Here is a 57671-nt window from a genome sequence, read left to right as displayed (position 1 = left end):
GGTCGCGATAGGCGCGCGCGAGCAGGCCCGGATCGCTATTGGCGTCGAGCGGTGTTTCAAGTTGCAGGATCGTGGTGGTTTCGGCCTGCGCGGTCGACACGCGCTCGGAGGCGCTCGCCTGCGCGCTCTGCAGGATCTGGTCGGCGGACTGCTGCGCGCCCTGGCGAATGTTCTCGGCCTGGGTCCGCGCGTCGGCGATATTGCGGTCGGCGGTTTGCAGCGACGTGAGCACCGAGTTGAACGCATCGACGGCCGCCGCCGGAAACTGGGCCTGCACGTCCATGCGCGCGACTTCGATACCGAGGCCCGCATGAACCGCCGCCAGCGCGTTCAGATGCCGTTGCACCGCCTGCGCCATGTCGCCGCGCAACTGCTCGCGCTTGAGGGCCATCTGCTGATCGGTCGACAGCAGTTCGGGACGCGCCACCAGAATCGAATCGAGATCGCGCGACGCGGTCACCTCGACCACCGCCGCTGCAACCACGCGCTGTAGCGCCGAGTCGAGACGATCTTTCTGCAGCACATAGGCGTATGGGTCGACCACGCGGTAGTACAGCGTCGCGCTCAACTGTACGACGCCGTTGTCGCCGGTCAACACGTAACCGGAGCCGGCCAGTGCGTCGGAAAGCGCCGGGGCGGCATTGTCGGGCCCAGCTCCGTCAGGCTGGAAACCCCACGAACTCGCGTCGCCTAGCGGCAACTGCTGGGGCTGGGGCTGCGGCTCGCTGGAATCGGTGGTGGCGGCCGGGTCAGCAGCACGCGCACGCGAATCGCGGTCGAGCGCGCTGATACGCTGCTCGAGCACGCGCGCGCTGCCGGGGATCAGCAGCACCGTTTCAAACGGCTGCGGCCACGCGACGAGCAAGCCCGCGTCCTGGGTGCGCACGAACGCGCCGAAGCGCATCACCACAGCCTGGCTGTCCGCCGGAATGCGACGGATGTTCGACGTGGCCCACACGCCGGCCGCCAGCAGCGCGATCACCACCACGAACCAGAACGCGAGGCGTACCGCCTGTGCGCCAGGTCCGAGCGAGGGCGTTGGCGTTTCCACGGCCGTATTCATGGGGTGTGCTTGCCCTTCTTACCGGCAGCGGGCTGGGCTGCTCCCGGCGCTGGGGCCTGCGCCTGGGTCTGCGTGACGCCGAGCCCCGCGGGGCCTTGAACCAGCACGTTGAACGGCGCGGCGTCGGTGCGCAGGATCAGATTGGTGTTGGTGTTGACCACTGTGCTCAGCGTGTCGAGCGAGCGCAGCATTGTGTAGAGATGTGGATTGCCCGCGTAGCTCTTGCCGTAGATCGCCGCAGCATCCTGGCGTGACTGCGCTTCGATCTGCGCAGCCTTGACGTTGGCATCGGCAACCGCGATGCGCGCGTCGCGATCCGCGTCCGAACGGATCTGCGCGGCCTGCCGTTTGCCGTCCGCCGTGCGTAGCGCGGCCACCGTCTCGCGCTCGGCGCGCATACGCTCAACCGTCGCCGAGAGCGTCACCGCTGGCAACGTCAGGTGTTCGATGCCCACCTGCACGACATGCACGCCATAGGCCTGATAGAGCTGCGAATCCACCTGGCGGCGCAGTTCGTCCTCGAACGCGCCGATGCGCACCTGGCGCGGATTCGTGTTCACCAGCGAGGCGAGATCGAAATCTGCTGAAGTGGTTTGCAGCGCCGAGCCGAGCAGCGAGCGAATCTGCCGCGCCGCTTCATCCGGTTCGTTGCGCACCGCGCGCACGAAACGTCCGACGTCGTTGGCATTGGCCGGCACGCGCCACGCCACATAGGCCTGCACGATGATGCGCAGGCCGTCGCGCGTGCCGACGTCCTGCAGGCCGCTGGAGGTCGTATGCAGACGCAGATCGACCGGCACCGCCGCTTCGATCGGCGCCGGCAGCCGCCATGCGAGGCCCGGGTCGAGCAGCACCCGCACCGGCTCCCCGAAGCGCGTCACCACCGTCGCCTGGCCGGCCTGCACCTGGATGAAGCTCGCCACCGCGAACGCAATCACGACACACAGCGCCGCCAGCGCCACGCGCCAGTAAAAACCGGGGCCTGCTGACGTGCCACCGTGCCCGTGCGCGTCACCGCCGCCATGGTGGTGATGCGCGTGACCGTGTCCATGAGCATGCGCGTGCGATTGATTCAAATTCACCCTATCCCCCGAAGCCGTCTGTTCGATGCCATGCCGCGTTTGCTTTATAAGCGCGCGTGATGCCGTGCCGTTGTGGTGTCTTCAATCGTCAATAAATGCGCGTCAATAAACGCGCCGCCCTCGCATAGCATCGCCCGCGCCGTACGAGCGCAGATCGATGGTGGCGCGGTTGCCTTCCACGAGGCGGTCGTCGATCACCGTCACGTGAGCGTTCTGCAAACCGTTTTGCAGGTTGTGCAAGTAGTACTCGAGTACAAACGCCGGGCCACCCGCCTGAGCCGCGATCATGTCGGCGCTGAAACTGGTTTGCTGGACCTGGGCGGCCGACGTGACATCGGCGGCTTGCGCAGCCGCTTGCGCGACCGCGGTCTCGGCCTGCTGCTGGGCGTCGCCGAGCGCTTGCGCGGCAAGTCCGCGCGCCTCTGCCACGCTCGCCTCGGCACGGATCTGCGCGGCCTGCACGCTATGCCACGCCGCTGATGCCCCCGTCGGCGGATGCACGCTTTCGATCACCACGGCCACTACGTCGATACCGCTCGACAGCCGGTCGAGCTGAGCCTGCACAGCGCGCCTGATGGTGTTGGCCATCACGGTCTGGCGCGTTTCGAGGAGCGAGTCCAGCGTGTGCGACGCGAGGTAGCGCACCACTTCGCGATTGGCAATCGCCCGCACGGTTTGCGGCACATCGTCGGTGCGATACAGCGAGGCACGCGCTGCAGCGTCCGAGAGTCCGATGCGGTAATCGAGCCGCACATCTGCGCTGACAATCTGGAAGTTCTGCCGGTCGCCGCTGCCGCCGGCAATCACCTGGCTTGTCTCGCCCTGGTGCACGACGTCCCACAGGCGGTTCAACTGCTCGGGCGTCTGGGCGTCGGCGGGCACCAGCGGCGACGCGGCGACGCTCTCTTCAGGCGAGCCGGAGACGACCAGTTGATGAACCGCGCCATTGTCGATCGCGCGCGCCTTGCCGAACGGCCAGGGCAGCGCCACATGCAGGCCCGGTTGCCATACCGCGACCGGCGCACCGAATCGTTCGTACACGGCGCGCTGTTCCGGTCCCAGGATCACGACGCCCGTCAGCAGCCAGGCGCATACGACGATCGTCCCGATCGCGGCCGGCAGCAGACGCACCACGCTTTGCAGGACCCAGTTCTGGCGCAGGTCGATACCGTAGCGATTGCGCAGTTGCGCGCTAAAGCGGGCGAGCGGCGAGGGACGCAAACGCAGCAGGCTCGCGACGAGGCTGTCGGGCACGCTGGCGTCGCCACTGCGAGTATGCGGCGGCGCGAACCATGAGAACACGGCGCGCAGCGCGAATTCGAGCGCGATCGCCGCGCTGAAGGCACTCAGTGCGTGCACCGGCCAAACGGATGACACACCGGCATAGGCGAGCAGCACGGCGCAGACCGCCGCGACGAGAGCGCTCAGCAGCGCCGCGCGCAGCAGGTTGGCGAGCGACGCCCATGCGCGGCCGCGCGCTGCATGCATCGAAAAGAACAACTCGGCGACGAGCGTGCCGAATGCCAGTGCAAAGGCGGCCACGCCTGCGATCAGCGCGGCGCTGGGCGGCCGCATCACCGCGGCAAGTGCAAACTGGACTGGCGCCCGCCACGCGAGCGATGCCACCGCCACGGACAACGCCGCACACACCAGCACGGCCCAAGGCTGCCAGCGAATGGTGCGCAACACCGCGAAGGCCGCTGCGCCGGCTGCGCGCCACCACGCGGCTTGCCAGACCCGCAGGCCCAATGGTTGGCGTGATTGAAACGATTCTGTATGAATGCGCCGGCCACCGGTATTGGCCAGTCCAGCCGCGAGCGCGACCGTGAACACGTTGAGCCATGCGCTCGACAAGGCGGCACACCAACGGATATCGAACCAGCCGCCCTTGATCACAGGCAGTGCGCCGAGTATCAGGGCCAGCACCAGACTGACTGAGGCGACCCGCGTGGCAGAAAGCGGATAGCTGTGCGTTGCTTCTTCGTCGCTTTGCATCCGAGGCAACATCGCGATCCTTAAATGACCTGCGCCGGGTCTCTAAACCCGGTCTGCGGCATGCAACTGTATGTATTTCGTCAGGATTTGTTTGGCAGCGCCGGCGGCGTGCGAGGCGAATTTAACGCGTCGGGATTCGAAACTCAAGTGAATCGTGCGCGCCGCGCGTTTTTAACAATGAGCGTGTTATTGGCGCAACGTGGGGCTTTTATTGTGGGGGAAATGCGGGGATTTACTGAATATGGGCGGCGCAAACCATCGTGTCTGTATAAGTTCTTTTAGACGTCTGGCCAAAGATGAATAACAGCTTTCAAATACGCTTGAAATCGTTTAGCAACGCATGATTTTAGTTGCCGGCCCAATCCAAGCAGGCTGCCACCCAATAATCCGTGGCTCCGGTTGTCCCGGCCCTATGCGCGCGGTATCCTGCCTGACTGCCGTTACCGGCAGGCACTAACCTTTCTCTTCGCAACTATGGATATCAACAAACAACTCGCCGCTCTCACTACGTCCGAACTGCAGACGGCCGGCGCCAGCCAGGCCACCGCGATTGCCGTGAGTGTGCTGCTTCGACACCTGCAATCCCCCGAGTTGTCGAAGCTGCTGTCGACCGCGTTCGAAAACCATCAGGCGGTCATGCTGCAAACACCGTGGCCCGACCAGATGCTGCAGTCGTTTGAAGCGACGCGGCGCTTTCTCGAAGGCGCGGCTAAACCCGCCAGCGCCGACGACGCCCCGCGCAGCGCAAACTAAGACTGACGAACCACCACAGCAGCACGCGAACGCACGCGCAGCTTGCCGACCATGGGCATCGTGCGCTGCAATGCGCCGCGCTGCGCGGCGTGTGCAACCAGCTTGTCGATGGTGACGCGCGCCACTGTGCGCTTCGTCCTTCTGACCAGATGCGTCAACCGTTTTTCGGTCGCCGAACGGCGCGCCCACACGAATGCTGCAATCCACCCGATCACCGTCCAGCCGAGCAGGACGTTGAATACCGTGATGGCAAACGCGTCATCGCGATTGCGCGCATCCGCTTCAATAGACGGAATCATGTAGAGGGTAAAGGCGCCGAGAACGGCTACGCCCTCAAGTATCTGAACCATGACATCACCTCATTTTTCGACAGCTTTTCTTAACCTTTTCTCAACCGTTAACGGGCGCGACGGGCCCAATCGCTGTGCTTTAGCCTCAAAGCATGCTCGACGCCCGCCGCGCAAACCGATTAATGGCCTCTGAAGAGGTTGCTGTTGGTGGCAAATGTATCGCGGCTACCCGACTGCGACGAGGAGCTAGCCACGCCGCCGTAAGAGGTGTCGACCGCGGCGTTGTCCGTGCTGTTGCGCTCAGCGGCAATCGCTACGGCGCTCTGGCCGCGTTGCGAAACCGGTGCGCCAGCCGACGGACGATAGAACGGTGCCGGGCCGTAGCCGCTGGCAAAAGCCGGAGCAGCAACGGCTGCGGAAACGGCGACGAGCAAGGCTGCGATCAGTTTGGTCTTCATGATGAGACTCCAATGAAATTTCGTATTACCGGGTGCGCCGCTGGTTGCTTGCTGCGTCGCTTCGTTGGAGTCAATTCTAGGGGAGCCCTATTGAAAGTCTATGTCGATAGGATGAAATCATAGTTATGAGATCGCTAACAATCCCGTGAGCCTTGCTGCGACGGGCCGGGCGGGCCCGCGCCGCACCATGAGCCGCCGCTCGCCGCCCCCTCAATGGCGGTCAGATCAGTCGCGATCCGGTGCGCCGAGCGGGAACAATGGACGAAAGGGGCGTGCCTCCTCGACCGCACGGGCAAAGGATGGCCGAGCCAGCAGCCGCTGCCGGTACGCCAGCACCTGTCCGAACGACGGGTCGATGCGATGGGTCCAGTCCGCGTAGAAAAGGAACGGCGCGGCCGCGCAATCGGCGAGGCTGAAGCGATCGCCGGCAGCCCACTCGCGGCCTGCCATCGTCTTGTCGAGCCAGGCGTACGCCGTATCGAGCATCGCGGCGGCGTCGGCGACACCACGAGGGTCGCGCTCACCTTCCGCCCGCAAGCTATCGGCGACGATCTTTTGCTGCGGCGTCGAGATGTAGTTGTCGAAAAAGCGGTCCATGCTGCGCACCTCGAGCGCGGCGCGCGGGTCCGCCGGCAGCAATGACACCGGCCCCGGGTGGTACAGACCTAGATACTCGATGATGACGGTCGCCTCGGTCACCGTGCGGCCCGCGTCGACGAGGACAGGAAACTTCCTGAACGGCCACAGCGCGGAGAGCTCCGCCCACAATTGCGGCTTGTCGTGGGACAGCTCGCAGTATTCGAACGGCGTCTGGTTCTCGTACAGCGCCGTCAGAACCTTTTGGCAGTAAGAGGAAAAGGGATGGGCATACAGCTTTACTGTCATCGCGGTCACCTTGGGTCAGGAAGGAAAACGGGCCGAATAGCATTTGCCCGGAAGTCTGCTTTACCCTACGACGAATCACAACCGCGCAAAACGACATCCCTGATCCAGGCTGGGGTCAAAAAGTTTTCAGCGCGTCGGTAAAATTATGCGCACCCACAGTCCGCCATCGGGATGATTACCCAGCTTCAGGCTCGCGCCGCAGCTGCGCGCCAGCCTCGCGACCACTGAAAGGCCGAGCCCCCAGTGCTGGGTGCTTTTTTGCGTGGCGCTCAGACGCACGAACGGCTTGGTCGCGCTGGCCATCTCGCTCGCCTTGATGCCCGTCCCATGATCGCGCACGCTGAGGAGCCAGCCGTCATGATTGCGCGAGGTCCTGATTTCGATTGGCGGCTCACCGTGTTCGAGCGCGTTGTCCACCAGATTCGACATCAGGCGTTCGAGCAACGGGCGCGACATCACGAACTGCGGCCCCGCCTTCAGATCGCAGGCGAACAAGGCGCCATCCATCGTGCCGATCATCGAGAAGCGGTCGCGCAGGAAGCCATCCACCGAGACGACCTGCTCGGCACTGTTGCCGCGTCCCGCGACTTCCAGCAGTTGCTGCGCGATGTCGGAAAACGAATCGATGTCTTCGACAAACGCCACGCGCTTGTGCCACTCGTTGACCTCGAGCGCGCGGGTGCGCAAACGTGCCGCCTGGTATTCCATATGTTGGGCGAGGCCGGCCAGGGCCGCGGCCTGTGCCTCGAGCGCCTCATTGCGACGCCGCGACATCTCGTTGAAAGCCCGCACCACCCGGCGTAATTCGCTCGGGCCCTCTTCGCGAACGGCCGCAGCAACGCGGCGACCACACGCTGCCTCGCGCGCCGCATGCGTGACACTGCGCAGCGGACGCGGCAGGCGCCAGAGGCTAAAAAAAGCGAGCGCGAGGATCACCACGGACAGCGCCCACTCCGCAAAAGCGAAGCGCGAATCCAACGGCAAGGTCTGAGCCTCGTCGAACCATGGCGAATCGTCACGCAGGCTATCCGGCGGGCGCGGCGTCCAGGGGACTGCCACGTCGCTCAAGGAGGCACCCGCCGCTGGCACTTCGTAGACGGCCGGGTGAAGGTCCACAATTTTCGGCCGCGCGGCGAGGTCGAGCTTCATCGCAACGGGCGCCAGCGAGACCGGCGCCATCGGCACCGTCAATGACAATTCGGCGGCGCTCTCCAATGGATCGCCGCTGAATGACCGCTCGGTAACGACGGCAGTCTGCAGCGCGCTTTCGTCGCTGCCTGCCGTCGACCCGCAAACCAGCAGCATGACGCCGGCGTGTACCGAGATCAGCACGACCATCGACAGCAAAATGGTTCTTACAAACAAGGTATTCAACGATTCCTCTTCGTTGTCAGTCGGAAGTTACGCGGTCCGGATCGCGCATCGGACATTCCACCCGTCAAATTTTTGGCGACACGGGTAAAGAATCCTTTACTGCGTCCGTTAACCTTAAGAGAGACGGAGGTGGGAGCAACCGAACCCACAAGACGAACTCCAACGCCGATAGTCCCTCACGCCGGCGATATTAGAACCCACGAATAAGCACCCTGGGGCGACAAGTCCTTACATAATCTTTCCGGACCTTTCAGCGGGTAACGGAGGGTGGTCCCGAACCCAATGCGGACCGCTATAGCGACGTTCAATAGCCGCAATCGAAATATCCAACTATGCGCACGCTGGCGATCGCCCAAATAATGGGTGCCCCGCCCCTCCTCCAGCGCAACGTATCCGATGGCATCCACTTCAACCGAGGTTTCGTCCGCACGACAGTGCGACGGACAAAGCCGCGAATTTCATCCGACGCCCGTAATTCTTTCAAACCCGATCCAGTCACAAACGAAGCGAACAAGTGTAGCCCGCATTGCGTTCGGTAAGACCTTCGCTACGCTCGCACTGATATTGAGCGCCGGGTTGCTCGGCACGTCACCCGCCTTTGCGACGCCTCCTCCTGCAACCGATCTGCATGGCAATCTTGTCGCCACCTGTGCCGCGTGCCATGGTGCCGCCGGAGAAGGTTCGTCAACGGGCGCGATCCCTCGGCTCGCCGGGCAGAACGCCGATTATCTGGCGCATGCCTTATCGATGTTCAAGGACGGCACGCGCGCAAGCCCGGTGATGCAGCCCATCGCGAAGAACCTGTCCGATAGCGACATGCGCCAACTCGCCGACTACTTTGCCGCACAGCACCCGCCACTCGCGCAGGCGGTCACGGCGCCAACGGCCGCCCAGATCGAAACGGGACGGCAACTCGCCCAGGCTGGCGACGGAGCGAATGTGACAGCGTGTTTCGCCTGCCACGCAGCTGGCGGAACAGGCAATGGCGCGCGCTTCCCGAGCATCGCAGGACAGCCAGCCAGTTTTACGGTGGAACGTTTGCACGAGTTTCAGGATCGCGCAAAAAAGGGTGCTGTGAAACCCGGGACGATGACGGCGGTCGCGGCGCAAATGTCGGATGCACAGATTGAAGCTGCCGCCGCATACCTCTCGACCCTTCCGCGTTGAGCGCGAGCCACGACTCCAGCAGACAGAGCCGCCTCGTCATTCCGACCTGAATCGCGCCATGCCTTTTATTGGAATTGTCTTTTGCGCAAACGGGGCATTCATGTGTTAGCCGCGAGCCGTTAATGTATTGATGCGCCTACCGTGTGGTGGCGCACTCCAAAAGCGATTTGCCCCGCCCGCTCCGGGTGGGGCCTTTTTCGTGGCAGCGTCTGAAGGAATTCGTCTGCGACGCCGTTGCGCTGGACTTCCCGCAAGCATGCCGGGCAGCATGTATAAGCGAACGCCGCTATGATGTCTGGCGGCGATTTGCCGTCGAACCATCACCGGAGAATGCTCGAATGATCCATGTCTTTGCCACCATCACTACTCAACCCGGTCAACGGGAGGCCGTGCTCGCGCTCTTTAACAAGAACCGTCCAGCGGTGCTGGCGGAGACCGGCTGCATCAGCTACGAAGCAGTTGTCGACGTACCCGACTTTGGTGGATTTCAGACGCCGCTTGGAAACGATACGTTCGCCGTCGTCGAGCGTTGGGAAAGTACTGAAGCGTTGAAAGCGCATGCAGCCTCGGCGCATATGGCGGAATATGGCCGTAATACCGCCCCACTGCTGGCGAAGCGCGCAATCAACGTGCTCCACGCCGTCTAAACGCTGCAGCTCGCGTCCGCGTCACGACTGGCCATTTTTCTTCGACCCGGTGCGCGTCAGCCGGCGGTTGCCACGCTCGCAAGCGATCAACCGCCGCTGACGGCCGCGCGTACTATGGTGCACTAAATAATTTAGCAAAGATCAGTTGCTGGAAGACCCGGACCGTGCATCGGAAGCCTTCATATGCTGACCCGATTGCGATGCGGGATCACTCGACCCGCCATATGCCTCATTGGCATTTGCCTCAGCACGCTCGGCGGCAACCGTTTGTGCGCTTTGCCCTTGCTGCGAAGCCGGTGCGCCGATACCCGGCCGATAAAACGGCGCTGGGCCGTAGCCGCTAGCGAAAGCGGGAGCCGCAAGTGAGGTGGAAGCGGCGACCAACAGAACGGTTAGAAGCTTACTTTTCATGAGAGGACTCCAGATATATTCCAGCTTCGAATTGGCAGCACATTGTGTGCAAGTCAATCGCCTGCGATGATTTATCGAAGCTCACCTAAGCATCTTATTCGTTAAAAATAGGGGCATTCGACGTCAATACGAAAATCAGTATTGATCGAAATGCCGTAAGCCCTTTTACGCACAACTGTTTTGCGTAACGAGTAGCTTTCGCAATGCTGCGTCAGCCGCTACGCTGCCACGTTTCGGCGCGCTGCATGCCCGGCACCGCAAGCTGGGTGATCCGGGCAGCGCGTCTATATCGATCAATGGCAACACGCGGTTCAAGGAGATGGCATGGCACAGGCTAACGGGATACTCGCGTCGGGCGCAGTATCGTCGGCCGCGGTTGACGATTCGGTCTATGACAAGGTGACGCGGCGTATCGTACCGTTGCTGTTCATGTGCTATGTGGTTGCCTATCTCGACCGCGTCAACGTTGGCTTTGCAAAGATCCAGATGCTCGCGGATCTAAAGTTCAGCGAAACGGTTTATGGGCTCGGCGCCGGCATTTTCTTTCTCGGGTACTTCCTGTTCGAGGTGCCGAGCAACATACTGCTGCATCGCGTCGGCGCGCGACTCTGGATTGCGCGCGTGATGATCACCTGGTCCATCGTCTCGGCCGCGACCCTGTTCGTCAAAACCCCGACGATGTTCTACGTGCTGCGCTTCGTGCTGGGTCTCGCTGAAGCCGGACTGTTCCCCGGCGTGATCCTGTATCTGACTTACTGGTACCCGGCACGCAGGCGCGCCAACATCCTCGCGCTATTCATCACTGGCATTCCCGTTGCTGGATTAGTGGGCGCGCCCCTATCCGGCTGGATCATGAATTCAGCTTCCGGCGCGCACAACCTGGCCGGCTGGCAATGGCTATTCCTGATAGAAGCGATTCCGTCGCTGGTGATGGGGATTGTCGTACTGCTCTTTCTGGATAACAGCGTCGAGAAGGCACGCTGGCTTAGCGCCGATGAAAAGGCGCTGCTTGCACGCAACCTGGCAGACGACCGCGAAGGTGTCCAGTCCCACCGGACGCGCGACGGCTTCACCAACCCGCGCGTCTGGCTGATGTGCGTGCTGTATTTCTTCATCATGATGGGCTTGTATGGCGTGGGGTTCTATTTGCCGACGCTGATCAAGAACACCGGCGTCAGCAATCCGCTTAGCGTGGGCCTGCTTACCGCCCTGCCCTATGCCGTTGCGGTGGTTGCCATGCTGCTTGTGAGCCGCCATTCCGATGCACGCCGCGAACGGCGTTGGCATATCACGATTCCGGCATTGGCAGGCACGCTAGGCTGGATCGCAAGCGCCGCATTTATGCACGAGGCCATGCTCGCCACGATCGCGCTGACGGTAGCAACGGCAGCCGTGCTCGTCACCATGACGCAGTTCTGGGTCCTGCCGACCGCGATGCTGACCGGTGCCGCGGCCGCTTCAGGAATCGCTGTGATCAACTCGGTGGGCAATCTCGCAGGGTTTGTCAGTCCGTACCTGATTGGCGGGATCATCGATGCGACCCATTCGACCCTGCTGGCCGTAGTCGCACTCGCGGTCAGCATGCTGGTAGTGGGCGCGCTTGCGCTGACGCTGCCTAAGCGGCTGGTCAACCGCTGAGCAATCGAAAGTTCGCGGCACAGTGGGCGGTTAGCCGTCAAGCCGATGGCAATCGCCCACCCGCTTAACCCCCCCCAAAGAGAGCATCCCTATGAGCTTGAAAGACAAACGCGTCGTGGTCGCCGGCGGATCGTCCGGTATCGGCTTCGCGACCGCACTGGCGGCAGCGAACCAAGGCGCCGAGGTCATCATCGCATCGCGCAACGCCGAGCGCGTGGCCGCAGCGCTTGCGAAGCTGCCATCGAGCGCTCAAGGACAGGCGGTCGATTTCACCGATGAAGCCCAGATCAAAAGCTGGTTCGAGAAGATCGGGCCCTTCGACCACCTTGTGTACACCGCAGGCGAAGCCCTGCAGCTGGGCGCGCTGGCCGAGACCGACGTCGAAACCGCACGTCAGGCGTTCGAAGTGCGCTACTGGGGCGCGTTCAAGACCGTAAAACACGGTCATGCCTTGATCCGCAAGGGTGGTTCGATCGTGCTGACCACCGGCATCGCCAGCTTGCGGCCTAACAAGGGATGGACCGTACCGTCGAGCACGCTTGGCGCAATGGAGTCGCTGACGCGCGCGTTGGCTGTCGAGTTGGCGCCGCTGCGTGTCAACACGGTGTCGCCCGGTATCGTTCGCACGCCCCTGTGGGACAACATGAGCGAGTCCGATCGCGAGGCGATGTACAGCCACTTTGCCGCGGCACTGCCGACCGGCTACATTGGCGAAGCTGAGGACATCGCCGAGACCTATCTGTACCTCATGCAAGAGCGATTCAGCACGGGGCAGATCATCGTCGTCGACGGCGGCGGCGTACTGGTTTGAGTGTCGTACCGGATCTTTCCGTAGCAATGTGACGACGATGTACCGGCCCACGGGCCCGGTACATCGTCGTCTCTATCTCCGCCCCCCACGCGCGACGTATATCACGTTCCTCTCATCACATTGCTTTCACTTTTATTAACTAAATAGGATTACACAATTAAATTCCATTCCTATTGAAATGATAGAAAATGGAGATTGGTGATTTCAGCGCCTGAATCTTAGGATAGCAGCGGGTTTCCTCCTGACTCCGGGTTAAGACATGAAATTACTTAAGACAAAAATCGCAGCAAGCATTTTCACCATCGCCTCGGCGGTCGTCATCGCCCAACCTGGGTATGCCGAAGACATGACGCGCGACACAGGTGCGCCTGTCGGCGACAACGAAAATTCCCAGACCGCGGGTCCTGACGGTCCCGTTCTTCTGCAGGACTCGAGTCTCATCGAGAAACTGCAGCGCTTCGATCGGGAGCGCATCCCGGAGCGCGTCGTCCACGCGCGCGGCACGGGCCTCTTCGGTGAGTTCGTTCCCACCGCCGACATCAGTTCGCTGACCAGCGCGAAGGTGTTCACGCCGGGCACCAAGACTCCGGTCTTTGTACGCTTCTCGACCGTGATGGGCTATCGCGGATCTCCGGAGCAAGCGCGCGACCCGCGTGGCTTCGCCATCAAGTTCTACACCCAACAAGGCAACTGGGACATGGTCGGCATCAACTGGCCGATCTTCTTCATCCGCGATGCGATCAAGTTCCCGGACTTCGTGCATGCGAACAAGCCTTCAGCCGTGACGGGCGTTCAGGATCCGAACCTGGCTTTTGACTTCTTCGCCCACACGCCGGAAGCAACGAACATGCTGACGCACCTCTACACCGATGAGGGGATGCCGGATTCATACCGTCACATGGACGGTTTTGGCGTGCATGCGTTCAAGTTCGTCAACGCCCAAGGGGAAGTTCACTACGTGAAGTTCCACTGGAAGAGCCGTCAGGGCATCGAAGGAATTCGCCCCCAGGATATCCAGCATTCGATCGGCGCGGACTGGAATCTGATGACGGATGATCTGTACAACTCAGTGAAGGCACATTCGTATCCGCAGTGGGACCTCTATATTCAGGTTATGTCGCCGAAGGATCTGGCCAAGTACGATTTCGATCCGCTCGATGACACGAAGGTATGGCCGTCGTCGATTCCGGAGGAAAAGGTCGGCACAATGACGCTTAACCGCATTCCGGACAACTACTTCCAATCCACGGAAGAGTCGGCGTTCGCGCCGTCGCGCCTCGTGCCGGGCATTGAGCCTTCCGAGGACAAGATGTTGCAGGGCCGCCTGTTCGCCTACGCCGACACGCAAATGTATCGCCTCGGCGCGAACTACAACGATCTGCCGATTAACCGTCCGATCGTCCCGGTGAACAACAACAACCAGGACGGCAAGATGAACTACGACGATCGCAAGGGCGAAGTGAACTACGAGCCCTCCACCGTCGGCGAAATCGCCCAGAACGCCAGGTACAAGTATGTACAGACGCCGCTCAGTGGCACGACCCAGCAAACGGCGATCCACAAGACGCTCGACTTCCGTCAGGCTGGTGAGTACTACCGGAGCTTGTCCGACATGGACAAGGCTGATCTGATCACGGCGTTGTCGGGCGACCTGGGCCGTGTGACGAACGACACGAACAAGTACACGATGCTGTCGTACTTCTATAAGGCCGATTCGGACTACGGTACCCGCCTTGCGCACGCAACGAACGCAGACGTGAGCCGCGTGAAGGATCTCGCTTCACATCTGAGCGATAACTGATGCGTTATGGGCCTGCGCAAGCAGGCCTGCCACTTCTTGAATACGATTCCCGACGGAGAATGTAATGCGAGGATTTTCTACCGTGCAGCGGCTGGTTCGCACCGCGGCGGTCGCTGTCATAGCCGCGCTGTTGACAGCCAGTTGTGCGCAGCACATGTATCTATCGGGAACGTACTCGGGCGCCGCTGACGCGCCACGGTATACAGACGACTGGTTTGCCGCTGCGCGTGCCGGGCGTACCGATATCGTGCAGGCATTGATCGACGCGCATTTCCCCCTCGAGACGAAGACATCCGAGGGCTATACGGCGCTTATTCTCAGCGCCTACGACAATCATCCGGACACGCTGAAGGCGCTGCTCGCTGCGGGTGCCAATGCATGCGCCGCGGATCGGAATGGCAATACGGCTCTCATGGGCGCGCTTTTCAAAGGCGAGACGAACATTGCGAACACTCTGCTCGACACGCATTGCGCTATCGATCAAACCAATAATGCAGGCGAAACGGCGCTCTCGTTTGCCGCGCTGTTCGGCCGGCTCGATATGATTCCAGTGCTCGTGGCACACGGCGCGAACATCAACCACGTCGATGCACGCGGAGGTACCGCGCTGCAAATGGCCCTCGCGCAACGTAACACCTCTGCAGCGGATGCACTGCGCCAGGCGGGCGCGACACAGTAAGCTCGCGCACTTGCCGTTCCGGAGCGAACAGGGATATGCTGCCCTTTTCGCTTTTGTCTTCCGGTCGGAGGCTTTAGTGTATCTCTGCCTTCGAGTCGTGAATTCCCGTTTCTGCAAGTCAGAATTGCGCCAGGATCAATGGACTATTTTTCAGCGGTACACGCTTTCGTACGTGCGGCGGAGCTGCAGAGCTTCAGCAAAGCTGCGCGCGAAATGGCTGTAAAGACCTCGACCATCTCGCGATATGTGAGCGACCTCGAGAAAGATCTTGGTATCGCGCTCTTCAATCGCTCGACACGGGGTCTCGTGCTGACAGAGGGCGGCAGGGTATTTCGTGAGCGCGCGATCCTGGCACTCGATGCGCTCGATGACGCGCGGCAAGCCACGTCGTCCCTGAATAGCACGCCGCAGGGTCTGCTGCGCGTGACGATGCCATCCGCATTCGGGCGCCGGCACGTCGTGCCGCACCTTCCAGCATTCATGACCCGCTACCCGGACATTGACCTCGACCTCGTGCTGACGGGCGATACCCTGAACATGATCGATGCTGGGATTGACCTGGCCATTCGCGCCGGGGTCCTGTCCGATTCTTCATTGATGGCCCGACGTCTCGCGCCACATCGGCGCATCGTCTGCGGCAGTCCGGAATATTTCGAGCGAAACGGGATGCCGTCTGTGCCTTCGGACCTCGCGGGTCATGAATCACTGCGCGTGGCGCTGCCGCCGGGTGACAAATGGTTTCTCACCCGCACGGCAAATTCAAAAGCCGCGTTGGAGCAGACACTCGTTGAATTGAAGGGCCGGTTGCGTGGAAACGACTCCGAGGCTGTGCTCGACCTCGCGCAGGCGGGATGCGGCATCGCTCTCCTGCCGACCTGGCTCGTGGGCGCAGCGCTACGCGAGGGACGCCTGATCCGCGCACTCCCAGAATGGGAAGCACGGGCGGGCAAGGCCGAACCGGCTATCTGGGCGGTCTATCCACCGAAAAAGATTGTGTCCTCAAAGGTGCGCTCGTTTGTCGACTTCTTTGCGGAGGTGATCGGCGAGCCACCGTACTGGGAAGACGGCCTCACCGAGCACGCATGAGGCGTGGCGCTGGTTGCAACATCGTCCAAATGTTGTGCGGCTTTGCCTCTATCAGAAAACCTGACTAGCTTGCGTTACAGGGCCACACCGACCTCTATTTTCCATGCCCCCCGCCCGCTCCACCTGCGGCGCCGCCGCCGTGCCCCATGCCTGCGCTGTGAGCCGCGCCGCTGTTAAAAGTGGAGCTTCCTTCGGCGCTGTGGGTGCCGGGGCTGCCATGCATGCCGTTGTTCCCGTGTAAATCATTGTCTGGGTGAGGCAACCGGTCGGGCCGGTGGTCGACGTGACCGCCGCCGCCGTTGCTCGGTGGGCATCGGTTAAGAGAGTCATCTGCGAGATTGGGATCGCAAACCTGAGCAAACGCGATACCCGGTGAAACGAAAGGCGCAGCCAGACCGGCCAAAAGCGTCAACATCACGAGTGATTTGGACATCATGTCCCCCTTGCTTATCGGCACAACGATCTCTGTACAACGATCGAGGACGCCCGACTATTCCACTTATTTTATTTTTCGCGCGCCGGAATATTCGCGAGCCCGGTGACGTTTTCCACCCTTGACGCCGCCTCGGTCGGTGGTTACCAGAGTCGGATTTGCCAGGTGACGTGCCTCCGTGTCTTCGACTAGCGGAGTGCTTCACATTCGTGGACGGTAGACATGGACATTCGCGAACGGACCGGCGGTGCCTGCGCTAATCAAAGGCCTCGTCCAGGGCAGCGGCGTCTCGGGCTTCAGGTTGCAATAGAACAACGAGTCGCTCCTCCATCCGCACCTCGCGAGTCGTCCATTGGACAACACGTGGCAGCGGTTTTCGTGTCTACGTGGATTTTTTTTCGCTCGCTCTGCATGAAAGCAAAAATCTTGTTGTCCCGCTGCTTGAGGGCACTGACCCTCGTCAGCCTAAGTGCGTCGACAGTGTCGGCGAGCGCAGCTGATTCATTTGTGGTTCGCGACATCCGGCTCGAAGGCTTGCAACGCGTCGAACCGAACACCGTTTTCTCGTATCTGCCCATCAAGCAGGGCGACACCTTCACCGACGACAAGGCTTCTGAAGCAATCCGTGCGCTTTACGCGACCGGCTTCTTCAATGACGTCAAGATCTCGACCGAAGGCGATGTCGTCATCGTGCAGGTGCAGGAGCGTCCCGCGATCGGCACGATCGACTTCTCGGGTCTCCACGAATTCGACAAGGACAACCTGACCAAGGCGCTGAACTCGGTCGGGCTGTCGCTCGGCCGTTACTACGACAAGTCGCTGGTCGACCGCGCCCAGCAGGAACTGAAACGCCAGTACCTGACGCACGGCTACTACGCCGCCGAAGTCACGACCACCGTCACGCCGATTGACCGCGACCGCGTCGGCCTGCTGTTCTCGGTGATCGAAGGTCCGAGCGCGAAGATCCGCCAGATCAACTTCATCGGCAACAAGGTGTTTAGCGACGGCACGCTGCGCGATGAAATGCAGCAGTCCACGCCGAACTGGTTCTCGTGGTACACGAAGAACGACCTGTACTCGAAAGACAAGCTGACCACCGACCTCGAGAACCTCCGCGCGTACTATCTGGATCGCGGCTACCTCGAGTTCAACATCGATTCGACCCAGGTCTCGCTGTCGCCGGACAAGAAAGATATGTACCTGACGCTCACGCTGCACGAGGGTGAGCCGTACACGATTTCCGGCATCCATCTGGCGGGCAACCTGCTGGACCGCGGTCCGGAACTGCAGAAGCTGGTGAAGATCAAGGCGGGCGACCGCTTCTCGGCGGCCAAGCTGAAGGCCGCCACCAAGGCGGTGGTCGACAAGCTAGGCGAATACGGTTACGCATTTGCCACAGTGAACGCGCAGCCGCAGATCGACCAGAAAAACCACACGGCCGACCTGACACTGCAGGTCGACCCGAGCCGCCGGGTGTACGTGCGAACCATCAACATCGTCGGTAACACCCGCACGCGCGACGAAGTGATCCGCCGCGAAATGCGCCAACTCGAAAGCTCGTGGTTTGACTCCAGCCGCCTTGCGTTGTCGAAAGACCGCATCAACCGTCTCGGCTATTTCACCGACGTCGATGTCACCACCGTGCCCGTCGAAGGCACCGCCGACGAAGTCGACATCAACGTCAAGGTGACAGAAAAGCCGACCGGTTCAGTGACGCTGGGTCTCGGCTACGGTTCCGGCGAAGGCCCGATCATTTCGGCGGGCGTGTCGCAGGACAACGTGTTCGGTTCGGGCACGAGCCTCGCGGTCAACGTGAACACGGCGACGACGTTCCGCACGCTGACCGTCACCCAGGTGGACCCGTACTTCACGGTGGACGGCATCAAGCGTATTACCGACGTTTACTACCGCACCAGTGAACCGCTCGATTTCTCCAGCGTGAACGACACAAGCTTCCGCATCATTACGCTCGGCGCGGACCTCAAATTCGGCATCCCGTTCTCCGAAGCCGACATGGTGTACTTCGGTCTCGGCATCGAACAGAATCGTCTGGACGTCGACTCGACCACGCCGCAAAGTTATATCGACTACGTCAACTCCTTCGGGCGCGTGTCGAACAACATTCCGCTGACGGTAGGCTGGTCGCGCGATAGCCGGGACAGCGCACTGGTACCGAGCCGCGGTTACTTCACGCAGTTCAACGCCGAATGGGGTTCGCCGCTGGGCAGTACGCCGTACTATAAGACGGATATTCAGGCACAGTACTACTACTCATTTGCGCGCGGCTTCGTGCTGGGCCTGAACTTCCAGGGTGGTTACGGCAACGGCCTCGACGGCAAGCCGTATCCGATTTTCAAGAACTATTACGCTGGCGGTATCGGTTCGGTGCGCGGCTACGAGCCGAGTTCGCTAGGTCCGCGCGATGTGACGACAGGCGATCCGATCGGCGGTTCGAAGATGCTGGTCGGCAACATCGAATTGACGTTCCCGCTGCCGGGTACCGGCTACGACCGCACGCTGCGCGTCTTCACGTTCTTCGACGGCGGTAACGTCTGGGGCACGGAAGGCAACAGCGTGGGCGCCAACGGCTTGCGGTACGCGTACGGTGCGGGTCTCGCGTGGATCTCGCCAATCGGGCCGCTCAAACTCAGCTTGGGTTTCCCGCTTGTGAAGCACGCCGGCGACCAGTACCAGAAATTCCAGTTCCAGATCGGGACGGCGTTCTAGGATGGCTTGCGGGTTACCGGCGCTAGTGAGAAATCTTCTCCAGTTCAATGCCCTTCGTGCGCGGCCCCATCACACCGATTACCAGCATCACGATCAGCATCGCCCCGGCGATAAACACGAACACCCCGGTCGTGCCAAACTCCTTTAACGTCGCCGCAATCAGAAATGCTGTGAAGATCGCTGAAAAACGGCTCCACGAATAGACGAAGCCGACTGCGCGCGCCCGGATGCTGGTCGGAAACAGTTCGGCCTGATACGCGTGGAAACTGTAGGACATGATATTGCTGCCCAACGTCAATCCAACGCCAAGACACACTAGCAGGATGGCCGCAGTCGTCTGACTGAACCACAGCCCGCACGCGATGATAAGTCCCGCCATTGCGACGATCACGCTCTTGCGCTCGAACTTGTCCGCGATGAACAGGCCAATGATAGGGCCGATCGGCGCAGCGAGCGCGATGATGCTCGAATAGGCAAGGCTGGTCGTTACGGTAATGCCCTGCTTGATCAGCAACGTGGGTACCCAGTTCGCGAAGCCGTAGAAGCCCACCGTCTGGAATACGTTGAAGATCGTCATCATCAGCGTGCGGCTGCGGTACGGCGGCACCCACATGTCGCGGAAGCTGCCGCGCGGCGCGACCGGCATCGGCGGCGCGGGCGGCGGCAATTCGCGGCCGTATTCACTGCGCACCTTTGCTTCGAGGTCGGTCATCACGCGGTCGGCTTCTTCGAGGCGTCCTTGTTGCGCGAGCCAGCGCGGACTTTCGGGCAGCGCCCGGCGGATCCACCAGACGAACAGTGCACCATGTGCGCCGATCAGCACCACCCAGCGCCAGCCGTCGAGACCAAACGGCGCGTGCGGCACCAGCAGGTATGAGAGAAACGCCACTACCGGTACCGCCGCAAAGCCAACCGCCTGCTCGCAGGCGAACGCCCGGCCGCGAATCTGCTTGGGTACCAGCTCCGAGATGTACGTCCCAATCGTCACCAGTTCGACGCCGATTCCCACGCCCGCCAGGAAGCGCCAGAAATTGAGTCCGGTTGCGGTCTCCTGAAAAGCCATTATCACGTTAGCCGCGGTGTACCACAGCAGCGAATACGTGAAGACCGCGCGGCGCCCGAAGCGGTCGGCGAGGAAACCGCAGGCGATCGTGCCGATAAACAGCCCCGAGAACAGCGCAGCAATAAAGCTCGCGACGCCGGTGCTGCCGAACAGGCCGTGCGTGGTCGCCGTCAGCAAGCCGCTTTTGACGAGGCCCGGCGCGACGTAGCCCGTGTAGAGCAGATCGTAGAGTTCGAAGAAGAACCCGAGGCTCAGCAGAACGACGAGCTTCCAGATGGAACGCGTCGCCGGCAACCGGTCGAGGCGCGCGGAAATCGTGCCGGCATCGAGCGGCGCTGCGGCGCGAGGATCGCTCGCGTGGCCTGCGCCGGCGTGAGCGCTAGCGCCAGCCGCGGGCGTGACGGACCCGGTTTGTTCGGGGTTTGCCATGAAGTCTCCTTTCTGTGTGAGGCCGGTCTTGAGCCGGCTCTCCGTAGCGAGCGTGTACCAAGGCACCGAAGCCCCACCGCCGGACGTACCCGAGCGTTAAGGCCGCCGTGGCGCAGGTACGCTGGACGGCCAGGGCGTCGGTCCGATGGAATGCCAGGCAAAAGGCCTGGCCAGCATTCTAGCCGCGAGCGCCCTTCAATTGTTCGCAACGCGCCGTCAATCTGGATGCGCAGCGTCTGCGGCACCTTGCAGCGCACGTAACCCGTCACCCAGCTATTGGCGATTTCCGTTGCGCCCGCGCCGAATGCGAGGCAGCCAAGCGCGCCGGAGTGCGGCGTATGCGAATCCGTAGCATCCGCTTCCCCTGCCTCTACTCCGCCTCCAGCATCCGCATCGCGGCCTTTTCCGCATTGGCGACGTGCAAGCGCGCCGCAGCTTCCGCCGCCTCGGCATTGCGCGCCTTCAGCGCCTTATAGAGCTTGTCGATCTCCTTCAGGCTGGCTGGCAAGCGGTCGGGGTGCATGAGCGAGGTCGCACGCAGCAGATTGACGCGCGAATAGAGGCTGGTCAGCATCTCCTTGATCAGCCCATTGCCACAGTTGTCCAGCAGAACGTCATAGAGATCGGTCTTCGCTTTAAGCACCGCCTCCTGACTGCCGGACAGTGCCGCGACCTTCAGCGCCTCTGCACCTTCGCCGAATCGTACGATGGACGCATCGTCGGCGTGGCGGGTGAATTCAGCCGCGGCGTATCCCTCGAGCAAGCCGCGGATCGCGTACAATTCGGCCGCTTCCTGCTTTGAAATCACCGCGACGGTCGGCCCCTTGTGCGGCACGATGCGCACCAGCTTTTCGGCTTCGAGCCGCCGCAGCGCTTCGCGGACCGAGGTCCGGCTGACACTCAACGACTCGCACAGTTCACGCTCGATCAGGCGCGCTCCAGGCGCAAAGCGCCCGGACATGATCGCCTGACGCAGTACGTGCTCGACCTGATGACGCAGTGTCTCAGGCCGCACCAACTCCATTTCTGCCGCCATGATTGTATTCCCGTCTGACAATGTGCATGGCGCATATGTTACTCGAATCCATGCAGCGGACGGGAATGAACTCACCTGATCGGGAGGCGCGGGACGGATGGGTGGCGGCGCGAGCGAAACGGGTAGGACCGTTACACGATCCCCAAACCCGGACACGCCCGCTTCGCTTACTCGCTGGTGGAGTCCTCGGAACTCACGGAACCTCCACGCGTTGCAGCGCCTCGTCTGGGCCGGCGCACGGCCCTCACCTTCCCGCTTGTCCCACCACCGCAGAAGAATTGCTCGGCGCCATCGGACTCGAGTCCTGACACGATTATGCCAGGCGGCATCTCAAGCCTCTCCAGGACCTTGCCGCTTTGCGGATCGATTCGCCGCAGTTCGCTCTGCTCACCTTCCCAGGTGCCATGCCAGAGTTCCCCGTCGACCCACGTCACCCCAGTGACAAACCGGTTGGACTCAATGGTGCGAAGAATCGCCCCTGTAGCGGGATCGATCTGGTGGATCTTGCGGTCCCGATACTGCCCTACCCATAGCGAACCTTCGGCCCACGTCAGCCCCGAATCGCCGCCACCACCAGGCGCCGGGATCGTAGCGAGCACACGGCCGGTCTTCGGATCGATCTTCTGGATACGCTCCTCGGCGATCTGGAACAGATGCTGGCCGTCGAAGGCCGTGCCCGCATCGGCGGCCACATCAATCGTGCGCAGCGTCTCCCCGCTCGCCGGATCGAAGGCATTTAGCTTGTCTCCGGCAGCGATCCAGACTTGCTGACCGTCATAGGTGACGCCAGCCACCTTGTCGACACCCGGAAAGGGTCCGTATTCACCGACGATTTCGGCCGCTGATCGATTCATGTTTCCACCTTGGGGACCAGGTTAAGGAAAGTGCCGGGCTGGGGGCCTCAGCAGTCAACGATTCATGCCTCTATCCTACTCACCCGGCAGTGGAACAGGGAGTAACAAGGTCGTCGCGAATCCGGGCACGGGCGATGCCATCCAGCGACGTGCCCGCCCGTGACCAAACGGCTGCACCTTGCCGGCCTCCGCAAGCGAGTCGAGCGCCCGCTGCACGGTGCGCTGGCTGGCGCCCAGCGCAAGCGCGAGCGCCGAGCTCGACCACGACTCGCCGTCGGCGAGCAAGGCCACCACCCCCGCATGTTCCCCTTCGACGGGCCGCTCCAGCGCGACAGCCTCGTCAGTGCCACGCGGCACCAGCACAAATCCGCGCTGCGTCGCCTCCACGCCGGCCAGCGGCGCAAGCACGGTACGAAGCCGCCCGACTTCGACCCGCAGCCGCGCGCGATGCGATTCGTCGGCGCGCTTCGCCCGAAATGCCCGCGCGACGAGCGCATCCCTCGGCACGTCAGCCGGCCACGCTTCGGCTAGCGCGCGTGCGATCACGAACAGGACAGGCCGCCTTGCGAGCGAAACCACGGTGTGTGCATCACGCACGACCTGACGGCAAGCGTCGACGACGAGCACCTTCGACGCGAATAAAGCCTCAACCTCCTCAAGCAGCAGCAGCCGTGCCTCGCCGCGCGCAATCAGGCGCGCCGCGGGCGTGTTCAGCGTGAGAGCTGCGCTTTCGACCTCGGCCGTCAGCGCGGGAATGCCGGCTTGGCGCGCGGCATGTTCGGCCCGCACGAGCGCAGCGCGCGCGGGCTTCGTCTGCAGGCGGCGCAGCGCGACGCCCGCCACGGCCAACTCGTGGGCCGCTCTCAACGCGGGCGGCAAGGGCGCGGGGTCGAGCCCGGCGAGCGTGCGCTCAGTTTCTTCGAGCCGCCCAATAAGAAGCTGGCGCCGGACCTCGAGATACCGCGCATGTGCGGCGTTGACGTGATCGCCATGGGCTTCGAGCGTCGCTTGCGCCGCCTCGAGTGCCTTCGCAGACCAGCTCAGATCCCGCGAGGCAAGCGCGATCTCGGCCTCCGCAACGACACATCGCGCGCGGGCCATAGCCTCCTTCGAACCGAAGGCGCGCGCCGCACTTCGTAACAGCGCCTTCGCCCGCACCAGATCGCCGAGTTGCGCCATCGCGATGCCGCGCAGCGCGAGCGCAGGCGGGTCGTCGCGCAAGGCGACGCGCTTCAGTGCGCCGAGTGGGTCCCCTGCGGCAAGCGCACGGGCCGCGGCCGTGATTAGCGAGTCCATGACCTATTTGAATCCCGCCACACTTGTCACTCCCATCGTTCGAGGCCCCGGACCTAATCTATCACGACCAACCACCCACCCGTCGTATCAGGAACTGTGAGAACGACGCAGGATACCTAAGGAACGCCCCCAAAGGGCGCAACGAGACGCGCATCTGGTGGCGCCTTCATGACGAGTACGACCAGCGCTGAGCCAGGTCGTGGGTATCGCTGCCGCGCAAGGAGAAACGTGATGTCACGACGCAGGCTTTCCAGACGTGCTTCGCAGTGCGTCTTTTTCGGCATCGCTGCGCTGCTCTTCACCGCCAGCGCAGCGGCGACGATCGTCTGGAGCGCGTCCATGTCGTCAATGGGCCGCATGCCGATGCCCGGCGGCTGGACGATGTCGCTGGCGTGGACGCGTATGTGCGGACAGACGTGGCTGGACCTCGCGGCGTCGTTCCTCGGCATGTGGGTCGTGATGATGGTGGCCATGATGCTGCCATCCCTCACACCCATGTTGTGGCGCTATCGTGAGGCCTTAGGCAGGGCTGGTACGACGCGTCTCACCCGGTTGACCATAGCAGTGGGTCTCGCGTATTTCCTGGTGTGGACTGTGTTCGGCGTGGCCGCCTTTGCGCTCGGCTTGCTGCTCACGGCGCTAGAAATGCAATGGCCGGCGCTCGCACGCGCCGCTCCTGCCACGACCGCCGTGGTCGTCCTCGCCGCCGGCGCGCTACAGCTCACGCCCTGGAAGGCCCGTCATCTTGCCTGCTGCCGCAATGCTTCAGGGTGCGGACTTACTTTGCTGGCGCGCGCCGCTGCGGCCTGGCAACACGGCCTGCGCCTCGGCCTGAGTTGTGGCTGTTGCTGCGCCGGTCTGACGGCAATCCTGCTCGTCATCGGAGTCATGGACCTTCGCGCGATGGCAGCCGTCACCGCAGCCGTCACCGTCGAACGTCTCGCACCCGCCGGCGAACGCGTGGCGCGAGCGATCGGCGCGGTCGTCGTCGGGTCAGGGCTGCTGCTGATCGCACAAGCGGCCGGCCTCGGATGATGGATGGCCTCGCGCGATTACCGCTCCCAGGACGCTCCGCCATCACTGTTACCTTTTCCATATCGCGCCAGTGCCTCTGCAAGCACCTTCGCTTCAAGGTCTCCCTCATCGACCAGTGCCTTCAACGCCGCAATCACAATCGACGCCCGATCCACTTCAAAGAACTCTCGCAATGCGGCCCGCGTATCGCTGCGTCCGAAGCCGTCCGTGCCAAGCGTTACATACCGTCGCGGCACATAAGCCCGAATCAGCTCCGGCACCGCGCGCACATAATCGGTCGCGGCAATCACAGGGCCCTTCGACGCCCCAAGCGCCGACGTGACATACGGCGCAGCACCGGCCCCACCAAGCCTGGAAATCCGCTCAGCCGCCATACCGTCACGCTGCAACTCGGTAAAACTCGTCACGCTCCAGACCGCTGCGTCGACACCCCAATCGTCCTTCAGCATCTTCTGCGCGGCGATCACCTCGCCGAGAATCGCGCCCGCGCCGAGCAGTTGCACGCGCGCCGCTTCGCCCGAGTCAGACGGCAGCGGATAAATCCCCTTCAGAATCCCCTCGCGCACGCCTTGCAAATCACCCTCAGGCACCGAGGGCTGTGCATAGTTCTCGTTCATCACCGTGACGCAATAGAACACGTCGCGCTGCTGCTCCACCATCTCCCGCATGCCCTCATCGACAATCACCGCCACTTCATACGCGAACGCCGGATCGTAGGCACGGCAATTCGGAATCGTCGATGCCGCGAGATGGCTGGTGCCGTCCTGATGTTGCAGCCCCTCCCCGCCGAGCGTGGTCTTGCCTGCGGTGGCGCCAATCAGGAAGCCACGAGCGCGTTGATCGGCAGCGGCCCAGATAATGTCGCCGATCCGCTGAAAGCCGAACATCGAGTAATAGATGTAGAACGGCAGCATCGGCAGGTTGTGAACGCTATAGGAGGTTGCCGCCGCGATCCACGACGACACCGCGCCTGCCTCCGAAATTCCCTCTTCGAGAATCTGTCCTTTGGTATCCTCACGGTAATACAGCATCGACCCAAGATCTTCGGGCTCATACAGCTGCCCCAGCGGCGAATAGATGCCAACCTGACGAAACATGTTCGCCATGCCGAAGGTCCGCGCCTCATCGGCGACGATCGGTACCACGCGCTGGCCAATTTCCGCATCCTTCAATAACGCAGTGAGCATGCGCACCAGCGCCATCGTCGTGGACATCTCCCGTCCGTTCGCCTCCAGCGCGAATTGCCCCCAGGTGTGCAGCGAAGGAACGGTCAGCCCCTTCGCTGCGACTCTCCGCCTTCTGGGCAGATAGCCTCCCAAGGCAGCCCGGCGTGCATGCAGATACTGCATTTCCGGGCTGTTTTCTGCTGGCTTGTAAAACTTGACCTGCTCGACGTCTTCGTCCGAGAGCGGCAAGCGGAAGCGATCGCGGAATGCCTTCAAGTCGTCGAAATCGAGCTTCTTTTGCTGATGGGTCGTCATCCTGCCCTGCCCCGAGGTGCCCATGCCAAAGCCTTTCATGGTCTTCGCAAGGATCACCGTGGGCTGGCCGCGATGCGCCAGCGCTTTGGCGTACGCCGCATGCAGCTTGCGCACGTCGTGGCCGCCGCGGCGCAGGCGGTCGATCTCCTCGTCGCTCAGTTGCGCGGCAAGCGCCGCGAGTTCGGCGTTCTGGCCGAAGAAGCGCTCGCGGTTGTACGCGCCGTCATTCGCCGAAAAAGTCTGGAACTGACCGTCCACCGTGTGCGCGAAGGCCCGCGCCAACGCACCTGTACTATCCCGCGCAAACAGCGCATCCCAGTCCGAGCCCCACACCACCTTGATCACGTTCCAGCCGGCACCGCTGAAGTGCGCCTCCAGTTCGTCGATGATGCGGCCGTTACTGCGCACCGGGCCGTCAAGGCGCTGCAGATTGCAGTTGATCACGAACACGAGATTGTCTAGCCCTTCGCGCGCGGCGAGTGACAACGCGCCCATCGATTCCGGCTCGTCCATTTCGCCATCGCCGAAAAAGCCCCACACCTTGCGGCCTTCCGTTTGAGCCAGGCCGCGGTTCTGCAGATAGCGCATGAAACGCGCCTGATAAATCGAGTTGATCGGCCCGATGCCCATCGAGCCAGTCGGAAACTGCCAGAAGTCTGGCATCAGCCACGGATGCGGATAGGAACACAAACCCGGTCCCGCGATTTCTCGCCGGTAGTGCTGCAGGTTTTCTTCGTTCAGGAATCCTTCGAGATACGCCCGCGCATACACGCCCGGCGACGAGTGCGGCTGAAAGTAGACGAGGTCGCCGCCGCTGCCCTCGCCTTCCTCCGGCGCAGCCGCCTGGAAGAAGTGATTGAAGCCCACCTCGAACAGATCCGCCGCCGACGCATAGCTCGCAATGTGTCCACCGAGTTCGCCGTATGCTTTGTTGGCGCGCACCACCATGGCCAAAGCGTTCCAGCGCAGTGCGGCGGCGAGCCGCTCCTCGAGTTCGAGATTGCCCGGATAGCGGGGTTGCTGGTCGAAGCTGATCGTATTGACGTACGGCGTGACACGCGCACCGGGCGACTCGACGCCCAGCGACTGCGCATGTGCCGAAAGCCGGTCGAACAGGAACTGCGCGCGCTCACGGCCAACGTGCGCCACGACCGCATCTAACGCCTCCAGCCACTCGGCTGTTTCCTCGGGATCGCTGTCGTCCCGACCGCGCTCAAGAGCGCCCAACTGCACTGCACCGCTCGACAAATCCGTCATGGCACCACTCCCGCAAGGAGGCATCCGGTTCAAAAACGATTGACTCCATGGTAACCATCAACCTGCAAAATATGCCTCTCATTTGCTTGTCACTCCCGCTCCGGATAGTGTATTTATTCTGCATACACCTCCATTTCCGGAATCTTTCATCTATGACAACGCCGCCGAAACGGCTCGACCGCATCGATATCGGGATCCTCAGCCAGTTGCAGCAAAACGCCCGCATCACCAATTCCGAGCTGGCGCGCGCGGTCAACCTGTCGCCTACGCCTTGCTTTAACCGGGTGCGCGCCCTCGAGAAGCTCGGCCTGTTCAAGCAGCAGGTGACGTTGCTCAATCCCGAGCCGTTAGGGCTGCGGATCAACGTGTTTATTCAGGTGAGCCTGGAAAAACAGGTGGAGGACGCGCTGCAGCGCTTCGAGCAGGCCATCTCGGAGCGGCCCGAGGTGATGGAGTGTTATCTGATGACGGGCGATGCCGACTATCTGTTGCGCGTGGTAATGCCGGACATGCCGACGCTTGAGCGCTTCATCCTCGAACATCTGACGAAAATACCGGGCGTCTCCAACATCCGCTCCAGCTTTGCGCTCAAACAGGTGCGCTACAAGACGGCGCTGCCGCTGCCGGCGTCAGGGCTGACGCTGGTCGATCCGGATGACGTCGCGACGGACTGGCAGTGAATGCGCGGCGATTCATAACCGAAGCGGCCAGTGCTAAACAGGAATGCTCGTGGTCGAAAGAATCTCCTTGAGCACCACAAAGCTGCGGATCTGCCGCACCCCCGGCAGATAAAGCAACTGCTCGGCATGCAAGCGGTTAAAGCTGTCGCTGTCTCTTGTGCGCACCAGCATGAAGTAATCGAACTCGCCCGTCACGACGTGACATTCCATGCATCCGGACACCTTCTGCGCGGCCTTTTCGAAGTCGGCAAAGGAATCCGGCGTCGAACGGTCGAGCACCACGCCGATCATCACCAGCATGCCGGCTTCCAGCGCCTTTGCGTTGAGCAGCGCCACTACGCCGCGTATCAGACCCATTTCCTTGAGACGTTCAACCCGCCGCAGGCAAGCCGGCGCGCTGAGATTCACCTTGGCCGCGAGCGCCACGTTCGAGATCGATGCATCGCGCTGCAACTGGCGCAGGATGGCCCGGTCGACGCGATCGATCTCCGGGCTTGACTGGCGGCCCTCCGGCGCAGACGTACGAAATTTTCTTGCGGGCATGGCGCTCATCACGAAGTAAATAAAGGTCAAAAATACCACCGACCTACTTAAAGCCAAAATTCGCCGCTATTTTCGCAACCTCATTTCCTCGATAGTTTCTTACCATACTCTTCATCGCAGCATCGGCCACGAGCCCAAAGCGAGTCGTCCGCTCAGGGTAACGGGGTGCTGGGACTCTCTTTATCACCGGAGCCTCACATGAACCTCAAGAAATTCCCGCGCCATTCGCTCACTTTCGGTCCCACGCCCATCCAGCCCCTGCGGCGCCTGAGCCAGCACCTGGGCGGCAAAGTCGAGCTGTATGCCAAACGCGAAGACTGCAACAGCGGACTGGCGTTCGGTGGCAACAAGACGCGCAAGCTCGAATACCTGATTCCCGAAGCGTTGGCGCAGGGCTGCGATACGCTGGTGTCGATCGGTGGGATCCAGTCGAATCAAACGCGCCAGGTGGCAGCCGTTGCTGCGCATCTCGGCATGAAGTGCGTGCTCGTGCAGGAAAACTGGGTGAACTACTCGGACGCCGTGTATGACCGCGTGGGCAACATCCAGATGTCGCGCATCATGGGCGCGGATGTGCGGCTCGTGCCCGACGGTTTCGATATCGGCTTTCGCAAAAGCTGGGAAGACGCGCTAGAAAGCGTGCGTGCGGCAGGCGGCAAGCCTTACGCGATTCCGGCCGGATGCTCGGATCACCCGTTAGGAGGCCTCGGCTTTGTGGGCTTCGCGGAAGAAGTGCGGCAGCAGGAAGCGGAACTCGGCTTCAAGTTCGACTACATCGTTGTGTGCTCGGTGACCGGCAGCACGCAAGCGGGGATGGTGGTGGGCTTTGCCGCAGATGGCCGCGCCGAGCGGGTGATCGGCATCGATGCGTCGGCCAGGCCCACACAAACGCGCGACCAGATATTCCGGATTGCGAAACAAACTGCCGAGCAGGTCGAACTGGGACGCGACATCGTCGCGAAGGATATCGTCCTTGATGAACGGTACGGTGGCCCGGAATACGGTCTGCCGAATGAAGGCACGATGGAAGCCATCCGCCTCTGCGCAAAACTCGAAGGCATGCTGACCGATCCCGTCTACGAAGGCAAGTCGATGCAAGGCATGATCGACAAGGTACGGCTTGGCGAGTTTCCTGCCGGTTCGAAGGTGCTCTATGCGCACCTGGGCGGTGTGCCGGCGTTGAGCGCCTATAGTTTCCTGTTCCGCAACGGGTGACAGGAACGCTTGGGGGTAGTCCACGCAATGCACGAGCTTGAGAGCCAACGGAGAACGTTATGCAACCCGGTGTTGAAGCACACCCCTCGCGTTGGCTTTGGCATCGGGAGCCGTCGCGCCTCACGCAAGTCTGCATCGTCACCGACGCGACGGTGGAGGACACCTTCGAACAGGCGTTGTCTACGCGTCTGGGAAATTCACCCCAGGTCGCGTGGCTGCACCTGACCGATCCTGCCGCGACACACGGCGAATGGTTAGCGTCACGCGAACACGCGCATGGTCAGGCCCATGCGCGTGGATCGGAAAACGCCCTGGAACAGGCCATCGATCCGCTCCCGCGCGACAGCCGCCTCTTGCTGTGCGCCCAGGATCTGGCCGGGCTAGAGTGGCTAGGCGGCGTGCTCGGACAGCAGGTTTTCTTTGCACACTATCGTCCGGAGGCTAACCACGAGACGCAGGCCAATGACGTCGTCGCGACCGTGGAAGAGGTACTGCGCGCCTCGTTGACAGCAAAGTGGGGAGATAGTTACTGAGCCACGCAAGCGCCGCAAAGTGCGCTGCGCGCGTTGCCCGGCGCCGCCTCCTGATCAAGCCGCTTCAGTACCGAGATGCGCCTTGAGCGCATCGATAAACACGCGCACCTTGGGCGCCGGATACCGCGCCGACGGGAACAGCGCATGAATGCCCGCTGGCGCGGTGGACCACTCCGGCAGCAGGCGGACCAGCCGTCCCGCTGCGACATCCTCGCCAATCGAAAAGTCCGTCAGCGCCGCGACGCCGCCGCCCGCGAGGGTCGCCGCCCGGCATGCCGGCGCCGTGTCCGCAAGAAATCCCGTCTTGAAGCGCACGGTCTGCTTGCGGCCTCGGGCGTTTTCCAGAGAAACCGACAGCGGCTTGGCCAACACCGCCATGCCGACATACGGCAACGCAGCCAGCGCCCCAAGCGTAGGCGGTGTGCCCCACTCCTCCACAAACGCGGGACTGGCGACAAGCCAGCGCGAGTAGTTGGCGATTTTCACCGCACGATGGCTCGAATCGGCCAGCCGTCCCACTCGGATCGCAACATCGATACCCTCGGCAAGCAGATTCACCAGACGGTCGTTCGACACGAGTTCGATGTTGAGCTCCGGATGCTGCTGCCGCAGTGCCACCAGCACGGGTGCGACCACGATTGTGCCGTAATCGACCGGCGTGGCGACGCGTAGCGTGCCGCGCAACACGGTGCCGCCCTGTTCGACCGCCTGGAGCGCCGCGTCGGCAATACTCAGGATGAGCCGGCTCGCTTCGTAGAACGCCTTGCCCGCCTCCGTCACGCTGACGCGCCGTGTAGTGCGCACCAGCAGGCTGGCCCCCACTTCCGCCTCGAGCCGCTGCATGTGCGTGCTGACCATGGTCTTCGCGATTCCAAGCCGGTCGGCCGCCGCCGTCAGGGAACCCGCCTCGATCACCGCCACAAAAACCGCCAGCCGGTTGAGGTTCACATCGCTCGCGCTAGCCATTCGATTGTCCACTTTAAGAGGATAGAGTAACCACGATTATCCGTCTTCTCAGTTCATTCGGCGAGGCATAAGCTACCTGAACCTACCAACCATCCCTTTCCGCTTCAAAGGCGCATTCCATGTCCTCTTCCAAGCCCGCCCAACCCATCCGGCTGCATACCACCCTGTTGTCCGGTCACGGGCATCGCGTCAAGCTGTTCCTGACGCTGCTCGACCTGCCGTTCACCACGATCGAGCTCAACATGGCGGCCGGCGACAACCGCAAGCCTGCGCATCTTGCGCTCAATCCGTTTGGCGAAGTGCCGGTGATCGAAGACGGGGATGTGGTGTTGAGCGACTCGAATGCGATCCTCGTGTACCTCGCACGCAAATATGGCGATTCGTCCTGGCTGCCCGACGATCCGCTCGGCGCCGCCGCCGTGCAGCGTTGGCTCTCGCTTGCCGCCGGCAAGATCGCCTACGGCCCGTGCGCGGCACGGCTGGTCACGTTGTTTGGGGCGCCGCGCCACCTGGAAACTGCTCAAGAAATTGCTGTGAACCTCTTTAAGGTGCTCGACGACGAGTTCCGCGACAAGCCGCTCGCGATTGGTCAAACGCCGACGATTGCCGACATTGCCGCGCATTCGTATATCGCCCATGCGCCCGAAGGCGGCATCTCGCTGGAACCGTATCCGCATATTCGCGCGTGGCTCAAGCGAATCGAAGCGCTGCCGCGCTTCCTGCCGATGCCGTCCAGCAAAGCCGGGCTGCTCGCTGAGGCTGAATAGCCCAGCCGCTGCCTGCTCTCACCACCGCTCCAATCACGGGAGTCCACCATGTCAACGCCTGCTCCTGCGCCTGGCTGGCGCGCCGCCGAATCACCCTTTCATGCGGGCGAACTCGCCGCACAGGAGCGCGCGGGCGTGCGGGAGCGGATGAACGTGGATGCTCGCCGTGGAATTCGCGACTACATGCCGCCGCAGCATCGGCTGTTTTTCGCGGAACAGCCGTTCATGGTGCTGAGCGGACTCGATGCGAGCGGACGGCCGTGGCCCACGCTGCGTGTCGGTGAGCCTGGATTCGTGTCGACGCCGGATGAGCGGACCCTGCGCATTGCCGGACGACGTCTGCCAGGCGATCCACTCGCCAAAACGTGGCAAGTGGGCGCGCTGATCGGCGGGCTCGGCATCCAGCCGGCCACGCGGCGGCGCAACCGCGTCAACGGCGTGATTACCGCCATGGATGACGGAGTGCTGACGATCAGCGTCAGTCAGAGCTTCGGCAACTGTGCGAAGTACATTCAGAGCCGCACGCCTACCTTCGTGGCATCCGAGCCTGAAGAAAGCGCGCTGCAGGAAACTTCGTCCGCACTCAGCGACGCTGATCGCGCATTGCTTGCGCGTGCCGACACATTCTTCATTGCGACAGCCAACGCATCCAGCGATGCCGGCCTCGCGCGCGGCGCGGATGTCTCGCATCGGGGCGGCAAGCCCGGTTTCATTCGCGTTGACGACGCGAACACGCTGACCACGCCGGATTTCAGCGGCAATCTGTTCTTCAACACAATTGGCAACCTGAATCAGGACCCACGTGCAGGTCTGCTGGTGATCGACTTCGAAAGCGGCGATCTGCTGTATCTCGCCGTAGATGCCGAGATCATCTGGGAAGGTGCGGAGCTTGCATCGTTTGAGGGCGCCGAGCGGCTCATGCGCTTTCATGTCCGCGAAGTTCGACGCAGCCCGCGCGCGTTGCCGTTTCGCTGGTCTGCGGTGCAATACGCGCCACAACTTGCGAAGATGGGAAGTTGGCAGATGCAGGCGGCGGTGGCTTCGGCTCCAGTTTCGGCCTCGCCTTCCGCTTCAGGCGGCTGGCGCAAGCTGAAGGTGGTCGACGTGCGCGACGAAACACAGTCGGCACGCTCGTTCTATCTGCAATCTGTCGACGGCGCCGCACTGCCCCACTTCGAGCCCGGCCAGTTCCTGCCCATCCGCTTGCACGTGCCTGGGCTCGCCGCGCCGCTGATTCGAACCTACACGTTGTCCGATGCGCATCACGGCCGGCACTATCGCATTACCGTCAAGCGCGAAGGCGCGGCATCCGCGTGGCTGCATGAGCAGATCAAGGCGGGAATGGAAATCGAGGTGAAGGTACCGGGTGGTGCGTTCAAGCTGGAACGGGGTAATCGACGCCCGGTTGTCCTGCTGTCTGCGGGTATTGGCATTACGCCGATGATTGCTATGTTGAACACCCTGCTTGCTGACGACACCAAAGGACAACCGCAGCCCGAGCACATCTATTTCATTCACGGCGCGCGCCACTCCAACGAGCATCCGTTCGCCGATCTATTAAGAGCGGCGGAGCAGGCGCACCCAAACCTGTCCGTTCATTTGCGTGACAGTCAGGCCGCCGAGCCTGGCAGTACGATTGCTTCGCAGTCCGTGGGAAGAGTCGACGTTGAGTTTCTCAAACGCGTGCTGCCGTTCGGCGACTATGACTTTTACCTGTGCGGCCCAGGCGCGTTCATGCAGGATCTTTACAACGGATTGCGTGCGCTGAATATCGCGGACGAACGGATTCGCTTCGAGGCGTTCGGGCCGGCGAGCGTCAAGCGTGGCGAAAGCGCTGCAGTTGCTGCGGACGCCGTGGTGGACGTTGTCGCTCCCGTTGCAGCTGTCGCCCCGATCGAAGTTGTTGCTCCGGTCGTCGCGTTCACGCAGACGCCTGCGGTGCCGCGAGACATTGCGCAGTTATCGAAAGTCGTGTTTATGAAGACCGGGCGTGACGCGATGTGGTCGAAGGAGGATGGAAGTCTTCTCGACTTCGCCGAAGCGAATGGCCTGACGCCACCGTCCATGTGCAGATCCGGTTTCTGCGGAACCTGTTCGACGCGCGTGCTTTCAGGCGAGGTGAGTTATCCCGAGCCGACCGACGCCGAGATCGAACCGGGTCATGCACTGATTTGCTGTGCGATGCCTGCGCGGACGGGCGCAGGCGAAGAGTCCACCGTTGTGTTGGACCTTTAAGGCTTGGACGGCCTCGCGCGCGCGCTGGGCGGGCGTGAGACGTCACAACGAAGTGATGCTTACTGCGGGCGGCGATGCGCTTCAGCGATGATGGCGCACGTTTGCAGATGCAGTTGCAGAGCGTGGCGGGCGACGGCTGCAAGACGGGCAAGCCAGCCGTTAGCGGCCGGGGTAGAAGTCGTGGTGATGTGGCTCATGGCAAGCTCCAGTTCAGGCTAGGGTTAACTACCTAGGTAATAACCCTATTATAAGCCTGTCCTGCGGCAGCGCAACAAAACAAAATGAATTTCTCAGACTGAGCTCTGAAATACTCATTTCTTACATAAAAATAACACTGCAACTGCGTCAGAACCCCCTCTCCCGTCTCCAGACTTACCCCAATCCTCGATCGCGCTTCCCGCGCCGCACCAATCACGCCAGGGCGGCTCCAGCCTTACCGCTAGGGGCGAGCCAGACGGCCACTGCCTACTGCATCGCACCAATTCCCGTTCTTGACTCTGCTCGGCCGCCCTGCTGTACTAAATAAACCAAAGTGATTTAGTCAAAAAGCAGCCCGCCCTGCGTCATCTAGCGCAGTCAGCGGGCTACGAGAGGCGCACCCAGCGCCCCACTAGCTATTGAATCGACCGCAGTCCACAACGTCGTTGTCAATTATTTGGAGGAGCGTCCCCATGAATCTGAAATCCCGCAGGCATCCCGTCGCCCGTCGCATCGTCACCCTGTGCATCGCGGCATCCGCCGTGTGGTGCGCCAGCGCCACGCAGGCCGCCGACCAGGCCGTCGTCGGCCTGATTACCAAAACCGACACGAACCCGTTCTTCGTGAAGATGAAGCAAGGCGCAGAAGCCGCCGCGCAGAAGGATGGCGTCAAGCTGCTGACCGCCGCCGGCAAGTTCGACGGCGACAACGCGAGCCAGGTCACGGCGATCGAAAACATGATGACGGCGGGCGCCAAAGCGATTCTGATTACGCCGAGCGATACGAAGGCCATCGTGCCGAGCATCAAGAAAGCCCGCGCCGCCGGCGTGATGGTGATCGCGCTCGATACGCCGACAGAACCGCAAGACGCCACGGACGCCCTCTTCGCCACCGACAACTTCAAGGCCGGCGTCCTCATCGGCCAGTACGCGAAGGCGGCGCTAGGCAGCAAGCCGGCCAAGATCGCCACGCTCGATCTGGCGCCGGGCGTGTCAGTGGGTGTGTTGCGTCATAACGGTTTCCTGCAGGGCTTCGGCGTCAAGGAAGGCGATCCGTCCATCGTCTGTAGCCAGGACACGCGCGGCGATCAGTCGAAGGGACAAACGGCGATGGAGAACTGCCTGCAGAAATCGCCGGACATCAATGTGGTCTACACGATCAACGAACCGGCTGCGGCGGGTGCGTATCGCGCGCTCAAGGCGGCAGGCAAGGACAAGGACGTGATGATCGTGTCGATCGACGGCGGCTGTGAAGGCGTGCGTAACGTCAAGGCCGGCGCCATTGCCGCGACGTCGCAGCAGTATCCGCTGAAGATGGCCTCGCTTGGTGTCGATGCCGGCGCCGAGTATGCGAAGACCGGCAAGAAGGTCTCGGGCTACAAGGACACCGGCGTAACGCTGATCACCGACAAGGCCATGAATGGCGTGGACAGCAAAGACACCACGTTCGGTCTGGCGAACTGCTGGGGTCAATAAGCCTTCCTAAGTATCTGGGAGACCCACGCATGGGTCTCCCACGGATTTGCCGCGTGGCCCCTGCGCCACGCGCTAGCATCGAGGAAACACATCATGTCGACTCCTTCTGCACCGGCTGGCGGGCACCGCCCTTTTTCCGAGCGGCTGCCTTCGCTCGCTGAAGTCGGTCCGCTTATCGCGCTCGTGCTCGCCTGTGCGTTTTTTATCTCGCAGAGCAACCGCTTCCTGTCGTTCCAGAACCTCTCGCTGATTCTTCAGCAGACCATGGTCGTCGCCGTCATTGCGATCGGCCAGACGCTGATCGTGTTGACGGGCGGCATCGATCTGTCCTGCGGCATGGTGATGGCGTTCGGCTCGATCATCATGACCAAGTTCGCGGTCAACCTCGGCGTGCCGCCGGTGCTCGCGATCGTCTGCGGCATCGGAGCGAGCGCCCTGTTCGGTGCGCTCAACGGGGTCCTGATTACGCGCATCAAACTGCCTGCGTTCATCGTCACGCTCGGCACGCTGAACATCGCCTTCGCGCTGACGCAGATTTACTCGAACGCTGAGAGCGTGTCGAACCTGCCTGACGCGATCATGTTCCTCGGCAACACGTTCAGCATCGGTCCGGCCCAGGTGACCTACGGCACCGTGCTGACGCTGCTGATGTACCTGGCTACCTGGTTCGTGTTGCGCGACACCGTGCCCGGCCGGCACCTTTACGCGCTCGGCAATAACGCTGAAGCAGCACGCCTGATGGGCTTGTCCTCGACGCGCATCCTGCTCACCGTCTACACGCTGGCTGGGGCGATCTACGGCATCGCTGCCCTGTTGTCGGTCTCGCGAACAGGTGTGGGCGATCCGCAAGCCGGGCAAACGGAAAACCTCGACAGCATCACCGCTGTGGTGCTCGGTGGCACCAGTCTCTTTGGCGGGCGAGGATCGATTGTCGGCACCTTGCTTGGCGCGCTGATCGTCGGCGTGTTCCGTAACGGCTTGACGTTGATCGGCGTCTCGTCGGTGTATCAGGTGTTGATCACCGGCATGCTGGTGATTCTCGCCGTCGCTGCCGACAAGCTGTCCCACCGCGGCGCTCGATGAGCCACCAGGAGCCTGTCATGTCTACACCCCAAACTGCTGCTACTGCGACGCCTGTCCTGCAGGCACGTGGACTCATCAAACGCTATGGCCAGGTCACGGCCCTCGACGGCTGCGACTTCGAAGTGATGCCCGGCGAAATCATGGCCGTGATCGGCGATAACGGCGCCGGCAAGTCGTCGCTGATCAAGGCGCTCTCCGGTGCAACCGTGCCCGACGAAGGCGAGATTCTGCTCGACGGCAAGCCGGTTAAATTCCGTAGCCCGCTGGATGCGCGCGAGCAAGGCATCGAAACTGTCTATCAGGACCTCGCGGTGGCGCCCGCCATGAGCATCGCCGAAAACCTGTTTCTGGCTCGCGAGCTGGTCAAACCTGGCTGGCGCGGCTCGATCTTCAAGATGATCGACAAGCGCCGTATGCTGGAAGAAGCAACCGCGCATATGAAGGGCCTGCAAATTGGCATCCGTTCGATGCGCCAAGCCGTCGAAACGCTTTCCGGTGGTCAGCGTCAGGGCGTCGCGGTGGCGCGTAGCGCGGCGTTTGCACGCCATGTCGTGATTCTCGACGAGCCGACCGCGGCGCTCGGCGTGAAGGAAGGCAACATGGTGCTCGAATTGATCCGGCGCGTGCGCGACCGTGGCCTGCCGGTGATCCTGATCAGCCACAACATGCCGCACGTGTTCGAGATTGCCGATCGCATTCACATCCAGCGGCTGGGACGGCGCGCGGCGCTCGTCAACACCAAGGACATCCACATGTCCGAGGCCGTCGCCATCATGACCGGTGCGAAGGAAGCGGACGTCAAGGCCATCGCATGATGCACGTACCCTGCTGAGGGGCGGTCACGATGGATACCACCGGCACCCGCTCGCCGCTCAAGCGCACGGTCGGCTCGAATCAGGTCGGCATGCGGCAATTCAACGAACGGATCGTGCTGCAGGCAATCCGCTTGCACGGGCCGCTCGCGAAAGCCGATGTCGGCCGGCTGACGCGCCTGTCGATGCAGACCGTCTCGATGATCGTCGACCGTCTGATCGACGACGGCCTGCTCGCGCGGCAGCCGCGCGTGCGTGGGCGCATCGGTCAGCCGTCGGTGCCGATTGCGTTGCGGCCCGAAGGCGCCTACACGATCGGCATCAAGGTTGGGCGCCGCAGCCTCGATGTGCTCGCCATGGATTTCGTGGGGCACGTGTGCAGTCGCGATGTGCTCGAGTATGCGTATCCCGATCCGCGGGTGTTGTTTCCCGCGCTCGAGAGCAAGCTGGCACGCGTCAACGAAACGCTTGGCGAGCGGGCCAAACAAGTGGTCGGCGTGGGCGTGGCCGCGCCCTTATGGCTGGGCGGCTGGCGCGATTTCCTCGGCGCGCCGCCGGAGGCGCTCGAAGCCTGGCATGACATCGACATCCGCGCTCGTATCGCCGCCATGACCGGCCTGCCCGTCGAGTTTGCCAAAGACACCACCGCGGCCTGCGCCGCCGAACTCGTGATGGGCCAGGGGCGCGGCATTCACAACTTTCTGTATCTGTTCGTCGGGACGTTCATCGGCGGCGGGCTTGTGATCGACGGTCGGCTGCATGGTGGTCCGCACAACAATGCTGGCGCCGTAGGCTCGATTCCGCTTGCCGGTGGTGGCGGAGGGCGTCAAGCGGACGCTCAAACGGAGTCCAAAGCGGCACGTCAACTGCTTCATGCAGCGTCCGGTTTTGTGCTGGAGCGACTACTCAGCGACGCAGGAGCGCCGGCTGCCGCCGCGCACGATCATCGTGCGTTATCGCCGGAGTGGTGGCGCTTGACCGAACATTGGCTGGATACCGCATGCCCGGCGATCGCTGGCGCACTCATCAACGCGACCGCCCTGCTCGATCTCGAAGCCGTGGTGATAGACGGCGAACTCGACCGTCAACTGGTGCGCGAAATCATTCGCCGTACTGAGCGTGTGCTGGACGGTTTCGAATGGGAAGGCATGGTGCGTCCGCAACTGCTGGAAGGCACCATCGGCGCAGACGCTCGCGCCATGGGCGGAGCGATTTTGCCGCTCTATGCGCACTTTGCGCCGGTGCATGAGTTGTTTCTTAAGCCGGCTACGGAAGCGGGTTATTGAGGCGGCGCTTGACCAGCGGTTAAGCCACCGTTGCCCCTCAACTCCGCTTCACCGCAGCCCCACTACTCGGCGCAGCAGGCGCCCTGGGTTGCTCAACCAGCGGTTGCAACACAGGCGCAAGCGACTTCAGCAATTGCACCGACATCGCACTCGTGAAGTCATAACGTGCCGCATAAGGCTCGTGAACATAAGCGGTCAGCGTGCCATAGAACCGGTCACCCATGATGAACACAAAGGTCGCACTGCGATTGACCTTGCGCGACTCAATCAGCCGCCCGCCCTTCGCCCACACTTCAAAGCGCTGATCCCCCGTGCCGGTCTTGCCATACACCGGCAGCGTCTTGCCATCCGGGAAGGTCATGCCATCCGCGAGGCGCTTGGCGGTGCCACCCTGCACCACATCGCTCAACATCCCATGCACGACATTGACGATCTGCGGGGACAACTGCGCCTGCGGCGGCACCGTTGCGCGCACGAAATGCGTTTCGTACGGCGTGTCTTTGGCGAAATCGAGTTGCGCGATGCTTTCAGTCGGCACCTTGTTGCCGCCGTTCGCGATCACGCCGATCAGTTGCGCGAGCGCTGCCGGCCGGTCGCCGGATGCGCCGATCGCCGCCGCATAGGACGGCGTCAGATTGGCGAACGGATAGCCGAGCGCTTGCCACGACTTGCCGATCGCAGCGTAGGCGTGAAGCTCGATCATGTGTTTGATGCGGCGATCCTGCGTGGCGTGGTAGCGGGTCTTGAAGAGCCACGAATAGGTCGACACCCGCACATCGTGGCTGGCATCCTGAACCTGGTCGAGGGTGGCATCCGGATGCTCGCGCAGATAGTTGACCAGCCACAATTCCAGCGGATGTACGCGCGAAATATAACCGCGGTCGTTCAGATTGAAGCGGTCCATGCTGTACTTCGTGTAAAGCTTGGCGAGATCGTCGTCGGTGAGCCACTGAGCGGGCGTGCCCTTGAGTTGCTCGCGCATCTGCGTGTCGAACCAGCCCTGCGCGCCATTGGGCGCCACGCTGCGCAATACCGTGGCGATCTTCGGCGGCGATTTGTGCACGCTATGCAGCATCACCGCCAGTGCCTGGTCGGGCGTCTTACCGTGATACTTCGTGTAGAAGCGCTTCACATAGACGCGGCTTTCCTGATCGGCGAAACGGCTCAGGTACAACTGGCGCGCGGCGGGATCGTCGAGCCATTGCGTCGAGGGCCCCGAGGTCTGGATCATTTCGTAGCGCACGATATCGCGCATCAGGCGCACGAACACCAGATTCACCGAATGCTGGAAGGCCCGGTGCACGGTGAGAATCTGGCTGTTGTCGCTCGACTCGAAATTGGTGAAGGTCTGCGCACCGCCACCGGTGTAGAACGTTTCGCCCGCGCTGGCCGAGTATTTTCTCTCCACGGCGGCATCGAGCATGGCTTGCAGCGAGTGGTCCGGCGTTTTGATCAGATAGTCGAGCGCCCAACGCGTCAGCACGTCCTGCGGATCGGGCTGGACACGCTTCAGGTCCGCGACACTCAGCGATGCATAGCGGTCGTGCAGATCGCTGACGATCTGCAGGTACGTGATAACCGTGCGCAGCTTCGCCGTGGAGCCGAGATTCAGGCGTGCGCCCGAATTGATGTCGAAAGGTTCGTTGACGCTATCCGTCTGCACCCGCACGAGGTTCGCGCCGTTGTGCCGTTCATAGAGCGTCAGGCTGTAGGTGATCTTCGAGGGGTCGTCGCCGGGCCGCAGCATTTCAAAGCCGTAAAGCCCTGCCGCCTGTGCGCCGTCCTTGGTGCCCGCTGCCGCGAGCCGGTCGCTCACCGCCAGTTGAACGGCGTTATTGAGCGTGCCGGTGGCCTGCAGATCTAGCCGGTCGAGTTCATAGAAGCTTCTCAAACCGAGCGCGTCCAGCAAATGCGCCCGCATCGAGGTCACCGCCTTCCTGCTGATAAACGAATCATCCGCAACGCGCACCGGCGTGCGGTTCAGTGCAATCTGCGCGTTGAGCGCCGCGTCGCGCAGCGACGTAGAAATAACACCTCCCGTGGCGAGCAACCGCAAATAGCTGTCCGTCGTGCGTCCGAGCTCGGCGTATCCATGATGCAGGAAGTACGACGGCGCGCGCTGCGCAATCATCAGGGAGAGCACCTGCCGGAACGCCAGCGCCTGTTCAGCCAGGTTATCGGCCGAGGATGGCGCGTTGAGAATCGTGTTGACTTCGTCGAAGTCACGCCCATACCACGCCGCCAGGCCGTCGCCCATGCCGTTGATTTCGCCGACGCCAGGCTGCGCCGACAAAGGCACCGAATTCAGGTACTGCACGACGATTTCGCGCCGCGCCGGCATGGTCTGCGGGCCGTCCAGATACGCACGCACCGAAGCGGACGCGATTTGCCGCAGCTTCTCCGGCGGCGTGGCGGTGCGCCCATCCGGCGAGTGACGGAACTTCTCAATTTGGGTAGCGAGCGTGCTACCACCAGGCTGCAACTGATGCCGGTTGAAAATCCGCGCGCCCTGGTCGAGCAATGCGTGGCCAAACCGCCCCCAGTCGATCGCCGGATTGCGGTTCGGCTGGCTGGAATCGAGTAACTCGCGGTCTTCGACAAACAGGAGCGAGTTCACGATGACCGGCGGAATTGCGTCGAAACCGCTGTAGATCCGGCGCGGATACGTCGCGTTGAAAAGCGGCGCACCGGTGCCATCGAACAGTTGCAGGCCGGCCTGATCTTTCTCCTGATACGGCAGGAACAAACCGTCGTCGGCGAGCGAGAGCATGCGTTCGGAGTCACGCGCTTGCGAGGCCACCACGAAACCGCGTGCGGTCAGGCGTTGCTGAAACGACGGCAGCAATGCGTAGCCGAGCCGCTCGTCGTACGGGCCGTTGGTGGGGAAGCGGATATTGGGGCTCGCACCGTCTGCGAGCGTGAAATCGACGTCACGTGTCAGCTCGGACAGGTAACGCGCCTGCAGGCGGGAGGTTTCGATCTCGATCTGGCAAAGTTTTGCCAGGATCGCTAGCGCCACGAGCAAAGCGGCGAGCAGCGACCATTTGAACCACTTCCACGCCGACGTACCGCCGGCTGTGCGAAGCGGAAACCGAACGAGTGGCCGATTCATGACGGCATCTCCCTCGCAGGCACGCATCCGAAAGTCAGGCCCGCATCGTGCTCAGTGTAGCTCGGAACGCGAATATCTGATGGGTACGGAATTACCCCACAGTCTCGCGCCAACAACACCGTTTCAGCAAGGCATGGCGCAGTAACGGGCGAAGTGAGATATTGACGGTTTCCGCGCTTAAAAAGTCAAAATTCCCCGCAGCGTCGGCACGCCCCACCTCCCCTCACACCACCGTTTTCCGCTCGCGCAACAGCCGGATGAACTGCTCGGCAGGCGGCGACAACACCCCGCCCCTGCGCGACACAATCCCGAACGTTTGTGACTGAGACTTCAGCTTGACCGGCAGAATGCGCAGCATCTTGTGCTTCGCGAACAGCTCGGCAATGCCGGTCGGCAAAATCGACACCAGATCCGCAGCTTGCTGCAGTAACGCAATCGTCACGAAGGTCGACGCGGTCGAGATCGGGCTCACGGGCATGCTCATGCCGGCCAGGTCCATTTCACGCTCCAGCAGCGCGTGCAGCGGCATATGGCTTGGATACGTCACCCAGCGGTGTCCGGCCAGATCGCGCAGGCTGAGATCCTTGCGCGACATCGGCGGATGGCTGTTGCCAACCACCACGGACAACGGCTCGTCGCCCAGCGACTGGTACTGATATCTGGAAGGATCGGCGCTGACCGCGGCGCGCCCGATCACCAGGTCGAGGCGCCCCTCGTCCAGTTGCAGCAGCATCCGGGCGCTCGTGTCTTCGACAATCTCAATCGAAAGATTCGGCTGGCTCGCATGCAGCGTGTTGAGCACCGGCACCACGGCGTCCGGAATCGCTCCCATGATTGCGCCGATCGCCAGACGCCCGCCCCGCCCTGAGCGGATTTCCGCAATGTCCTGGCACAGCGAGGTCAGATCCGTGGCCACCAACCGCGCATAGCGGATCACGCAATGCCCGAACTGGTTCGCAATCATGCCGTTTTTCGAACGCTCGAAGAGCGGCGCTTCCAGCATCGATTCCAGCTCCTGCAGCGCCTTGCTCGCCGCCGACTGCGTCATGGCCATCGCGCCCGCCGCCTTGTGCAGCGATTTGTGATCGTCGAGCGCAATCAGCAGTTGCAACTGCTTCATGCGCAAGCGCGAGAGCAGCACGTTCAGCGTATTTTTCATGTGAGTCGTAAAAGTGATCACAGGATGGAAACAATTCACTATACAGGCCGGAACGGGCCGTCGTATAGTCATTGCCGGAGACAATCAAGACGCCCTGCCGGGGCGCGCCGCCACGCGGCTACCCCGGTTTGCGCTGCGCCATACAGAAGGATTCGACATGCCATCCGTCAGCGACGACCCGAGCGTCGTCACGTCATCCCCCGTCACACCGCCCCCTGCGATCCGCCTGCATAGCCGCGACGATGTCGTCATCGCGCGCAGCCAGCTGGTCGGCGGCACCGTCTTGCCCGGCGAAGGCGTCACGGTCTCAGGCCTGATTCCGCCCGGCCACAAAGTCGCCGTGCGCGCCATTGCCGAGGGCGAACCGGTGCTCCGCTATGGCCAGATCATCGGCTTTGCCAGTCGGCCGATCGCCGCGGGCGAACACGTTCACACGCACAACGTCGCGATGGGCGAGTTCGCCCGCGACTACGCGTTCTGCGCCGATACGAAAGTCACGGCCGTGGCCGCCGCACCTGCAATGTTTAATGGCATCTTGCGTGCAGACGGCCGGATCGCGACGCGCAACTACATTGGCGTGCTGACTTCGGTGAACTGCTCGGCCACCGTCGCACGCGCCATTGCCGATCACTTCCGCCGCGACATTCACCCTGAAGTGCTGGCGCCGTTTCCGAATATCGATGGCGTCGTGGCGCTTACGCATGGCGTGGGTTGCGCGGTGGATCCCGAGGGCGAAGGGCTCGCCATCCTGCAGCGCACGCTCGGCGGCTACGCCGCGCATCCGAACTTCGCCGGCGTGCTAGTGATCGGGCTTGGCTGCGAAACCAACCAGATCTCGCGCCTCATGGAGACGCAGGGACTCAAGGAAGCCGAGTTCCTGAAGACCTTCAACATTCAGGAGACCGGCGGCACCGCCAAAACGGTCGCACGCGGGATCGAACTCGTGAAGGGCATGCTGGCCGAAGCCAACAAGGTGAAGCGCCAGCCCGTGTCCGCCGCGCATCTGGTGGTCGGCCTGCAGTGCGGCGGTTCGGATGGCTACTCCGGCATCTCGGCCAATCCGGCACTCGGCGCCGCGGTGGATCTGCTGGTCGCGCATGGCGGCACCGCCATCCTCTCCGAAACGCCGGAAATTTATGGTGCCGAACATCTGCTGACGCGCCGCGCCGTGACGCGTGAAGTCGGCGAAAAGCTGGTCGCGCGCATCCGCTGGTGGGAAAACTATTGCGCCCGCCATAACGCGGCGATGAATAACAATCCGTCGGCCGGCAACAAGGCGGGCGGACTCACGACGGTGCTCGAAAAATCGCTCGGCGGGATCGCCAAGGCCGGTCACACGAATCTCGTCGAGGTCTACGAATACGCGCAGCATGTGAGCGCGAAGGGCCTCGTCTTCATGGATACGCCCGGCTACGACCCGATCTCCGCGACCGGCCAGGTAGCAGGCGGCGCCAATCTGATCTGCTTCACAACCGGACGCGGCTCCGCTTACGGCTGCGCGCCGACACCTTCGCTCAAGATCGCCACCAACGACGCCCTCTGGAACCGTCAGCAGGAAGACATGGATCTGAACTGCGGCTCGATTCTCAGCGGCCAGAAGTCGATCGAAGAGATGGGCGCCGAACTGTTCCAACTGATGCTCGACACCGCCTCCGGCACGCTCTCGCGCAGCGAGATTCACGGCTACGGCCAGAACGAATTCGTGCCTTGGCAAATCGGCGCCATTACCTGATTGCTCTCCAGCCCAATCGTCAATCCATCGTCAAAAAAATCCAGGCAGACCGAAACATCATGAATCAGGCAACCACTCAAATATCTTATCGCGGTGTATTTCCCGTCGCTCCGACCATCTTCGACGACGAAGGGCGCCTCGACCTCGAAGGCCAGAAACGCTGTATCGACTTCATGATCGATGCGGGCTCGAATGGCCTGTGCATCCTAGCGAATTTTTCCGAGCAGTTCGCCCTCTCCGACGACGAACGCAGCACCTTGATGCGCGTGGTGCTCGAGCACGTTGCCGGACGCGTCCCGGTGATTGTCACGACCACGCATTTCAGCTCGCACGTGTGCGCACTGCGCAGCCGCGCCGCGCAGGATGCCGGCGCCGCGATGGTGATGGTCATGCCGCCGTATCACGGCGCGACGATCCGCGTGGGCGAGCGTGGCATCTACGAGTTCTATAAGAAGGTCTCCGACGCGATCGACATTCCGATCATGATCCAGGATGCGCCAGTGGCCGGCACGGCGCTGTCGGCGCCGTTTCTGGCGAGGATGGCGCGCGAGCTCGCCAATATCTCGTACTTCAAGATCGAAGTGCCGCAAGCCGCCGCGAAGCTGCGTGAGCTGATCGAACTGGGCGGCGACGCCATTGTTGGTCCATGGGACGGCGAAGAAGCAATCACGCTGATGGCCGATCTGGATGCAGGCGCAACCGGTGCAATGACGGGCGGCGGCTATCCCGACGGTATCCGCCTGATCGTCGATGCCTACGCCGCGGGCGACACGGAACTCGCCGCCGCTCACTATCAACGCTGGCTGCCGCTCATCAACTACGAGAATCGCCAGGGCGGTCTCGCGACCCCCAAGGCGCTGATGAAAGCTGGCGGCGTGATCAAGTCCGATGCGGTCCGTCATCCGCTGCTGCCAATGCATCCCGCGACCCGTGAAGGGCTCCTGACGATTGCGCGGCGCCTCGACCCGGTGGTCCTAAGCTGGGGCAAGTAAGCGCTGCGGCAACCGCTCATTCCGGTCAAGCCAGTCTTCATGTTTGAATGACTGGCTTGACCTCAATGCCGAATGAGCCTCCTCGACGCATCACCACCGCTTTTCCGCCGGGCGCTTGCTGTCCCGCCTGGCGTGACGCCGTACCCGGCACCTGCTGAAGCCGGACAACAGCTCCGGTCACCCCGACTACCCCCGCCCTTCCGACCCTGCTGCGTCCGGCCGTTGGAAAACGCTCCGGCTTTTGACGCAGACCTGCTTACACGGCCATATACGCAGCCGGTGACAAACCGGATTCATGCGGACGCAAAAAAACCCGATATAACCGCCGACGGAAATTGAGTAACATAGCCCCGCATGCCATCACTCAATTCTCCATGACCGCAAACTCTCGAGAACTTACGCCGGAAACGCTGACCGCGCTCCTCGAACGCGTTGCCACAGAGGACGCTGCGGCATTGCGGGAGCTATATGACTTCGCTGCCCCGAAACTGTTTGGCCTTGCGCTCCGTATATTGACCAGACACGAGTGGGCCGAAGAGGTCTTACAGGACAGTTTCGTCAACATCTGGCGTTTTGCGGGCGACTACAAACGCGGCTTGTCAGCCCCCATGACGTGGATGTCGGCCATCGTACGCAACCGTGCGCTCGACCACCTGCGGCGGGTCAACACGCAGGAAACAGAATGGAGTGAGGCGTTGGACGACCTTGTGGCTACGGGAGAACCCGATCCGGAGACGCTCTCCGCCGTTAGCCTGCAGGCACGGCTGCTGGACGGGTGTATGCAGCAGCTCGAACCGGCGCAGCGGCAGGCCGTCGCGCTGGCGTATCTGCGCGACCAAAGCCATAGCGAGATTGCCGAAACGCTCACCGTGCCGCTCGGTACCGTCAAGTCGTGGATCCGGCGCGGCCTGGCCAAACTGAAAAGCTGCCTGGGCGGGGGTGTCTGATGAATTTGCATCGGTATCCTGAACTGGTGGACCTGCTGGCGGCCGAATATGCGCTCGGTACCTTGCGCGGCGGCGCCCGGCGACGGCTGCAACATTACGCGGAACACGACGTCGTGATCCGCAAGTCTCTGGAAGAATGGCAACAACGGCTCGAACCGTTGGCCGAACTTGCGCCGCCGCGCATGCCCTCGGCCGCGGTCTGGGAGGCCATCGAACAGCGGCTCGGCATTGTCGCCGCCCGCGGCGCGGAGCCCACCCGGCAGTCGGCCCAGGCTACTCGCCCTACCGCTCCTGCTCGCCCGACGCGCCCGACGCCCCCGACGCGGAGCTGGCTCGACAACCTCGCTTTCTGGCGCGGCTGGGCCATCGGCGTGACCGCGATCGCGGCGATTGCGGTGATCGTCGCCGTGCGTTCGCTCTTGCAGATCGAAGCGACTACAACAACACCTTCGCAGACGGTCGCGCAGCAACCCGAGGCCGAGGTGTCGCATGTCGCGGTGCTGAACGACAAGAACGCCCAGCCGATCATGCTGGTGGCGTGGGACGAAGCCCATTCGACCATGACCCTGCACCGGCTCGGCGACGTCCAGCTCCCGCCCGACCGGGCGATGCAGTTGTGGGGCATCCCTGCCAGCGGCCATCCGGTCTCGCTAGGCGTGCTGCCGAACAGCGGCAACGGCAAGGTCAGCGCCGCAGAACAGCGGCCGGAGAGCTACGCGGCGCTCGCCATCTCGATCGAACCGCCGGGCGGCTCGCCGAATCCCGACGGCCCGAGCGGTCCGGTGGTATTCAGCGGCAAGCTGTTGCCGGTATCCTGAACTCAACAAGTCTTATGCCGGCGTCTGCTAAAGAAGAAACAGACGCCGGGTACTTCCTGTCTATGCAAAGCTTTTACGAAGCAACCGTGGTTCGGCCCGAACGGGTCCGTTTGTCCGGCAAGCGTGCCGCTGACGTGTGCATTGTCGGCGGAGGCCTCGCAGGACTGTCGACGGCGCTGGGTCTGGGCGAGCGCGGTGTACGCGACGTGATCGTCCTCGAGGCGCAGCAGGTGGGCTTCGGCGCATCCGGGCGCAACGGCGGTTTCGTGTTCGGCGGCTACAGTCTCGACTGCGCCGATCTGCTCAAGATCCTCGGAGCGGCGCGTGCTCGCGAGCTCTACGCCCTCACGACCGACGCGGTCGAGCTGATGCGGCAGCGCATCACGCGCTACGGCATCGAGTGCGACGCGACCCACGCCGGCGTGATCCTCGCCAACTGGTTCGACGAGCCCGCCCGGCTCGAGACGCAGCGCCGCCTGATGAAAGAGTCGTTCGGCGTCGACTGGGAACCGGTTGATCCGGCCACGCTCGCCACGCAACTGAAGACAAGCCGCTATCACGGCGGCCTGCTCGAGCGCAACGCGTTCCACTTCCATCCGCTGAAGTATGTCCTCGGGGTCGCCACGGCCGTCGCTGCTGCGGGCGCGCAGATCTACGAGCACTCGCCGGTCGTGCGACTGCAGCGGCAAGGCAGCGGTTTTCTGGTCGAAACGGCCGACGGCGCCGTCGAGGCGCGCCAGGTTGTGATGGCGGGCGGCGGCTATGCGCGCAACGTCTATCCCCGTGTCGAACGCGCCGTGCTGCCGATCGCCACCTACGTGATGGCCACGGAGCCGCTAGGCCCACGCCTGAAAGAAGCGATCGACACCGCCGCAGCGATCTACGACACCCGCTTCGCCTTCGATTACTACCGCCCCCTGCCCGATACACGCATCGTGTGGGGCGGACGCATTTCCGTCCTGAATCGCGAGCCGCAAGCCATTGCCCGGCTGCTGCGACGCGATCTACTGAAGGTCTATCCGCAACTTCACGATGTGCGAATCGAGCATGCGTGGGGCGGCCTGATGAGCTACGCACGGCACAAGATGCCGCAGATCGGCCAGAGCTCCGACGGCGTCTGGTATGCAGTCGGTTTCGGCGGGCACGGCATGGCGCCCACCACCGTTTCCGGCGAATTGCTGGCAGCCGCGATTGCCGGCGAGCGGCCGGTCCCGGAGGCCTTCGCTGCGTTCGGCCTGACGCATACCTTCGGTACGCTCGGTCTCGCCGCCGCCCAGTTGACCTACACCACGATGCAGGCGCGCGACGCACTGGCCGCTCGCCGCCGGGCGCCCTCCTGAATTGACGCAACACGCGTGCGCTCTGGCCAGCGGCTTTCGCGCACGTTACGCGTGGGCTTATGTGTCGAGATACGCGGCGAGATGCGCGGCCAGATATGCCGCCAGATGTGCCGCCGGATATGCCGCCCATGCAACTGAGACGGTGAATTTCGACATGCTAGAATGCGCCGTCATCGCCGCTGAAATACACAATGAAAAAGGGAAGCAAGGCCGCCGCGCCAGATCAGAGCGGCATCCCGTCTGAACCTCGGCGCGCCGACGCCCGCCGCAAGTACGATCCGGAAGAGACGAAGCGAAATATCCTCGAAGTCGCCACCCAGGAGTTCTCCGCCATGGGGCTGGCTGGCGCGCGCGTGGACGCTATCGCCGAGCGCACCAATACCACCAAGCGCATGCTGTACTACTACTTCGAGAGTAAGGAAGGGTTGTACCAGGCGGTGCTGGATAAGGTCTACGGCGACATTCGCGCGCTCGAACAGGATCTGCATGTCAGCGAACTCGATCCGGTTGAAGGTATGCGCAAGCTGGTGGAATTCACCTTCGACTATCACGACCGGCATCGCGACTTCGTGCGCCTCGTCACCATCGAGAACATTCACGGCGCGAAGTTCGTCGAGCAGTTGAAGACGTTCAAGAACAGCAACGCGAGTGCGATCCGCACGATCGAAGATCTGCTGGCGCGCGGCATCGCGAGCGGCCAGTTCCGCAGCGACGTGGATGCGATCGATCTGCACCTGCTGATCAGTTCAATGTGCTTTCACCGCATCGGCAATCGCCATACGTTTGGCACCGCCTTCGGCCGCGATCCGTCGCATCCACGGCTGCGCACGCGGCACCGGGCGATGATCGTCGATGCCGTGATGCGCTTCCTGCGTAACGAAGCCTGATAGATATGCCGCTAAAGAGAAACGCCTACGGGCCGGGAGGCTCGCAGGCGTTTTTTGTTTGCTGCGACTTCAATCGGTCAGCACGATCCGCTTGATATCGCCGACGATAAAGATGTACGACAGTGCGCCGATCAGCGCGATCACGCCGATGAACACCAGCGCGCCGACGAACGAGCCGGTCCATGCCACGATCAGGCCTACCGCCAGCGGCGTAATGATGCCGGCGAGGTTCGCCGCAAAGTTGAAAATACCGCCGGTCACGCCGAGCAGTCCGTCCGGTGCGATATCCGACACGAGCGTCCAGCCGAGCGCCGCCATCCCTTGCGCGAAAAACGCCACCGACAGAATCACGATCACGGTCACGTTGCTCTCGACATAGTTGGCGAGAATGATCGTGGAGGCGAGCAAGAGGCCGGCGATGATCGGCAGCTTGCGCGCCACGTTGGGCGAGACCCCGCGCCGCAGCAACCAGTCCGAAAACGTGCCGCCGAACATCACGCCAATCGATGCGGCGATAAACGGCATGATCGCGAAGAAGCCGATCTTGAGCCAGCCCATGTGACGCTCGGTGGCCAGATAAGTGGGGAACCACGTGAGGAAGAACACCAGCGTCGAGTTGCCCGCAAACTGGCCGAGGCAGATGCCGCTCAACTGGCGATGCTTGAGCAGCCTGCCGATGGTGCGCCACTCGAAACCACTCGACTTCGCCTTCGCTTCGCCTGACGCCTCTTTGCGATGCGTCAGCCCACCGCCCGCCTCGATGTACTCGAGTTCCGCGGCATTGGCGGCCGGATGATCGCGCGGTTCACGATAGCAGAACCACCAGACGAGGCCAAACACCAGACCCACCGCGCCCACAACGTAGAACAGCGAGCGCCAACCGAACGCGCCCATCAACGCAAACAGGAACGGGCTGAAGAACGCAAGGCCGATGTATTCGCCAACGGTGTACGTACCCGTCGCCATGGCGCGCTCGTTTTGCGGAAACCAGGTGGCCACGACGCGGCTATTGGTCGGAAAGCATGGCGATTCCGCGACACCCAGCCCGAGCCGCAACGCGAACAATGGCGCAATGCCGTGCACCAGCCCCTGCGCGAGCGTGAAGAGCGACCAGAACGTCATCGCCAGAAAATACGTGACCTTGCTGCCGAAACGATCAAGAAACAGGCCGCCCGGAATCTGCGAGGCCACATAGCTCCAGGAGAATACCGAGAACATCAGCCCCATCAACGCGGCGTTGATGCCCAGTTCCTTGGTCAACTGTGGCGCCGCGATGCCGAGCACCGTGCGGTCGAGATAATTGATCATCGTGCCGATGGCGAGCAGCGCGAGGATCCGGTAGCGCGCCTTCGAACGGCGCACGCCGGTTGCGGCGGCGCCGGCCGACAGCGCATTCTGCTCGGGCAGGTCGGATGGGGTGGGATGAATCGGATGCGGCATGTCTGTCTCCTCCATGTGTTATTGGATGTGCTGCACAGCACGTCTGCCCAGCGCGTCTATTCGTGCGGCAGCAGCGTCTGGAAGTGCGCGAACATCCGCTCGGCATCCGGCTCCAGCCCGGTAAAAATACGGAAGGCGTCGACCGCCTGAAACACCGCCATGCCGCCGCCGCTCAACGTGCGGCAGCCGGCCGCCTCGGCTGCCTGCAGCAAGGCCGTGCGGATCGGGAAGTAGACGATATCGGCCACCCACAAGCGGCTGTGTAGCAACTCCGCGGGCAATGGCATGCCGGGCAGCTTGGCCATGCCGGTGGGCGTCGCATGAATCAGACCGTTGGCCTCTCCGAGCGCGTCGGCCAGCGAGTCGCCTGCCCGCACGGTTGAAGCGGGAAAGCGCTGCTGCAGTTCGTCGGCAAGGATGTGCGCGCGAGCCGCGTCGACATCGAACAGGGTCAGCGCTTGCGTGCCCATCATCAGCGCTGCATGGGCAACCGCTGCGCCCGCGCCGCCGGCGCCAAGCTGCACCACGCGTTCGAGCGCCACGTCCGGCAAGCCACGCTGGAAGGCGCGGGCGAAACCGGACCAGTCGGTGTTGTGGCCGATCCGCTTGCCGTCTTTCAGCAGTACCGTGTTGACGGCGCCCAGGGCGCGCGCGTCATCCGACAGTTCGTCGAGCAACGGAATGATCTGCTGCTTGCACGGATACGTGACGTTCAGACCGTTGAAGCCCATCCGTTCCGCTGCGACCAGAAGGTCCGGCAGCGCTGAGACGTCGAGCTTGAGTGCTTCCAGATCGACGCGGCGATACACGTACTGCAGACCGAGCTGGCCGCCCTCTTCCTCATGCATCGCCGGTGTGAGCGAGCCGCTAATGCCGGCGCCGATCAGCCCCACCAGATACGATCGGTTTTTAGCAGGCGTGGTCATTTCGTAGTCCTCTATTTAAGAATCGTCGCCATCCGCTCCAGCGCCAGCACATAGCCCTGCGTGCCGCAGCCGATGATCACCGCTTCGGCCACGGCCGACACATACGAGTGATGCCGGAAGGCTTCGCGGCGATGCACGTTCGAAATGTGCACTTCGATCACCGGCTTGTCGATCGCAGTCAACGCATCGGCAAGTGCCACGGACGTATGCGTGTAGGCAGCGGGATTGATGACCACACCGTCCACCCGCGTACGAGCCGCGTGCAGCCAGTCGATCAGTTGATGCTCGGCGTTCGACTGGCAAAAATCGAGCGCCAGATCGAGTCGTTCTGCTGCATCGCGGCACATCTGCGCCACATCGTCGAGCGTCTCCGAGCCGTAGATGGCCGGCTCGCGCGTGCCAAGCAGGTTGAGATTGGGTCCGTTCAGGACCAGCACCGAGGCGAAACTCATTGCGGCTACTCCATAAAATTCAGGCACGAGGCGTGGCCAGCACGGCTACTCTTCCCCACTGTGACGCTAGTTTGCGCCACATTCCCGGTTCGGTCTTCTGGGGTTTGTACGAATTTGTACGATCTAGTTAGTTTGTATAGAATCACCCAAACTCGAGCTAATGTGGCGGATACTGGCCCTCAGTTCGATGCCGATATGTAACAGGCTGGTCCATTTCTTGCCCGCAGGAGCCGTTCATGCAACGTTCAATTGCTACCGTTTCGATTAGTGGAACACTGGTAGAAAAGCTGACCGCGATTCAGGCGGCAGGCTTCGACGGTGTCGAGATCTTCGAGAACGATCTGTTGTATTTCGACGGCTCGCCGGCCGACGTGCGCCGCATCGCGGCCGACCTCGGCCTGAAGATCATGCTGTTCCAGCCGTTTCGCGACTTCGAGGGCGTCAGCGCCGAGCGGCTCGCACGCAATCTCGACCGCGTGAAGCGCAAGTTCGATCTGATGCATGAATTGGGCACCGACCGCATCCTGGTCTGCAGCAATGTGTCGCCGGATACGCTGCCCGACGACGCGTTGATCGTCGATCAGCTGGGTGCGCTGGCGCAGGCCGCGGAGCAGGCGGGTGTGAGCGCAGGTTACGAGGCGCTCGCGTGGGGGCGCCATGTGAATTCGTACCGGCATGCGTGGCGGCTGGTGAATGCCGTCAACCATCCGAACCTCGGCATCGTGCTCGATAGCTTCCATACGCTGTCGATCAACGATCCGGTGGATGAAATCGCGACGATCCCCGGCGAGCGGATTGCCTTTGTACAGATTGCCGATGCGCCGAAGCTGGCCATGGACGTGCTCGAATGGAGCCGCCACTACCGTTGCTTTCCGGGCCAGGGCGACTTCGATCTCGCCGGTTTTACCGCCCGCGTTGTGGAAAGTGGCTATCAGGGCCCGCTCTCGCTCGAGATTTTCAACGACGGCTTTCGCGCCGCGCCGACCGCGGCGACGGCGGCAGACGGGCATCGCTCGTTGCTGTTTCTCGAAGAGCTGACCCGTACCAAACTGATCGAGCAAGGCCAGCCGGCACGGCAGCTTTATCAGCCGTCGCCCGCCCCTGCTCACATCGGTTTTCAATTCCTCGAATTTGCCGTCGACGACGCGGCGCGCGTCCAGCTTGCCGACTGGCTCGGCAAGCTGGGATTCCGGCGCGCCGGGCGGCATCGTTCGAAAGACGTGACGCTGTACCAGCACGGCGGCGCCTCGCTCGTGCTGAACGCCGAGGCCGATTCGTTCGCCAGTGCGTTCTTCCAGCAGCACGGGTTGTCGTTGTGCGCGTCGGCGCTGCGTGTCGACGACGCCAAGCTGGCCTTCGAGCGGGCTGCGGGCTTTGGTTATGCGCCGTTCTCAGGCCAGGTGGGACCGAACGAACGCGTGTTGCCGGCCGTGCGTGCGCCGGACGGCAGCCTCAACTATTTCGTCGATGAAACGCCCGACGAGCCGACGCTGTTCGAAGCCGATTTCCTGCTGGACAAGAGCGACGCGCCAGTTGAACCGGCGCTGCTGACGGACATCGACCACGTCGTCCTGTCCTTGCCTGCCGACTCGCTCGACACGTGGGTGCTGTTTTTCCGCACGGCCTTTGGGTTCGACGCGGAGCCGAGCTTTCTGGTGCCGGACCCGTACGGGCTGGTGCGCAGCCGGGCGCTGCGCAGCCGCGACGGCTCGGTGCGCATTGCGCTGAACGCGTCGGTCGACCGGCACACGGCCGTGGCAGAGGCGCTGCATGCCTACCGAGGCTCAGGACTGAACCACGTGGCGTTCCGCAGTGGCGACATTTTCGCGGCGATTCCGCAATTCGTCGCCGCCGGCCTGCCGATCCTGCGGATTCCGCGCAATTACTACGAGGATCTCGCAGCCCGCTACGCGTTGCCGGGCGAGACGATCGAAGCGCTGCGGGCCCGCAACATCCTGTACGACCGCGACGAAAAGGGCGGCGAGTTCTTCCACGCCTACACAGAACAACTGGATCAGCGCTTTTTCCTCGAAATCGTGGAACGGCGCGGCGGCTATGACGGTTACGGCGCTGGGAACGCCGCAGTCCGGCTCGCTGCCCAGGCGCAGCAGCGCAAGCAGGACCACTAACCAATGACATTGGTTTGACAGATTTGGCGAAGCACTGCTTCAACGTTTGAAAAACGACGAGCCGCAGGAAAGGCTCGCATAAAAACTCAATGATTTACCCGGCGATCTTATCGAAAACGAAGGAGACTGTAGATGAAGCACACAGGCGGCAAACTTGGAAAACTCGCATTCACGGCCAGCGCGACTTTGCTGGCCACTCCCGCCTTTGCGCAAAGCAGCGTGACGCTGTACGGCGCGGTAGATGACGCGATCGTCTACGCCAACAACCAGAAAGGTGCGTCGAACGTCTATCTGCGCCAGGGCAATCTGTATGCGTCGAAATGGGGTCTGCGCGGCCTCGAGGACATTGGCGGCGGCACCACCGTGGTCTTCGACTTGCAGAACGGTTTCGATCCGAATACCGGCGCGCTGTCGTCGTCTACCCAGATTTTCAACCGCCAGGCGTATATCGGGATGCAAAACCCGGTCTACGGCACGTTCACGGTGGGTCGCCAATACACGACTTACTATCAATTTGTCGGGCCGCTTGCTTCGAGCAACTGGCTGACCGGCGCGACGGGCGCACATCCGGGCGATATTGATGGGCTCGACACCACGATCCGAATCAACAATTCGCTGATCTACACCACGCCAAGCTGGAACGGCCTGCAGGCAAGCGGCATGTATGCGCTGGGCGGCATTGCCGGCAGCACCGGCAAAGGCGAGACCATCAGCGCGGGTGTGCGCTACGCAACCGGCCCGGTCAACCTCGCGGCGGGTTACCTGCGCATGGACAACGCGCAGCAGACCACCGGCTTCGATCCCGCTTCCACGGGCAGTTTTGGCACGTCGTCGCTCAACACGGGTTACGTGTCGGCGAAAGCAGTTCAGCATATCGCCGCAGCCGCCGACTATACGATCGGCGGCCTGATGATGGGTCTCACGTACACCAACGTCCAGTACGTGGCGGGCGGCCGTTCCATCTTCCACGACACCGCGATTTTCAACACCTACGCAGCGCTCGCTACTTACCGCTTCACGCCGTCCTTCGATATCGGAGGCGGGTTCGCGTACACGATGGCGTCGCAAGCCAATGGCATCACTAGCGCGGCGCACTACCAGCAGTACTCGATGAAGCAGGCCTATCACCTCTCCAAGCGCACCACGCTGTATGCGGTGGAGGCCTACCAGCGGGCTAGCGGCCAGACGCTCGGCTCGAAGGGCGCGGGAAACATCGTCGAGGCCACGCCGGCGGTCGGCGACTCGCAGAATTCGACGCCGTCATCGACGAATGCGCAGTTCGTCGGCATGTTCGGTATTGCCCTTCTGTTCTAGGCGGTTGAAGTTGTTTCCTCCTTCGTCTGCCCGTGCCGGCGTCACATCTGTGCGCACCGGCAGCGGCACCGTCGCGTTTTTCCCCCGCTGTCTTCTTCTGCTCTTATAGGGCAGCGTCCTGGCCTTTGGCCGAGGCACGTGTTTTGCGTCGATATAATGAAGCCTGACCTGCCGTCCCCGCGGGCCGTTCCACGCGGGTCGTTCCATACAGCGCGCTTTCAACGCCAAGGCCCGTCTGGCCCCGGACCCGCGGGCCGCGAGGACCGAAAACATTGGAGAGATATGAAGAAGTTCGTGGTAGTCCTGTCCGTTCCCCTCTTTCTCAGCGCATGCGCGTATTTCCAGAACCCGGATTCGGGCGAGCCCGTAGTCGACGGCAACACGCAGCGCCCCGTCAACGATGTGGTGGCCTGCATGACGCAGGAAGCCGCCAAACATAACGCCACGTTCAAGACCACGCCGCTGCCGGAAGGGCAAATGCTCGATTTCGGCGACTCGAACGTCGTCAAGATCCGCGCCGACAATGGCGCCACCACCTACCGTTTCTATGCCGGCAAGCGCCACGTGGACAACCTGTGGATTGAGGGCGCGAGCAAAATTTGCGCGCCGTAACGTCAAATACGGTAACTATTGCCCGGTAGAAACATCGCGAACCTGCCGATTCGGACCCGAGTCTTAATAATGGTTTAAGACTTGGGCCCCATCATCCACGGACAATGAAAAAGCCGGAGGTTCGCACCATGACCAAAACAACCCGCGATGCAAACGAAGCAACGGCGCCGGCCAAAAAGCCGACTATGCTGCGCCGGCTTTTGAGCCATCACGAACTCGCCACGCTGCTGCTGTTGCTGCACGCGCCGATCGATGCGTTCGCCAAAC

General features: G+C 62.4%; 51 protein-coding genes and 1 pseudogene (2 of these 52 running past the window's edge). 30 read left to right on the top strand and 22 right to left on the bottom strand.

What is annotated here, in order from left to right; all coding sequences use genetic code 11:
- From P3T40_RS18725 to hflK, 3 genes are all read right to left on the bottom strand, one after another.
- On the bottom strand, positions 1-1063 hold the 5' portion of the coding sequence (locus P3T40_RS18725; protein WP_429269217.1) for an SPFH domain-containing protein. It extends 92 nt beyond the left edge of the window; the window shows 1063 of its 1155 coding nt (coding positions 1-1063); its start codon is at positions 1061-1063; its stop codon lies beyond the left edge, outside the window.
- On the bottom strand, positions 1060-2145 hold the full coding sequence (gene hflC / locus P3T40_RS18720) for a protease modulator HflC (RefSeq protein WP_429269216.1): 1086 nt from the start codon (positions 2143-2145) through the stop codon (positions 1060-1062). Before hflC ends, P3T40_RS18725 begins: the two co-directional genes overlap by 4 nt.
- A gap of 102 nt (positions 2146-2247) precedes the next feature.
- Positions 2248-4140, bottom strand: coding sequence for a protease modulator HflK (gene hflK, locus P3T40_RS18715; RefSeq protein WP_429269215.1), 1893 nt, complete (start codon positions 4138-4140; stop codon positions 2248-2250).
- A gap of 60 nt (positions 4141-4200) precedes the next feature.
- On the opposite strand from hflK, the gene P3T40_RS18710 reads away from it, so the two are divergent.
- Positions 4201-4422: a hypothetical protein gene (locus P3T40_RS18710; protein WP_429269214.1), complete on the top strand. Its 222-nt coding sequence runs from the start codon at positions 4201-4203 to the stop codon at positions 4420-4422.
- 192 nt (positions 4423-4614) lie between these two features.
- On the top strand, positions 4615-4893 hold the full coding sequence (locus tag P3T40_RS18705; protein WP_429269213.1) for a hypothetical protein: 279 nt from the start codon (positions 4615-4617) through the stop codon (positions 4891-4893).
- Here P3T40_RS18705 and P3T40_RS18700 read toward each other — a convergent pair.
- The 4 genes from P3T40_RS18700 to P3T40_RS18685 form a co-directional block, all read right to left on the bottom strand.
- The gene (locus P3T40_RS18700) at positions 4890-5243 is read right to left on the bottom strand and encodes a superinfection immunity protein (RefSeq protein ID WP_429269212.1); all 354 of its coding nucleotides are present in this window, start codon (positions 5241-5243) and stop codon (positions 4890-4892) included. The two genes, P3T40_RS18705 and P3T40_RS18700, sit on opposite strands and share 4 nt — an antisense overlap.
- Before the next feature lie 119 nt (positions 5244-5362).
- Positions 5363-5641, bottom strand: coding sequence for a hypothetical protein (locus P3T40_RS18695; RefSeq protein ID WP_429269211.1), 279 nt, complete (start codon positions 5639-5641; stop codon positions 5363-5365).
- A 225-nt stretch (positions 5642-5866) separates the two neighbouring features.
- Positions 5867-6526: a glutathione S-transferase family protein gene (locus P3T40_RS18690; protein ID WP_429269210.1), complete on the bottom strand. Its 660-nt coding sequence runs from the start codon at positions 6524-6526 to the stop codon at positions 5867-5869.
- A gap of 126 nt (positions 6527-6652) precedes the next feature.
- On the bottom strand, positions 6653-7900 hold the full coding sequence (locus P3T40_RS18685) for an ATP-binding protein (RefSeq protein WP_429269209.1): 1248 nt from the start codon (positions 7898-7900) through the stop codon (positions 6653-6655).
- Between the two features lie 396 nt (positions 7901-8296).
- On the opposite strand from P3T40_RS18685, the gene P3T40_RS18680 reads away from it, so the two are divergent.
- Positions 8297-9067: a c-type cytochrome gene (locus P3T40_RS18680; protein WP_429269208.1), complete on the top strand. Its 771-nt coding sequence runs from the start codon at positions 8297-8299 to the stop codon at positions 9065-9067.
- 146 nt (positions 9068-9213) lie between these two features.
- Complete coding sequence (locus tag P3T40_RS18675; protein WP_429269207.1) at positions 9214-9714, top strand: putative quinol monooxygenase; 501 nt, start codon at positions 9214-9216, stop codon at positions 9712-9714.
- A 141-nt stretch (positions 9715-9855) separates the two neighbouring features.
- On the opposite strand, the gene P3T40_RS18670 is transcribed toward P3T40_RS18675, so the two are convergent.
- Positions 9856-10125 carry a hypothetical protein gene (locus P3T40_RS18670; protein ID WP_429269206.1) on the bottom strand — a complete coding sequence of 90 codons (270 nt, stop codon included), beginning with the start codon at positions 10123-10125 and terminating at the stop codon, positions 9856-9858.
- Positions 10126-10449: 324 nt separating this feature from the next.
- On the opposite strand from P3T40_RS18670, the gene P3T40_RS18665 reads away from it, so the two are divergent.
- The 6 genes from P3T40_RS18665 to bamA all read left to right on the top strand — a co-directional run bounded on the left by P3T40_RS18665 (position 10450) and on the right by bamA (position 19300).
- Complete coding sequence (locus tag P3T40_RS18665; RefSeq protein WP_429269205.1) at positions 10450-11763, top strand: MFS transporter; 1314 nt, start codon at positions 10450-10452, stop codon at positions 11761-11763.
- Positions 11764-11854: 91 nt separating this feature from the next.
- Complete coding sequence (locus tag P3T40_RS18660; protein ID WP_429269204.1) at positions 11855-12574, top strand: SDR family oxidoreductase; 720 nt, start codon at positions 11855-11857, stop codon at positions 12572-12574.
- A gap of 346 nt (positions 12575-12920) precedes the next feature.
- The gene (locus P3T40_RS18655) at positions 12921-14375 is read left to right on the top strand and encodes a catalase (RefSeq protein ID WP_429269238.1); all 1455 of its coding nucleotides are present in this window, start codon (positions 12921-12923) and stop codon (positions 14373-14375) included.
- 64 nt (positions 14376-14439) lie between these two features.
- Entirely contained in the window at positions 14440-15054 is a 615-nt protein-coding gene (locus P3T40_RS18650; protein ID WP_429269203.1) for an ankyrin repeat domain-containing protein, read from the top strand.
- Positions 15055-15192: 138 nt separating this feature from the next.
- Positions 15193-16140, top strand: a complete 948-nt coding sequence (locus P3T40_RS18645) for a LysR family transcriptional regulator (RefSeq protein ID WP_429269202.1) — start codon at positions 15193-15195, stop codon at positions 16138-16140.
- 874 nt (positions 16141-17014) lie between these two features.
- The gene (gene bamA, locus P3T40_RS18640; RefSeq protein WP_429269237.1) at positions 17015-19300 is read left to right on the top strand and encodes an outer membrane protein assembly factor BamA; all 2286 of its coding nucleotides are present in this window, start codon (positions 17015-17017) and stop codon (positions 19298-19300) included.
- A gap of 22 nt (positions 19301-19322) precedes the next feature.
- Here the strand turns inward: bamA and P3T40_RS18635 are convergent, their stop codons facing one another.
- The 5 genes and pseudogenes from P3T40_RS18635 to P3T40_RS18615 all read right to left on the bottom strand — a co-directional run bounded on the left by P3T40_RS18635 (position 19323) and on the right by P3T40_RS18615 (position 23978).
- Positions 19323-20792 (bottom strand): MFS transporter, encoded by a 1470-nt coding sequence (locus P3T40_RS18635; protein WP_429269201.1) that lies wholly within the window; start codon positions 20790-20792, stop codon positions 19323-19325.
- 203 nt (positions 20793-20995) lie between these two features.
- Positions 20996-21151 (bottom strand): annotated as a pseudogene (locus P3T40_RS18630) (aconitase family protein); the annotation flags it as partial.
- An 11-nt stretch (positions 21152-21162) separates the two neighbouring features.
- Positions 21163-21828 carry a GntR family transcriptional regulator gene (locus P3T40_RS18625; protein ID WP_429269200.1) on the bottom strand — a complete coding sequence of 222 codons (666 nt, stop codon included), beginning with the start codon at positions 21826-21828 and terminating at the stop codon, positions 21163-21165.
- A gap of 167 nt (positions 21829-21995) precedes the next feature.
- Positions 21996-22682, bottom strand: a complete 687-nt coding sequence (locus P3T40_RS18620) for a glutamine cyclotransferase (protein WP_429269199.1) — start codon at positions 22680-22682, stop codon at positions 21996-21998.
- A 75-nt stretch (positions 22683-22757) separates the two neighbouring features.
- Entirely contained in the window at positions 22758-23978 is a 1221-nt protein-coding gene (locus tag P3T40_RS18615; protein ID WP_429269198.1) for a helix-turn-helix domain-containing protein, read from the bottom strand.
- Positions 23979-24209: 231 nt separating this feature from the next.
- Between P3T40_RS18615 and P3T40_RS18610 the strand changes: the two genes are divergently transcribed.
- Positions 24210-25013: a DUF2182 domain-containing protein gene (locus tag P3T40_RS18610; RefSeq protein WP_429269197.1), complete on the top strand. Its 804-nt coding sequence runs from the start codon at positions 24210-24212 to the stop codon at positions 25011-25013.
- Between the two features lie 17 nt (positions 25014-25030).
- Here P3T40_RS18610 and mdeB read toward each other — a convergent pair whose 3' ends face one another.
- Positions 25031-27751 carry an alpha-ketoglutarate dehydrogenase gene (gene mdeB / locus P3T40_RS18605; RefSeq protein WP_429269196.1) on the bottom strand — a complete coding sequence of 907 codons (2721 nt, stop codon included), beginning with the start codon at positions 27749-27751 and terminating at the stop codon, positions 25031-25033.
- Between the two features lie 152 nt (positions 27752-27903).
- Between mdeB and P3T40_RS18600 the strand changes: the two genes are divergently transcribed.
- The gene (locus P3T40_RS18600; RefSeq protein ID WP_074294857.1) at positions 27904-28431 is read left to right on the top strand and encodes an Lrp/AsnC family transcriptional regulator; all 528 of its coding nucleotides are present in this window, start codon (positions 27904-27906) and stop codon (positions 28429-28431) included.
- A 33-nt stretch (positions 28432-28464) separates the two neighbouring features.
- Here P3T40_RS18600 and P3T40_RS18595 read toward each other — a convergent pair whose 3' ends face one another.
- Positions 28465-28974: an Lrp/AsnC family transcriptional regulator gene (locus P3T40_RS18595; protein ID WP_429269195.1), complete on the bottom strand. Its 510-nt coding sequence runs from the start codon at positions 28972-28974 to the stop codon at positions 28465-28467.
- A 198-nt stretch (positions 28975-29172) separates the two neighbouring features.
- Here P3T40_RS18595 and P3T40_RS18590 point away from each other — a divergent pair, with 198 nt between their 5' ends.
- Positions 29173-30189 (top strand): 1-aminocyclopropane-1-carboxylate deaminase, encoded by a 1017-nt coding sequence (locus tag P3T40_RS18590; RefSeq protein WP_429269194.1) that lies wholly within the window; start codon positions 29173-29175, stop codon positions 30187-30189.
- 59 nt (positions 30190-30248) lie between these two features.
- On the top strand, positions 30249-30722 hold the full coding sequence (locus tag P3T40_RS18585) for a hypothetical protein (protein WP_429269193.1): 474 nt from the start codon (positions 30249-30251) through the stop codon (positions 30720-30722).
- Between the two features lie 54 nt (positions 30723-30776).
- Here the strand turns inward: P3T40_RS18585 and P3T40_RS18580 are convergent, their stop codons facing one another.
- Positions 30777-31688 (bottom strand): LysR substrate-binding domain-containing protein, encoded by a 912-nt coding sequence (locus tag P3T40_RS18580; RefSeq protein WP_429269192.1) that lies wholly within the window; start codon positions 31686-31688, stop codon positions 30777-30779.
- Between the two features lie 119 nt (positions 31689-31807).
- On the opposite strand from P3T40_RS18580, the gene P3T40_RS18575 reads away from it, so the two are divergent.
- Positions 31808-32455 carry a glutathione S-transferase family protein gene (locus tag P3T40_RS18575; RefSeq protein ID WP_429269191.1) on the top strand — a complete coding sequence of 216 codons (648 nt, stop codon included), beginning with the start codon at positions 31808-31810 and terminating at the stop codon, positions 32453-32455.
- 48 nt (positions 32456-32503) lie between these two features.
- Positions 32504-34690 carry a pyridoxamine 5'-phosphate oxidase family protein gene (locus P3T40_RS18570; RefSeq protein ID WP_429269190.1) on the top strand — a complete coding sequence of 729 codons (2187 nt, stop codon included), beginning with the start codon at positions 32504-32506 and terminating at the stop codon, positions 34688-34690.
- A 59-nt stretch (positions 34691-34749) separates the two neighbouring features.
- Here P3T40_RS18570 and P3T40_RS18565 read toward each other — a convergent pair whose 3' ends face one another.
- Positions 34750-34887 carry a hypothetical protein gene (locus P3T40_RS18565; RefSeq protein WP_429269189.1) on the bottom strand — a complete coding sequence of 46 codons (138 nt, stop codon included), beginning with the start codon at positions 34885-34887 and terminating at the stop codon, positions 34750-34752.
- Positions 34888-35361: 474 nt separating this feature from the next.
- Here P3T40_RS18565 and P3T40_RS18560 point away from each other — a divergent pair, with 474 nt between their 5' ends.
- The 4 genes from P3T40_RS18560 to P3T40_RS18545 all read left to right on the top strand — a co-directional run bounded on the left by P3T40_RS18560 (position 35362) and on the right by P3T40_RS18545 (position 39544).
- Complete coding sequence (locus P3T40_RS18560) at positions 35362-36363, top strand: sugar ABC transporter substrate-binding protein (protein WP_429269188.1); 1002 nt, start codon at positions 35362-35364, stop codon at positions 36361-36363.
- A 93-nt stretch (positions 36364-36456) separates the two neighbouring features.
- Positions 36457-37446: an ABC transporter permease gene (locus tag P3T40_RS18555; RefSeq protein WP_429269187.1), complete on the top strand. Its 990-nt coding sequence runs from the start codon at positions 36457-36459 to the stop codon at positions 37444-37446.
- 17 nt (positions 37447-37463) lie between these two features.
- On the top strand, positions 37464-38261 hold the full coding sequence (locus P3T40_RS18550; protein WP_429269186.1) for an ATP-binding cassette domain-containing protein: 798 nt from the start codon (positions 37464-37466) through the stop codon (positions 38259-38261).
- A 29-nt stretch (positions 38262-38290) separates the two neighbouring features.
- Positions 38291-39544, top strand: a complete 1254-nt coding sequence (locus tag P3T40_RS18545; protein WP_429269185.1) for an ROK family transcriptional regulator — start codon at positions 38291-38293, stop codon at positions 39542-39544.
- 37 nt (positions 39545-39581) lie between these two features.
- Here the strand turns inward: P3T40_RS18545 and P3T40_RS18540 are convergent, their stop codons facing one another.
- Together P3T40_RS18540 and P3T40_RS18535 are read right to left on the bottom strand one after the other, a co-directional pair.
- Positions 39582-42656, bottom strand: coding sequence for a transglycosylase domain-containing protein (locus P3T40_RS18540; RefSeq protein WP_429269184.1), 3075 nt, complete (start codon positions 42654-42656; stop codon positions 39582-39584).
- A gap of 223 nt (positions 42657-42879) precedes the next feature.
- The gene (locus P3T40_RS18535; RefSeq protein ID WP_429269183.1) at positions 42880-43815 is read right to left on the bottom strand and encodes a LysR family transcriptional regulator; all 936 of its coding nucleotides are present in this window, start codon (positions 43813-43815) and stop codon (positions 42880-42882) included.
- A gap of 157 nt (positions 43816-43972) precedes the next feature.
- On the opposite strand from P3T40_RS18535, the gene P3T40_RS18530 reads away from it, so the two are divergent.
- The 6 genes from P3T40_RS18530 to P3T40_RS18505 all read left to right on the top strand — a co-directional run bounded on the left by P3T40_RS18530 (position 43973) and on the right by P3T40_RS18505 (position 50531).
- Positions 43973-45547 (top strand): UxaA family hydrolase, encoded by a 1575-nt coding sequence (locus tag P3T40_RS18530; RefSeq protein WP_429269182.1) that lies wholly within the window; start codon positions 43973-43975, stop codon positions 45545-45547.
- 59 nt (positions 45548-45606) lie between these two features.
- Entirely contained in the window at positions 45607-46539 is a 933-nt protein-coding gene (locus tag P3T40_RS18525; RefSeq protein WP_429269181.1) for a dihydrodipicolinate synthase family protein, read from the top strand.
- A 374-nt stretch (positions 46540-46913) separates the two neighbouring features.
- Positions 46914-47486, top strand: a complete 573-nt coding sequence (locus P3T40_RS18520; protein ID WP_429269180.1) for a sigma-70 family RNA polymerase sigma factor — start codon at positions 46914-46916, stop codon at positions 47484-47486.
- A complete protein-coding gene (locus P3T40_RS18515) occupies positions 47486-48304 on the top strand; it encodes an anti-sigma factor (protein WP_429269179.1) in 819 nt (272 codons plus the stop codon). The genes P3T40_RS18520 and P3T40_RS18515 overlap by 1 nt, the downstream gene beginning before the upstream one ends.
- A 62-nt stretch (positions 48305-48366) precedes the next feature.
- Positions 48367-49644: an NAD(P)/FAD-dependent oxidoreductase gene (locus P3T40_RS18510; RefSeq protein ID WP_429269178.1), complete on the top strand. Its 1278-nt coding sequence runs from the start codon at positions 48367-48369 to the stop codon at positions 49642-49644.
- Between the two features lie 191 nt (positions 49645-49835).
- A complete protein-coding gene (locus P3T40_RS18505) occupies positions 49836-50531 on the top strand; it encodes a TetR family transcriptional regulator (protein WP_429269177.1) in 696 nt (231 codons plus the stop codon).
- A 69-nt stretch (positions 50532-50600) separates the two neighbouring features.
- On the opposite strand, the gene P3T40_RS18500 is transcribed toward P3T40_RS18505, so the two are convergent.
- Genes P3T40_RS18500 through aroQ form a run of 3 tightly spaced genes read right to left on the bottom strand, consistent with a single transcriptional unit; the run spans position 50601 to position 53349 of the window.
- The gene (locus P3T40_RS18500; protein WP_429269176.1) at positions 50601-51971 is read right to left on the bottom strand and encodes an MFS transporter; all 1371 of its coding nucleotides are present in this window, start codon (positions 51969-51971) and stop codon (positions 50601-50603) included.
- A gap of 56 nt (positions 51972-52027) precedes the next feature.
- On the bottom strand, positions 52028-52897 hold the full coding sequence (locus tag P3T40_RS18495) for a shikimate dehydrogenase (RefSeq protein ID WP_429269175.1): 870 nt from the start codon (positions 52895-52897) through the stop codon (positions 52028-52030).
- 11 nt (positions 52898-52908) lie between these two features.
- Complete coding sequence (gene aroQ, locus P3T40_RS18490; RefSeq protein WP_429269174.1) at positions 52909-53349, bottom strand: type II 3-dehydroquinate dehydratase; 441 nt, start codon at positions 53347-53349, stop codon at positions 52909-52911.
- A 236-nt stretch (positions 53350-53585) separates the two neighbouring features.
- Here aroQ and P3T40_RS18485 point away from each other — a divergent pair, with 236 nt between their 5' ends.
- The 4 genes from P3T40_RS18485 to P3T40_RS18470 all read left to right on the top strand — a co-directional run.
- Positions 53586-55478, top strand: coding sequence for a bifunctional sugar phosphate isomerase/epimerase/4-hydroxyphenylpyruvate dioxygenase family protein (locus P3T40_RS18485; RefSeq protein WP_429269173.1), 1893 nt, complete (start codon positions 53586-53588; stop codon positions 55476-55478).
- A 132-nt stretch (positions 55479-55610) separates the two neighbouring features.
- Positions 55611-56792, top strand: coding sequence for a porin (locus tag P3T40_RS18480; RefSeq protein WP_429269172.1), 1182 nt, complete (start codon positions 55611-55613; stop codon positions 56790-56792).
- A gap of 282 nt (positions 56793-57074) precedes the next feature.
- On the top strand, positions 57075-57404 hold the full coding sequence (locus P3T40_RS18475) for a hypothetical protein (RefSeq protein ID WP_429269171.1): 330 nt from the start codon (positions 57075-57077) through the stop codon (positions 57402-57404).
- A 128-nt stretch (positions 57405-57532) separates the two neighbouring features.
- Positions 57533-57671, top strand: the 5' portion of a protein-coding gene (locus tag P3T40_RS18470; RefSeq protein WP_429269170.1) for a hypothetical protein. Its footprint extends 122 nt past the window's final position; the window shows 139 of its 261 coding nt (coding positions 1-139); it begins with the start codon at positions 57533-57535; the stop codon falls past the right edge of the window.

The sequence above is a fragment of the Paraburkholderia sp. EB58 genome, assembly GCF_050436665.1.
GTDB lineage: Bacteria > Pseudomonadota > Gammaproteobacteria > Burkholderiales > Burkholderiaceae > Paraburkholderia.
This window is presented reverse-complemented; position numbering and strand designations above follow the sequence as displayed.

Coding starts and splice junctions, on each gene's coding strand:
- hflK (WP_429269215.1), bottom strand. CDS start 4,140: ATGCAAAGCGACGAAGAAGCAACGCACAGCTATCCGCTTTCTGCCACG.
- P3T40_RS18710 (WP_429269214.1), top strand. CDS start 4,201: ATGCAACTGTATGTATTTCGTCAGGATTTGTTTGGCAGCGCCGGCGGC.
- P3T40_RS18705 (WP_429269213.1), top strand. CDS start 4,615: ATGGATATCAACAAACAACTCGCCGCTCTCACTACGTCCGAACTGCAG.
- P3T40_RS18700 (WP_429269212.1), bottom strand. CDS start 5,243: ATGGTTCAGATACTTGAGGGCGTAGCCGTTCTCGGCGCCTTTACCCTC.
- P3T40_RS18695 (WP_429269211.1), bottom strand. CDS start 5,641: ATGAAGACCAAACTGATCGCAGCCTTGCTCGTCGCCGTTTCCGCAGCC.
- P3T40_RS18690 (WP_429269210.1), bottom strand. CDS start 6,526: ATGACAGTAAAGCTGTATGCCCATCCCTTTTCCTCTTACTGCCAAAAG.
- P3T40_RS18680 (WP_429269208.1), top strand. CDS start 8,297: ATGGCATCCACTTCAACCGAGGTTTCGTCCGCACGACAGTGCGACGGA.
- P3T40_RS18670 (WP_429269206.1), bottom strand. CDS start 10,125: ATGAAAAGTAAGCTTCTAACCGTTCTGTTGGTCGCCGCTTCCACCTCA.
- P3T40_RS18665 (WP_429269205.1), top strand. CDS start 10,450: ATGGCACAGGCTAACGGGATACTCGCGTCGGGCGCAGTATCGTCGGCC.
- P3T40_RS18660 (WP_429269204.1), top strand. CDS start 11,855: ATGAGCTTGAAAGACAAACGCGTCGTGGTCGCCGGCGGATCGTCCGGT.
- P3T40_RS18655 (WP_429269238.1), top strand. CDS start 12,921: ATGACGCGCGACACAGGTGCGCCTGTCGGCGACAACGAAAATTCCCAG.
- P3T40_RS18650 (WP_429269203.1), top strand. CDS start 14,440: ATGCGAGGATTTTCTACCGTGCAGCGGCTGGTTCGCACCGCGGCGGTC.
- P3T40_RS18645 (WP_429269202.1), top strand. CDS start 15,193: ATGGACTATTTTTCAGCGGTACACGCTTTCGTACGTGCGGCGGAGCTG.
- P3T40_RS18635 (WP_429269201.1), bottom strand. CDS start 20,792: ATGGCAAACCCCGAACAAACCGGGTCCGTCACGCCCGCGGCTGGCGCT.
- P3T40_RS18625 (WP_429269200.1), bottom strand. CDS start 21,828: ATGGCGGCAGAAATGGAGTTGGTGCGGCCTGAGACACTGCGTCATCAG.
- P3T40_RS18620 (WP_429269199.1), bottom strand. CDS start 22,682: ATGAATCGATCAGCGGCCGAAATCGTCGGTGAATACGGACCCTTTCCG.
- P3T40_RS18615 (WP_429269198.1), bottom strand. CDS start 23,978: ATGGACTCGCTAATCACGGCCGCGGCCCGTGCGCTTGCCGCAGGGGAC.
- P3T40_RS18610 (WP_429269197.1), top strand. CDS start 24,210: ATGTCACGACGCAGGCTTTCCAGACGTGCTTCGCAGTGCGTCTTTTTC.
- mdeB (WP_429269196.1), bottom strand. CDS start 27,751: ATGACGGATTTGTCGAGCGGTGCAGTGCAGTTGGGCGCTCTTGAGCGC.
- P3T40_RS18600 (WP_074294857.1), top strand. CDS start 27,904: ATGACAACGCCGCCGAAACGGCTCGACCGCATCGATATCGGGATCCTC.
- P3T40_RS18595 (WP_429269195.1), bottom strand. CDS start 28,974: ATGCCCGCAAGAAAATTTCGTACGTCTGCGCCGGAGGGCCGCCAGTCA.
- P3T40_RS18590 (WP_429269194.1), top strand. CDS start 29,173: ATGAACCTCAAGAAATTCCCGCGCCATTCGCTCACTTTCGGTCCCACG.
- P3T40_RS18585 (WP_429269193.1), top strand. CDS start 30,249: ATGCAACCCGGTGTTGAAGCACACCCCTCGCGTTGGCTTTGGCATCGG.
- P3T40_RS18580 (WP_429269192.1), bottom strand. CDS start 31,688: ATGGCTAGCGCGAGCGATGTGAACCTCAACCGGCTGGCGGTTTTTGTG.
- P3T40_RS18575 (WP_429269191.1), top strand. CDS start 31,808: ATGTCCTCTTCCAAGCCCGCCCAACCCATCCGGCTGCATACCACCCTG.
- P3T40_RS18570 (WP_429269190.1), top strand. CDS start 32,504: ATGTCAACGCCTGCTCCTGCGCCTGGCTGGCGCGCCGCCGAATCACCC.
- P3T40_RS18565 (WP_429269189.1), bottom strand. CDS start 34,887: ATGAGCCACATCACCACGACTTCTACCCCGGCCGCTAACGGCTGGCTT.
- P3T40_RS18560 (WP_429269188.1), top strand. CDS start 35,362: ATGAATCTGAAATCCCGCAGGCATCCCGTCGCCCGTCGCATCGTCACC.
- P3T40_RS18555 (WP_429269187.1), top strand. CDS start 36,457: ATGTCGACTCCTTCTGCACCGGCTGGCGGGCACCGCCCTTTTTCCGAG.
- P3T40_RS18550 (WP_429269186.1), top strand. CDS start 37,464: ATGTCTACACCCCAAACTGCTGCTACTGCGACGCCTGTCCTGCAGGCA.
- P3T40_RS18545 (WP_429269185.1), top strand. CDS start 38,291: ATGGATACCACCGGCACCCGCTCGCCGCTCAAGCGCACGGTCGGCTCG.
- P3T40_RS18540 (WP_429269184.1), bottom strand. CDS start 42,656: ATGAATCGGCCACTCGTTCGGTTTCCGCTTCGCACAGCCGGCGGTACG.
- P3T40_RS18535 (WP_429269183.1), bottom strand. CDS start 43,815: ATGAAAAATACGCTGAACGTGCTGCTCTCGCGCTTGCGCATGAAGCAG.
- P3T40_RS18530 (WP_429269182.1), top strand. CDS start 43,973: ATGCCATCCGTCAGCGACGACCCGAGCGTCGTCACGTCATCCCCCGTC.
- P3T40_RS18525 (WP_429269181.1), top strand. CDS start 45,607: ATGAATCAGGCAACCACTCAAATATCTTATCGCGGTGTATTTCCCGTC.
- P3T40_RS18520 (WP_429269180.1), top strand. CDS start 46,914: ATGACCGCAAACTCTCGAGAACTTACGCCGGAAACGCTGACCGCGCTC.
- P3T40_RS18515 (WP_429269179.1), top strand. CDS start 47,486: ATGAATTTGCATCGGTATCCTGAACTGGTGGACCTGCTGGCGGCCGAA.
- P3T40_RS18510 (WP_429269178.1), top strand. CDS start 48,367: ATGCAAAGCTTTTACGAAGCAACCGTGGTTCGGCCCGAACGGGTCCGT.
- P3T40_RS18505 (WP_429269177.1), top strand. CDS start 49,836: ATGAAAAAGGGAAGCAAGGCCGCCGCGCCAGATCAGAGCGGCATCCCG.
- P3T40_RS18500 (WP_429269176.1), bottom strand. CDS start 51,971: ATGCCGCATCCGATTCATCCCACCCCATCCGACCTGCCCGAGCAGAAT.
- P3T40_RS18495 (WP_429269175.1), bottom strand. CDS start 52,897: ATGACCACGCCTGCTAAAAACCGATCGTATCTGGTGGGGCTGATCGGC.
- aroQ (WP_429269174.1), bottom strand. CDS start 53,349: ATGAGTTTCGCCTCGGTGCTGGTCCTGAACGGACCCAATCTCAACCTG.
- P3T40_RS18485 (WP_429269173.1), top strand. CDS start 53,586: ATGCAACGTTCAATTGCTACCGTTTCGATTAGTGGAACACTGGTAGAA.
- P3T40_RS18480 (WP_429269172.1), top strand. CDS start 55,611: ATGAAGCACACAGGCGGCAAACTTGGAAAACTCGCATTCACGGCCAGC.
- P3T40_RS18475 (WP_429269171.1), top strand. CDS start 57,075: ATGAAGAAGTTCGTGGTAGTCCTGTCCGTTCCCCTCTTTCTCAGCGCA.